The 56,867-nt window shown below is 64.5% G+C and carries 52 protein-coding genes and 1 tRNA gene; 20 read left to right on the forward strand and 33 right to left on the reverse strand.

Going from position 1 to position 56,867, the window contains the following annotated elements; genetic code table 11:
- The 4 genes from BMX17_RS18380 to BMX17_RS18390 all read right to left on the reverse strand — a co-directional run.
- Positions 1-244: transposase-like zinc-binding domain-containing protein (locus BMX17_RS18380; RefSeq protein ID WP_139203581.1), on the reverse strand; the 244-nt coding region annotated here is incomplete at its 3' end.
- On the reverse strand, positions 174-2,933 hold the full coding sequence (locus BMX17_RS18385) for an Eco57I restriction-modification methylase domain-containing protein (RefSeq protein ID WP_092662828.1): 2,760 nt from the start codon (positions 2,931-2,933) through the stop codon (positions 174-176). The genes BMX17_RS18385 and BMX17_RS18380, both read right to left, overlap by 71 nt.
- A 202-nt stretch (positions 2,934-3,135) precedes the next feature.
- A complete protein-coding gene (locus BMX17_RS27360; RefSeq protein WP_280141417.1) occupies positions 3,136-3,258 on the reverse strand; it encodes a hypothetical protein in 123 nt (40 codons plus the stop codon).
- Entirely contained in the window at positions 3,258-3,800 is a 543-nt protein-coding gene (locus BMX17_RS18390) for an SWIM zinc finger family protein (RefSeq protein ID WP_092662830.1), read from the reverse strand. Before BMX17_RS18390 ends, BMX17_RS27360 begins: the two co-directional genes overlap by 1 nt.
- 178 nt (positions 3,801-3,978) lie before the next feature.
- On the opposite strand from BMX17_RS18390, the gene BMX17_RS18395 reads away from it, so the two are divergent.
- Positions 3,979-4,218: a helix-turn-helix domain-containing protein gene (locus BMX17_RS18395; protein WP_092662958.1), complete on the forward strand. Its 240-nt coding sequence runs from the start codon at positions 3,979-3,981 to the stop codon at positions 4,216-4,218.
- Positions 4,219-5,082: 864 nt separating this feature from the next.
- Here the strand turns inward: BMX17_RS18395 and BMX17_RS18400 are convergent.
- Positions 5,083-6,141, reverse strand: a complete 1,059-nt coding sequence (locus tag BMX17_RS18400; protein ID WP_211611394.1) for a tyrosine-type recombinase/integrase — start codon at positions 6,139-6,141, stop codon at positions 5,083-5,085.
- A 320-nt stretch (positions 6,142-6,461) separates the two neighbouring features.
- Here BMX17_RS18400 and BMX17_RS18405 point away from each other — a divergent pair, with 320 nt between their 5' ends.
- Positions 6,462-8,978: a PAS domain S-box protein gene (locus BMX17_RS18405; RefSeq protein ID WP_092662832.1), complete on the forward strand. Its 2,517-nt coding sequence runs from the start codon at positions 6,462-6,464 to the stop codon at positions 8,976-8,978.
- 99 nt (positions 8,979-9,077) lie between these two features.
- Here the strand turns inward: BMX17_RS18405 and BMX17_RS18410 are convergent, their stop codons facing one another.
- The 3 genes from BMX17_RS18410 to BMX17_RS18420 all read right to left on the reverse strand — a co-directional run bounded on the left by BMX17_RS18410 (position 9,078) and on the right by BMX17_RS18420 (position 12,887).
- Positions 9,078-10,127, reverse strand: a complete 1,050-nt coding sequence (locus BMX17_RS18410; RefSeq protein WP_092662834.1) for a PAS domain S-box protein — start codon at positions 10,125-10,127, stop codon at positions 9,078-9,080.
- Positions 10,128-10,129: 2 nt separating this feature from the next.
- A complete protein-coding gene (locus BMX17_RS18415; RefSeq protein ID WP_092662836.1) occupies positions 10,130-11,692 on the reverse strand; it encodes a globin-coupled sensor protein in 1,563 nt (520 codons plus the stop codon).
- Between the two features lie 175 nt (positions 11,693-11,867).
- The gene (locus BMX17_RS18420) at positions 11,868-12,887 is read right to left on the reverse strand and encodes a DHH family phosphoesterase (protein WP_092662838.1); all 1,020 of its coding nucleotides are present in this window, start codon (positions 12,885-12,887) and stop codon (positions 11,868-11,870) included.
- Positions 12,888-13,001: 114 nt separating this feature from the next.
- Here BMX17_RS18420 and BMX17_RS18425 point away from each other — a divergent pair, with 114 nt between their 5' ends.
- Positions 13,002-13,919, forward strand: coding sequence for an alpha/beta fold hydrolase (locus BMX17_RS18425; protein ID WP_092662840.1), 918 nt, complete (start codon positions 13,002-13,004; stop codon positions 13,917-13,919).
- Positions 13,920-13,981: 62 nt separating this feature from the next.
- A complete protein-coding gene (locus tag BMX17_RS18430; protein ID WP_092662962.1) occupies positions 13,982-14,620 on the forward strand; it encodes a helix-turn-helix domain-containing protein in 639 nt (212 codons plus the stop codon).
- 29 nt (positions 14,621-14,649) lie between these two features.
- Here BMX17_RS18430 and BMX17_RS18435 read toward each other — a convergent pair whose 3' ends face one another.
- Positions 14,650-15,231 carry an FAD-dependent oxidoreductase gene (locus BMX17_RS18435; RefSeq protein WP_092662842.1) on the reverse strand — a complete coding sequence of 194 codons (582 nt, stop codon included), beginning with the start codon at positions 15,229-15,231 and terminating at the stop codon, positions 14,650-14,652.
- 178 nt (positions 15,232-15,409) lie between these two features.
- Here BMX17_RS18435 and BMX17_RS18440 point away from each other — a divergent pair, with 178 nt between their 5' ends.
- The 3 genes from BMX17_RS18440 to BMX17_RS18450 all read left to right on the forward strand — a co-directional run bounded on the left by BMX17_RS18440 (position 15,410) and on the right by BMX17_RS18450 (position 19,018).
- Complete coding sequence (locus BMX17_RS18440) at positions 15,410-16,135, forward strand: TIGR00266 family protein (RefSeq protein ID WP_092662844.1); 726 nt, start codon at positions 15,410-15,412, stop codon at positions 16,133-16,135.
- A gap of 75 nt (positions 16,136-16,210) precedes the next feature.
- Positions 16,211-17,566 carry a cytochrome P450 gene (locus tag BMX17_RS18445; RefSeq protein ID WP_092662847.1) on the forward strand — a complete coding sequence of 452 codons (1,356 nt, stop codon included), beginning with the start codon at positions 16,211-16,213 and terminating at the stop codon, positions 17,564-17,566.
- 42 nt (positions 17,567-17,608) lie between these two features.
- Positions 17,609-19,018: a carotenoid oxygenase family protein gene (locus tag BMX17_RS18450; RefSeq protein WP_092662848.1), complete on the forward strand. Its 1,410-nt coding sequence runs from the start codon at positions 17,609-17,611 to the stop codon at positions 19,016-19,018.
- 1 nt (position 19,019) lies between these two features.
- On the opposite strand, the gene BMX17_RS18455 is transcribed toward BMX17_RS18450, so the two are convergent.
- Positions 19,020-19,850 (reverse strand): hypothetical protein, encoded by an 831-nt coding sequence (locus BMX17_RS18455; protein ID WP_092662850.1) that lies wholly within the window; start codon positions 19,848-19,850, stop codon positions 19,020-19,022.
- A gap of 207 nt (positions 19,851-20,057) precedes the next feature.
- A complete protein-coding gene (locus BMX17_RS18460; protein WP_244515054.1) occupies positions 20,058-20,999 on the reverse strand; it encodes a M48 family metallopeptidase in 942 nt (313 codons plus the stop codon).
- A 96-nt stretch (positions 21,000-21,095) separates the two neighbouring features.
- Between BMX17_RS18460 and BMX17_RS18465 the strand changes: the two genes are divergently transcribed.
- Positions 21,096-21,341, forward strand: coding sequence for a DUF7120 family protein (locus BMX17_RS18465; RefSeq protein ID WP_092662852.1), 246 nt, complete (start codon positions 21,096-21,098; stop codon positions 21,339-21,341).
- Between the two features lie 31 nt (positions 21,342-21,372).
- Here BMX17_RS18465 and BMX17_RS18470 read toward each other — a convergent pair whose 3' ends face one another.
- The 5 genes from BMX17_RS18470 to BMX17_RS18485 all read right to left on the reverse strand — a co-directional run bounded on the left by BMX17_RS18470 (position 21,373) and on the right by BMX17_RS18485 (position 27,029).
- Positions 21,373-21,726 carry a hypothetical protein gene (locus tag BMX17_RS18470; protein ID WP_092662854.1) on the reverse strand — a complete coding sequence of 118 codons (354 nt, stop codon included), beginning with the start codon at positions 21,724-21,726 and terminating at the stop codon, positions 21,373-21,375.
- Positions 21,727-21,790: 64 nt separating this feature from the next.
- Complete coding sequence (locus tag BMX17_RS26355) at positions 21,791-21,955, reverse strand: hypothetical protein (RefSeq protein ID WP_170845474.1); 165 nt, start codon at positions 21,953-21,955, stop codon at positions 21,791-21,793.
- A 69-nt stretch (positions 21,956-22,024) separates the two neighbouring features.
- Positions 22,025-23,323, reverse strand: coding sequence for a PH domain-containing protein (locus tag BMX17_RS18475; protein ID WP_092662856.1), 1,299 nt, complete (start codon positions 23,321-23,323; stop codon positions 22,025-22,027).
- A 44-nt stretch (positions 23,324-23,367) separates the two neighbouring features.
- Positions 23,368-25,545 (reverse strand): N-6 DNA methylase, encoded by a 2,178-nt coding sequence (locus tag BMX17_RS18480; RefSeq protein ID WP_092662858.1) that lies wholly within the window; start codon positions 25,543-25,545, stop codon positions 23,368-23,370.
- A gap of 95 nt (positions 25,546-25,640) precedes the next feature.
- Entirely contained in the window at positions 25,641-27,029 is a 1,389-nt protein-coding gene (locus BMX17_RS18485) for a PH domain-containing protein (RefSeq protein WP_092662860.1), read from the reverse strand.
- Positions 27,030-27,219: 190 nt separating this feature from the next.
- Between BMX17_RS18485 and BMX17_RS18490 the strand changes: the two genes are divergently transcribed.
- On the forward strand, positions 27,220-27,405 hold the full coding sequence (locus BMX17_RS18490; protein WP_092662862.1) for a hypothetical protein: 186 nt from the start codon (positions 27,220-27,222) through the stop codon (positions 27,403-27,405).
- Here BMX17_RS18490 and BMX17_RS18495 read toward each other — a convergent pair.
- The 3 genes from BMX17_RS18495 to BMX17_RS18505 all read right to left on the reverse strand — a co-directional run bounded on the left by BMX17_RS18495 (position 27,399) and on the right by BMX17_RS18505 (position 29,627).
- Complete coding sequence (locus tag BMX17_RS18495) at positions 27,399-28,451, reverse strand: actin-like salactin (protein WP_092662864.1); 1,053 nt, start codon at positions 28,449-28,451, stop codon at positions 27,399-27,401. The two genes, BMX17_RS18490 and BMX17_RS18495, sit on opposite strands and share 7 nt — an antisense overlap.
- A gap of 86 nt (positions 28,452-28,537) precedes the next feature.
- Positions 28,538-29,062: a FlaD/FlaE family flagellar protein gene (locus BMX17_RS18500; RefSeq protein ID WP_092662866.1), complete on the reverse strand. Its 525-nt coding sequence runs from the start codon at positions 29,060-29,062 to the stop codon at positions 28,538-28,540.
- Between the two features lie 142 nt (positions 29,063-29,204).
- The gene (locus BMX17_RS18505) at positions 29,205-29,627 is read right to left on the reverse strand and encodes a CBS domain-containing protein (protein ID WP_092662868.1); all 423 of its coding nucleotides are present in this window, start codon (positions 29,625-29,627) and stop codon (positions 29,205-29,207) included.
- Positions 29,628-29,768: 141 nt separating this feature from the next.
- Here BMX17_RS18505 and corA point away from each other — a divergent pair, with 141 nt between their 5' ends.
- The gene (gene corA, locus BMX17_RS18510; protein ID WP_092662870.1) at positions 29,769-30,746 is read left to right on the forward strand and encodes a magnesium/cobalt transporter CorA; all 978 of its coding nucleotides are present in this window, start codon (positions 29,769-29,771) and stop codon (positions 30,744-30,746) included.
- A 57-nt stretch (positions 30,747-30,803) separates the two neighbouring features.
- Positions 30,804-31,313 (forward strand): type IV pilin domain-containing protein, encoded by a 510-nt coding sequence (locus BMX17_RS18515; protein WP_092662872.1) that lies wholly within the window; start codon positions 30,804-30,806, stop codon positions 31,311-31,313.
- Here BMX17_RS18515 and BMX17_RS18520 read toward each other — a convergent pair.
- From BMX17_RS18520 to BMX17_RS18565, 10 genes are all read right to left on the reverse strand, one after another.
- Positions 31,310-32,557, reverse strand: coding sequence for a tripartite tricarboxylate transporter permease (locus tag BMX17_RS18520; RefSeq protein ID WP_092662874.1), 1,248 nt, complete (start codon positions 32,555-32,557; stop codon positions 31,310-31,312). The two genes, BMX17_RS18515 and BMX17_RS18520, sit on opposite strands and share 4 nt — an antisense overlap.
- A gap of 55 nt (positions 32,558-32,612) precedes the next feature.
- The gene (locus BMX17_RS18525; protein WP_092662876.1) at positions 32,613-34,667 is read right to left on the reverse strand and encodes a histidine kinase N-terminal 7TM domain-containing protein; all 2,055 of its coding nucleotides are present in this window, start codon (positions 34,665-34,667) and stop codon (positions 32,613-32,615) included.
- A gap of 157 nt (positions 34,668-34,824) precedes the next feature.
- Positions 34,825-35,175: a 50S ribosomal protein P1 gene (gene rpl12p, locus BMX17_RS18530; protein ID WP_092662878.1), complete on the reverse strand. Its 351-nt coding sequence runs from the start codon at positions 35,173-35,175 to the stop codon at positions 34,825-34,827.
- A 31-nt stretch (positions 35,176-35,206) separates the two neighbouring features.
- Positions 35,207-36,250 (reverse strand): 50S ribosomal protein L10, encoded by a 1,044-nt coding sequence (locus tag BMX17_RS18535; RefSeq protein ID WP_092662880.1) that lies wholly within the window; start codon positions 36,248-36,250, stop codon positions 35,207-35,209.
- 1 nt (position 36,251) lies between these two features.
- Complete coding sequence (locus tag BMX17_RS18540; protein WP_092662882.1) at positions 36,252-36,890, reverse strand: 50S ribosomal protein L1; 639 nt, start codon at positions 36,888-36,890, stop codon at positions 36,252-36,254.
- Positions 36,891-37,016: 126 nt separating this feature from the next.
- Positions 37,017-38,066 (reverse strand): hypothetical protein, encoded by a 1,050-nt coding sequence (locus tag BMX17_RS18545; protein ID WP_092662884.1) that lies wholly within the window; start codon positions 38,064-38,066, stop codon positions 37,017-37,019.
- Positions 38,067-38,197: 131 nt separating this feature from the next.
- Positions 38,198-38,686, reverse strand: coding sequence for a 50S ribosomal protein L11 (locus BMX17_RS18550; RefSeq protein ID WP_092662886.1), 489 nt, complete (start codon positions 38,684-38,686; stop codon positions 38,198-38,200).
- A 117-nt stretch (positions 38,687-38,803) separates the two neighbouring features.
- Complete coding sequence (locus BMX17_RS18555; protein WP_092662888.1) at positions 38,804-39,004, reverse strand: VNG_1110C family protein; 201 nt, start codon at positions 39,002-39,004, stop codon at positions 38,804-38,806.
- A gap of 81 nt (positions 39,005-39,085) precedes the next feature.
- Positions 39,086-39,742 carry a potassium channel family protein gene (locus tag BMX17_RS18560; RefSeq protein WP_092662890.1) on the reverse strand — a complete coding sequence of 219 codons (657 nt, stop codon included), beginning with the start codon at positions 39,740-39,742 and terminating at the stop codon, positions 39,086-39,088.
- A 2-nt stretch (positions 39,743-39,744) separates the two neighbouring features.
- Positions 39,745-41,214, reverse strand: coding sequence for an APC family permease (locus BMX17_RS18565; RefSeq protein WP_092662892.1), 1,470 nt, complete (start codon positions 41,212-41,214; stop codon positions 39,745-39,747).
- A 188-nt stretch (positions 41,215-41,402) separates the two neighbouring features.
- Between BMX17_RS18565 and BMX17_RS18570 the strand changes: the two genes are divergently transcribed.
- From BMX17_RS18570 to artA, 6 genes are all read left to right on the forward strand, one after another.
- Entirely contained in the window at positions 41,403-42,515 is a 1,113-nt protein-coding gene (locus tag BMX17_RS18570; protein ID WP_092662894.1) for an OBG GTPase family GTP-binding protein, read from the forward strand.
- Complete coding sequence (locus BMX17_RS18575; RefSeq protein WP_092662896.1) at positions 42,515-43,012, forward strand: TIGR04206 family protein; 498 nt, start codon at positions 42,515-42,517, stop codon at positions 43,010-43,012. The genes BMX17_RS18570 and BMX17_RS18575 overlap by 1 nt, the downstream gene beginning before the upstream one ends.
- Positions 43,013-43,065: 53 nt before the next feature.
- A complete protein-coding gene (locus BMX17_RS18580) occupies positions 43,066-43,821 on the forward strand; it encodes a VOC family protein (RefSeq protein WP_092662898.1) in 756 nt (251 codons plus the stop codon).
- A gap of 441 nt (positions 43,822-44,262) precedes the next feature.
- On the forward strand, positions 44,263-46,923 hold the full coding sequence (locus BMX17_RS18585) for a BGTF surface domain-containing protein (RefSeq protein WP_170845475.1): 2,661 nt from the start codon (positions 44,263-44,265) through the stop codon (positions 46,921-46,923).
- A 60-nt stretch (positions 46,924-46,983) separates the two neighbouring features.
- Positions 46,984-47,517, forward strand: a complete 534-nt coding sequence (locus BMX17_RS27715) for a DUF7282 domain-containing protein (RefSeq protein WP_449272161.1) — start codon at positions 46,984-46,986, stop codon at positions 47,515-47,517.
- Between the two features lie 162 nt (positions 47,518-47,679).
- Positions 47,680-48,648 (forward strand): archaeosortase A, encoded by a 969-nt coding sequence (artA, locus tag BMX17_RS18595; RefSeq protein ID WP_092662904.1) that lies wholly within the window; start codon positions 47,680-47,682, stop codon positions 48,646-48,648.
- Between the two features lies 1 nt (position 48,649).
- Here the strand turns inward: artA and dph5 are convergent, their stop codons facing one another.
- On the reverse strand, positions 48,650-49,429 hold the full coding sequence (gene dph5, locus BMX17_RS18600) for a diphthine synthase (protein ID WP_092662906.1): 780 nt from the start codon (positions 49,427-49,429) through the stop codon (positions 48,650-48,652).
- 81 nt (positions 49,430-49,510) lie between these two features.
- On the opposite strand from dph5, the gene BMX17_RS18605 reads away from it, so the two are divergent.
- Positions 49,511-50,500: a class I SAM-dependent methyltransferase gene (locus BMX17_RS18605; RefSeq protein ID WP_092662908.1), complete on the forward strand. Its 990-nt coding sequence runs from the start codon at positions 49,511-49,513 to the stop codon at positions 50,498-50,500.
- A gap of 141 nt (positions 50,501-50,641) precedes the next feature.
- Positions 50,642-50,715 (forward strand) — tRNA-Thr (locus tag BMX17_RS18610).
- Positions 50,716-50,771: 56 nt separating this feature from the next.
- On the opposite strand, the gene BMX17_RS18615 is transcribed toward BMX17_RS18610, so the two are convergent.
- Both BMX17_RS18615 and BMX17_RS18620 read right to left on the reverse strand, forming a co-directional pair.
- Entirely contained in the window at positions 50,772-52,070 is a 1,299-nt protein-coding gene (locus tag BMX17_RS18615; RefSeq protein ID WP_092662910.1) for a sulfatase-like hydrolase/transferase, read from the reverse strand.
- 176 nt (positions 52,071-52,246) lie between these two features.
- Positions 52,247-53,746, reverse strand: a complete 1,500-nt coding sequence (locus BMX17_RS18620; RefSeq protein WP_092662912.1) for an oligosaccharide flippase family protein — start codon at positions 53,744-53,746, stop codon at positions 52,247-52,249.
- A gap of 127 nt (positions 53,747-53,873) precedes the next feature.
- Here BMX17_RS18620 and BMX17_RS18625 point away from each other — a divergent pair, with 127 nt between their 5' ends.
- Positions 53,874-55,331: a PAS domain S-box protein gene (locus BMX17_RS18625; protein WP_170845476.1), complete on the forward strand. Its 1,458-nt coding sequence runs from the start codon at positions 53,874-53,876 to the stop codon at positions 55,329-55,331.
- Here the strand turns inward: BMX17_RS18625 and BMX17_RS18630 are convergent, their stop codons facing one another.
- Positions 55,332-56,525 carry a PAS domain-containing response regulator gene (locus BMX17_RS18630; RefSeq protein ID WP_092662916.1) on the reverse strand — a complete coding sequence of 398 codons (1,194 nt, stop codon included), beginning with the start codon at positions 56,523-56,525 and terminating at the stop codon, positions 55,332-55,334.
- Positions 56,526-56,867: the final 342 nt, after the last annotated feature.

Raw genomic sequence — 56,867 nt, forward strand, 5'->3', positions numbered from 1 at the left:
AGACGTAGATCGTGAAGTACCATTCTTTCAGCGAGAGCTTCGAATGAGCAAATATCGTGCCGGTCTTGTCGTTGAACGTCCGGCCGCAATTCTTACACAGATACCGCTGATACTCCCGATAGCTGCCGTTTCTGACCGTCAGGTCAGAACGGCAGCGGGGGCACTCAACGCCATCACACCAGCGAACCTGCTGCAACAGGTCCGCTGCAGCCGATTCCGACACGAACCGGCTTATTGGGAACATATCGGGCACCGCTGGCGCGGTGCCCTTGCCCTCTTCGACATTCAGCCGCAGCTCTCGCTATCAACAATCTCCTTCGCAAGAGCGTCTCGTAGTAATTTCGGTAGTATTCGTCTATATTTTGGATTGAGACGTAGGGCGGATTTCCGATGACTACGTCGAACCCGGGGTTGTCCTTCTCCACGTCGGAGTAATCAATATCGTCGCCATCAGCCACCAGTTCGGGGTCGTAATAGATTTCGGGAAATTCCAACTCCCAGTGGAAGAATGATTCTTCTTCGGCTACATTTTGGGCGCGTTGGAACCAGTCCTTGTCCCGGAACTCCTCCCACTCCTCGTCCCCCTGTGCAGGGTCACCGAGAACATCGGCCATCTCCTCGTATTCCGACGGATCAACCGAAATTTCATCGAGACGATCTGCTGTGAAGACGTTCAGGAGTTCTTGGAAGTGGCGGCGTTGCGGGAGGTTCTGGAAGTCCCGGTACTTCCTTTTGATTTCCTCTGCTGCTTCACGTGTTTCCAGGTCGATGCCGATAAAGTCGGAATACCGTTCAAGCAACTTCCCGACGATTTCGATCAGCGTCGAATCATAATACGTGAATCGGGTGTTGACGTGGCCATCTTGCTCACTGCTCTGGTCGATGTAGGCATTCTTCACGTCGCCAATCTCAGAACCGATTATCGAGTTCCCGTGCTTGAAGTGGTGGTCAAGGAATGCTAGTGGTTGATCGTTGGCTAGTGTGTGGAGCCAGAGCGACATCTTGGCCAACTCGACGGCCATCTCGTTCACGTCTACCCCATAGATACATTCCTGCGTCACCCGCCGTCGTGCATAGTTCAGTCCCAGTGATTCCGGTGGGTCAATAGGTGGGTCATCTTGTTCTTCCAGTATCCTTCGCTCCTCGTCTGCAACCGTCTCGATCTCGGTTACAAGGTACTCTACAACGTCCCGGAGGAAGTGACCGCTCCCCATCGCTGGATCGATGATCCGGAGTTCGAGGATGCGGTCCATAAACCGCTCCGTGTACGTTTCATCGTCTGAGTAGTCGAATTCCTCGATTAGGCCGAGATCAGATTTGATTTCGTTAATCAGGGGGTCGAGAGAGTTCGAGACGATGTAGTTGACTACCTTTTTTGGGGTGTAATAGGAGCCTGTCGCACGCCGCTCGTTATCGTCAGTCCGGAGATAGACTTCTCCTTCCGCTACTTCTGCTTCGAACGGTGGGTCCTCATCGTACTCCTCGAAGTATTCCTCTTCAGTCGCCCACACCTCAGATCCATCATCATTGACAGTCGTGAGCGGTTCGTTGGCCACCTCTAAGTGGTGTTCGAGCAGTCCTTCGTAGATGGAGCCGATATTCCGGATAGAGAGTCGTGAGTAGTCGAAGAACGAGTTCTCCCGGTCAGTGTCTTGCTGGTATGAGACTCGGTAGATCGCTTTGGCTACGTACTCGTTACCAAGACGGGCGTTGGCTAGGAAGTGGTCGGTTTCGGAGTCTTCCGGGTCTGGGTCAGTGTTGAACAACCCTCCGTCGTAAGCTGGTATGTAGAGCTCATCCTCGTCGTACCCGAGGTGTTCGCTCCCACGGTCAATCAGTTGAAAGAGGAGTTCGAGCCGGTTCCAAAGGCGCGGATTCTTGTCGTCGTAGTCATGGTTAGTGTCCTGGATATTGTTCTTAACTTCTTGCTTGAGGTCAACTAACCCATACTCGTTGCGGTATATGGTATTTTCGCGGGGTAAAAGGTGTCTCTCGTCACTTTCCGCATATAAGACGAATATGAGTCGGTACAGGTAGGTGAGTGAACTCTCGAATACCAATTCCCGTTGTTCGTCGGTGAGATTATCGGTATCGAAGTCGGTAGCCCCGGGTGTATTGAGGAATCCATCGGCAAGGATTTGGATTGCCTCGTAGATATTGTCTTCTAGATCGTCCCCGAGTTCCCTAGAGATCGCGTTGCTCCCATCGTAGATTCGGGTTAGGTAGCATCCAGAGACGCCGGTTGACGGGTCGAAAGATTGGCCGCGAAAGAGCATATAGAATTGTTTGAACTCCTTGACGCCGAACCTCGTATCTGATAGGATTGTCTGCAGGTTGATTTGATACCAGCGGTCAACTTTCACGCCGTCGCCAGCGTAGTAGAGACGCCATTCGATACCGTTCGTCAGGACGCCCCATTTTACCTCAGTGTCTCGGAGATATCGGTTGATTTGGGCGCTAGGATTGTCTCGCTCTTTATTGTCTAAATCGGGGTCTGGGTCAGGCTCACCGTTGTTGCTTGGCCCGTCAAGAGGATGTCCCCAGTCCTTCGCTTCTGCGACAGCGATAGCGGCATCGTAAACATCGGACTCATCCTGCATCCGGATTGCTTCCCGCTTCACACTCTCATTTTTGAAGAAGGCGTAATCAGGCTGATCGCCAGAGGTGCCATCTATCGTACCCTCGCGTGCGTACACAACCCCGAGAGCATCTAATACAGGGTTGATGAACATATCCTGCACTTGGTCTTCGTTCGCGCTTTCCAGTGTGCTGACGTTCTGGTCGTGGAGTTCGTCAACTTCCTCGTATGCCTCTTCCACGTGATCGTCATCGACCGTCTGCCACGGTTCTGTTTCTTCGAGATGGGTGTTGAGATAGTGTTTGTTGAACAGTCCTTTGTTTTCGTATGGTGTGAGAGATGCGTTAGTTGCCATATTTCGTGATTACGTGGGTATCTTTTATCGCTGATATGTCCATGTGGATATTCACCAATTAGTTGTGACTCTGAGGACTCCGTGTATCACCACACACTATCCCGCGGAGGGCGTCGAGAATAGTAGAGGCATCAGCCATATCTTCTCCGATACAGTCAGGCATCAAAAAGGTTGCATCCCTTGGATTGATTGATGGTCGGTTCTACTCGTCGGCCTCTATGCGTTTCTCCATCTGGCGTTCGTACACTCGATCTGGTTCCAGCTCGGATTCCGGTTCTTCATCGCCTATCTCACCGAGATGCGGCGGGGAGTGTTGAAGCGCCATTACTCTCCCTCCTCCATGAGTTCGTAGCAGTCAAAGCAAGGGAGTGAATCCCTGTCCGGCCCGTCGCACCATTCGTTCCCGTTGGCACACGCTTCAGGTTCCTGTGCATCGAGCGGGGGAGAGCTGTTGTCAGTTTGCTTGGTGGTAGTCCCACCATCTGCACGTAGTCGCTCTTTCATCGTTTGCGTGGTGGTTTCTTCGGTGTCCACCGTGGGGGTTGGACAGTCAACAGCGGCCTGCAGAACAACCGGGCCACCGACTGTTGCCAGTGCGACCTTGTGCTTGCAATCGTACTCCTCGTTGTACTTGTCCGCCGGGCACTCGCATTCTGCCGGAACCAAGACGCCGTCGCGATCCTCGATGCCGACGAGGTAACTGTGGTCTTCTTTCTCGAACCCGTATGAGGCGTTCGTCACACGAACCAGGTGTGGGGCTTCGATGGCGAACTCCCATGCTTCCCACCCGACACGCTTCGAGGTCTTCGCGCCGAAGTTCAGTTCATTGACGATGCGTTTATCTGCCGCAGTGGTGTTAGCTTCCATTGGCTTTCTCCTGCTGAGAAGGCCACCGTCCGAGTGTTACAGCACTCGGGCTTTCTGCGAACACAAGCCCTGAGGGGCGGCGACCTTCTACCAATAACTACGTGGTTATTGGTTATAAGTCTTCGCCTTTAACCTCGAAGTCAAAGGGTCTATGAGCATCCCGTGCGTGGTGTACTCTATGGACCGAGAGCGAACTGAGAGTGGTCAGTATGTTGAGGAGGTAACCCTTGATGCAGTGATCGACGTTTTCGAGGCCGCCGATCTTCCCGTATTAACCGCAAACGAAGTCGCAGAGGCATTGGACTGTGCCCGACCTACTGCCTACAACAAGCTGGAAGCGTTGGTAGAGCAGAACAAGCTTCGGAAAAAGAAGGTTGGCGCAAGGGCCGTGGTCTACATCTATCCGGAGAGCATCTGAGCTTCTGTCGGCCAATATCGCATAACTACCAGATTAAATTAATAGACAATATTCTTATGTTGGATATACAACTAACCTGCTGCTCTGTCTTGCCGATAGTATTATTTTCTATTGACAGGTAGTGGTTGTAGCTGTGGTTCTATTATAGTAGTATAGTTGTAGTAGTATAATATAGTAGTAATAGTAGTGAGAATATAGAGTATATTAGAGTTCACTAATTAGAGTGGTATACTACACTGCATAATTACCCCGCCTCGATGGGTTACAATTCAGTAGATACACTCTGTAGATAGATACTCCCCCAATAGATACTCATACATACCGCCATAACGGCCGACCGGCGAGAGAGGTGTGAGAATGTGGGAGAAGAATGACCATACGATTCAAATCTAACGCACCTGATAAGCCGCTGAGTGGTTTTTCCAATACATCGAGTAGGTTGGGACATAATCTGCTGGAAAACCTCACAGGAAAGACGTGAGCCAATCTATGGATTTGACTGTAGTAAACATAATATATATTATAAAATCAATAAGCTACCAGTTATATTATAATAAATGGGCCAGTTAGAACATTGACTGGGCCGATCGATGCACGCATAGGTAACGTCCTCTGCGAAATTTTCCCTCTGAGGTCAGGAAATCGGGTAGCCGAAACGCTCGAAAACTGGCCGTAGCGAGATCGGTAAAGCCGAGTGTATGGACATAACTATTGGTAATATATTCTCTCTGCCCGGTAGAGGGTTTGTCGATTTAGCAGGACTAATCTGGAGTATCGAGATCCCCGTTGGCGTCTTCATGTTGCTCCGATTCCCTCTCTAACTCCGCCTCGATGCACCCCAATACGGTAGAGGAGGCTTCCGTTTTACTCTATGTCAAAGAGATCCCGACGGAGATTCCGCTTCTCTGATTCCGTTCGTGCGTCGTAGTGTTCATCGAGGGTGTCGATTCCGACGTTCATTCGTTCGCTGATGAGTTCCTTCCGGTGTCCTTCATTCAGCCAGTGAGTGATAGCCCCACGTCGGATGGGATGAGGGCTGACTGAGCCGGGACATTGAGCCGCTTTGGTGTACTCTTGGGCCGCTTCACATTCCTCGATCTCCCGACCGTGGGGACATTCTCCAGTGTAGTGACACGGGCGCGTGAGTCGCCGTATGTGCATCCGAAGGTTCGACCGAACCATCCGGCCTTGTTTAGACGAAAACAGCGGTGTGCGTCCGTAGTCGTCTTCTACGTCCGTGTGATTCATCAGCAGGTAGTCGTCGATGATCTCGCACGCCCACGTATGCAGATTGACTTCCCGTTCGGCTGGTTCCTTGTTTTTCAGCGAGGTGTCTTCTTCCGGGCGATGCCGGACCTCGATGTATTTCTCATCGGGATAGTAGTCGTCCACGTCGATAGCTCGGGCAGTACCGAGTCGGATTCCGGTGTCCCATAGGAGAGCGAAGAGCGCGTGGCGTAGTGTCCCATGCTCGTATTTCTTCAGGTAGTTGCGGATCATCTCGGCTTCCTCGGGGTCGATCTTATCGGAACGCACCTTCTCGTCGGGATCGTTGAGAACCATATCTTCCACGACCCACGATTCGACTAACCCCATCGAGCTACACCACTTGAGGAAACTCCGGACTGAGCAGAGGTCATTATAGAGGGTCATTTCGTTGATCCCATCGACCTCGCGACGGATTTTCTTGAAGTCTGAGATATGGAAACCGTCTATTTCGCAGATGTTATCGAGATTGCCATCCTGACAGAAGTCTAAGAATCGGTTAAGTGCGGAACTGTTGTTGTAGTAGGTTGAATCTGCCCACTCCGCCTTCTTGTCAGAGAGGTATCGGTTCACGGCGCGTTCCGGCTTCATCTGAGTTCGCTTTTCGGACATGGTGATTCCGAACCGATTCACAAATCCGGGTTCACAGACCTCCATTGGCAAATCCCGCGAACGGCCATATTCCGGCAGTATGGCCCGTGAGCGGGCGAAAGCCGGCGGTTCAAATCCGCCCCAACCCATGTTCCCTGACGCTACACCGCGAGCGGAGAGCCGCGGCGTCACGAAGAGACGTGAATCGAACGGACGCGACGGCGCAGGCCTGGATCACTTCTCGGGTTCCCATGCCGTGAGAATACTCTGGCACCACTTAATCCTCGCTCCCCTGGGTCCGATTGTGGACGTGACTGCTGTGGTTTTCCCGAGTATGCGGGCGGGAAAGCCGAGACTATAGTTACACGACGAGATCTACAGGGCATATGCTCGGGACGCTGCAAGGACTCTACGTGGCGGTGTTCAGCCTCGCTGGGACCATCTGTCTCGGTGCGTTGCTCGGGGTTCGAACGCTGTCTCACTCCGACATCCGCCGTGGGCTCGGTGGGTTGTTTCTGTTGAACGGGCTCTGGGCACTTTTGATGGCGGTGCGGCTTCTGTTGCCGTCGCTGTCGAGCAAACGTGTCGTATATCTCGTCGGGTTGATCGCCGGCATCGCGACCGTCTTCGCGTGGCTCTACTTCGCGTCGGCTTACAGTGGCCGCCAGTACCACCGGTCCCGATCCCTGCGGCTCGTCGCCGTCGCCGTGTTCGCCGCGATCGTGCTGGTCAAGCTTACCAATCCGATCCACGGGGCATACATGGACGTGCAAATCGTCGCGGAACCGTTCCGACACGCTCGTGTCACGCACTTCGCCCCGCACTGGATGGTGACCGGGTTCTCGTACACCGCCTCCGGAATCGGGTTCTGGTTTCTCTTCGATTCGTTCGCCGAGGCCGATACCCGTCCCACCACGCTGTACCTGCTCGTGTCGGTCACTGCACTGCCGCTCGTCCCCTACGTCGCCGCCTACTACGACGAGGGTGCGTTACTCGTGTTGAACTACGAACCGATCGGTGTCGCCATCTTCGCACTCGGCATCCTCTGGTACGCACGGGGTGAGTTCACCCGACTCAGTAACCCCGATCAGTCGTCCATCGCGGAAAGTATCTCGGAGGGGGCACTCATCCTGGACGAGCAAGGAACTGTTCTCAACTACAACGACAGCGCGGCCTCGGTCCTCGAAAACGATCCCGTCCAGGGCCAGTCCCTCGACACCGCCGACGCGGAACTGGCGAACTTAGAGCCCGGCGAAAAGACCATCGTCTCCCGGTCCGTCGGCGACCACCGTGTCAAATTCGAGGGCCACCGGACGGACATCGAGGCCGAGACTGCCTCGGAGGCGATCACGCTCACCGACGTCACCCAGATCGCCCACCTCGAAGACGTTGCCCGCCTCTTTCGCGAACTCAACAAGCTGTTGATCCAGGACGGCGATCCGGACGAGTTTACGTCGCTCGTCCCGGAGAAGCTGGCGACCGTCGACGCGTACCGGATGGTCTGGCTGTACGATCCGAGAGACGACGAGACCGGCTACGTCGCCGGTCAGCCCGACGGGTACGTCCACCGCCAACGCAGTAACGTCGATACGTCCGACCCGGTGTGCAGGGCGGCCGACACCGACGACATCCAGGTCGCCGACGTCGGTTCGGATGGCGAGACGGCGTGGGAAGCCGCCGCTGCCGAGCGCGGTATCACTGCGTGCCTGGCAGTCCCGTTGCACTTCACGAGCGGCGACGCGTACGTCCTCGGCGTCTACACGACGGTGCCGGACGGGTTCAGTGAAGCCGAAGTCGAGTTGTTCCGGGACATCGCCGAAGCGATCCCGAACACGGTGGCGGCGATCGAGGCCCACCAGGAAGCGACGGAGTACCAGAAAGCGGTCGAACACGCCGGCTACGCGATCTTCATCACCGACGTCGACGGCGTGATCCGCCACGTCAACCCGGCGTTCGAGGAGATCACCGGGTACACCGCCGACGAAGCCACCGCGGCGACGCCACGCATCCTCAAGTCCGGTGAGATGGACGAAGAGTACTACGAACGACTCTGGGACACGATCCTCGACGGCGAGGTGTTCTCCGACGAGATCGTCAACAAGACCAAAACCGGGGACCGGTACCTCGCCCGCCAGACGATCGCACCGGTCACCGACGAGACCGGCGAGCCGGTCGCGTTCGTCGCCATTCAGGTGGAACTGACCGAAGACCTCGTCCGAAAGCAGCGGCTGTCCGTCCTGAACCGACTCCTCAGACACAACCTTCGGAACGAACTGAACGTGATCTCGCTCCAGATGGAGACGCTGGAAACCCTCTACGAGTCGTCGGCCGACGACCGCGAAACGGAAGCCCAGGCCCGCGAGGTCGTCCAGACCGTCCAGCGCGTGACCGAGAAGATCACGGCCCGGTCCGAGAAAGCCCACGAGATCGAGCGGATCTTCGACCGGCTCGACACGACGGCGGATCGCGTGTCACTGGCGTCCGTCGCGACGTCCGTCCGGGAGATGCTCGACGACGTGGCGGCGACGACGACGCTCGACGTCGACGAGGGGCTGGCCGAGTACGAGGTCGACCGCGAGATTCTGACGATCCTGGACGAACTGATCGCGAACGCCGTCGAGCACGACCCGGGGTCCGATCCGACGGTGCGCGTCGCCGTGACCCGCAGCGACGACAGCGAGATCCGGGTCTCGGTGAGCGATAGCGGTCCCGGGCTGTCCGCGCAGGAACAGCGCATCCTGCGGGAGGCCGAGGAAACGCAACTCAGCCACAGCAGCGGGCTCGGCCTCTGGATGGTGACCTGGATCGCGACCTACTGTGGTGGGACGGTGACGGCCGACGTCGATGCCGACGGGACCACGATCCACGTCTTCCTCCCGGCCTGGCCACCGGAAAGCGACTGAGACCGTTCGGCGCCTTCATCGAGAGCGGAACCGAAGCCCGATGATGACCGCCTCGTCTGCACAGACGGCGGCGCTCCGTTCCAGGGCCGACCCCCGCCGTCACGAGCCGTCCGTCTGCGGGAACCGCAGCACGAATTCGGTGCCGGTCTCGCCCGTCTCGAACGTGAGCGACGCCGTCGTTTTCCCGAGAATCCAGCTCACGAGCCAGAGTCCGAGTCCGGTTCCGTGGCTGAGAGCGGTTTCGGTCCCGCGTTCGATCGCGACCCGTTCCTGTTCGGCGATCCCGGGTCCGTTGTCCCGGATCGTCACCGTGGTGGCGCTCTCGTCGGTGTCGACCACGACGTCCACGGACGGGTCGTTCGAGTGGTTGTGTCTGGCGGCGTTGTCGATCAGGTTCCGGAACACCAGCGTTATTTCGGGCACTTCCTCGATGGTGCACGCCGTCGGACAGTCGAACGTGAACGAGACCGCCGGAAACTGGTCGCGGTACGTTTCGACGAGTGTCCGAAGTTCCTCGTCGAGGGTGACCGTCGTCGGCACCAGTTCCTGGTCGAGGAAGCGCTCGACGGTCCGGGTCTTCTCGGTGAGGGATTCGAGTTCGTTCGTGACCGAGATGACCCGCTCGGCGTTTTCGGCGTATTCGCCATCGAGATGCCGGGCACAGTATTCGGCGTGGAATTTGACGATATTCAGTCGGTTGCGGAGGTTGTGTCTGAGCACGCGTGCCTGGATCTGCTTGAAGCGTTCGAGGTCACGCTTGCGCTGCCTGCGCTCCGTGATATCGCGAGCGATCGCGACGAACTTCTCGATATCACCGTCGGGTTTCGTGATGGGGGAGATCGTCTGCTCGAAGACGACGGTGTCGCCGCGTTTCGTTTCGTCGACGACCTCCATCTCCCATCGGTCGCCGGACGTGATGGTCTCCCACAACTCGTCGTAGAACGAGTCGTCGTGTTCGCCGGATTTGAGTATCCGTGGCGTCTTGCCCAGCGCCTCGTCCGCCTCGTAACCGGTCAGTTCCTCGAAGGCCGAGTTGACGTACTCGATGGTGCCGTCGGTGTCGGTTATGTAGACGGCGTCGGTGGTGTGTTCGACGGCTTTGAGACAGAGCTGTTGGGACGGCAGGGTGCCTGGGTCAGAGTCACTCATCGTCAGTTGCCAGTCAGGCGCTGGACGCTCTCGTTGATCTCCCGGACTTTCGAGGCCTGCTCTTCGTTCGCGGCGGCGACGTCTTCGATCTCCGTCGCGGCCTGTTCTGCCTGCTCGACGAGTTCGTCGACCATACTTGCGACCTCTTCGGTGGAGGCGGCCTGGTCGTCCGTCGCGTCGGACACTTCCTGAATGCCCTGGGACGTCTCTTCGACGGCGGTCGCGATCTCTTTGAGCGACTCGACGGTCTCTCTGACCTGGTCGACGCCGCGGTCGATCTCCTCGGTGGTCGTCTCGAGGTTCTGTACCGTCTCGTCGGTGTCCGCCTTGATATCGTCGACCATACCCTCGATCTCGCTTGCGTGTTCCTGGGACTCCTCGGCCAGCTGTTTGACTTCGTCGGCGACGACGGCGAACCCGTCGCCGGCTTCGCCGGCCCGTGCGGCCTCGATCGAGGCGTTCAGCGCGAGGATGTTCGTCTGCTCGGCGATGTCGTCGATCACGTCGACGACCTCGTCGATCTCGTCGACGCGTTCCTGCAGTTGATCGACGTCCGTGGCGACCTCCTTGGACGAGGCGTTGACCGCCTCCATCACCTCGATGGCCTCGTCGGCGGCTTCCCGCCCCTCGTTGGCCAGCTGTTCGGCCTGGTCGCTGGTCGCCGCGACCTCCTCGGCCGTGGAGGCGATCTCCTCGACCGTCGCGGACATATCCGCCACCTCCGCGGAGACGTCCTGCATCGACTCGGCCTGTGATCGGGCCAGATCGCTGATGCGTTCGGTCGTCTCGGCCGTATCCTGGGCCGTCGCTTCCGTCTCCGCGACTGCCGCCTCGACCTCGGTGGCGACCTCCCGCTGGCGGTCGAGTTCCGTCTCCAGGTCCTGGCTGTAGGAGTGGATGTACGTGTCGGTCACGACCTGCATATCGAGGTTGATGAGACGCAGGATCGAGAGCAGTTCCTCGATGGCCTCGTCGACTTCGTCTTCGATCGCGGCTTCGACGGTAGCCGGCGTGAGGCCACTCTCGCCGTCCGACCGGGCCACGGTTTCGGTGCCACCGTCGGCGATCGCGCCGGTGAGCCGTTCGGTGAGCGACTCGGTCAGTTTGTCGCCCACAAGCGGGAGAATGAGGTCGTAGTAGACGCCGTACTGGCCGAGGTAGTGTTTCATCGGCATATCGAGCAGGTCGTGAATCTTGCCGATGCGGGCGCGGTTGCGGAAGTACTCACTGCCGTAGTCGCCCTGTGCTAGCGTGACCAGATACGCCGATTGGGTGCGCTTGAGTTGCTCGACGGCTTTCGACGAGCGACCGATAACTTCGACCGTCTCGTCGTAATCGGTCAGGTTGTCGTAGAAATCGTCCGCGACAGCCTCGGCGTGTTCGGCGAAGGCGTCCTGATAGCGCTCCAACCGCTCGGCGTCCGCCCGGTCGAAGCCGACGAACTCCTTGCGCCACTGGATCTCACTGCGATCCAGTCCGATATCATCCAGCAGTGCATCCGCATCGAGTTGCTCGTTTAAGCCTCCCTGCCCGAAATCCGACGCGCCGAACTCGCCCGAACTCATGTTTCTGTGAGGTGTTGGGAGAAATATAAAACGAACACCTGACTAGTATGGTCTTTCGATTGATTTGAACGACAGAGGGTTAAAAATCCACAAAAACCATTGTACTACCAGGTTCGACGGATGGACTTCACAGACTGGGACAATTGCGCCCGTGATTTGACGGTATCTGTTCGTATCACTCTCCTGTCTCTTCGGACAGATTGAGTTCCGCGAACAGGCGTGCGGTAATGATCTGTTCGACCATCTCGAGCAACTGTGTGTCGTCGGACGTGTAATCGGCGAAGATGCCGAGCGGGATTTCACCGCCGGCGACGTCGTGGTGGCCGCCCCCGCTCCCGACGTCGTCGAAGGTCTCGTTCAGTACGTTGCCGACGTTGACGCGTGCATCCGGTGATCGGGCGCTGATCTGAATGGTGTCGTCGACGAGTCCGAACACGATGGCGGTTTGCACGCCTTCCAGTCGCACGAGATAGTCGACGGCCTGGGGGAGTGCATCCCGTTCGGTCGTCCGGCCGACGTGGGAGATGAGGACCGCGCCGTTTATGATTCGGTTGTCGATGGCGGTCGAGATCGCGTCGAGGGTGCCCCCGGAGATCGACGGCGTCGATAGCTGTCGGATCATCTCCTGATCGGCGGACTCGTGTAGATACCCCGCCGCGTCGTAGTCCGTGGCGGTCGCACCCCGGAGAAAGTCCAGAGTGTCCGACCGGATTGCAAACAGGAGTGCCGTCGCCAGGTCCGCATCCAGATCGATGTCGAGGGTGCGCACGTACTCCGTCAGGATCGTCGCCGCGGCTCCCAGTTCGGCACGATGGTCGACGAACCGGGCGTCGATATCCTCGGCGGGGTGATGGTCGATCACGATGTCGACGTCCGTCTCCGGGGGAACCGCGTTGTTCTGACCCGGAATCGAGTGATCGACGAACGCCAGCAACGAGTCGGGCTGGCGGTTCTGGAGGGTCGCGGGTTCGAACGGTTCGAGGTCGATATCGAGGAGGTTGACGAACGCCCGGTTTTGCTGGTGGGAGATATCGCCGCTGTAGAGAATCTGCTGTTCGTCGATGCCAGCCGCGGCCGCGATCCGACCCAGCGCGAGCGCGCTCGCCAGACAGTCCGGATCCGGGTTGTTGTGGCAGACGATATTGATCTCGCTGCCCTCCCCGAGAAGTTCGTGGAGCTGTTGTGACTGGCTCATCCCGCCGTCGCTACGACCTCGATACAGTTACAGTACAGGGTCGCCCCTCGTACTCTTAAACCACCGTATGCATCCGCCACCAGTCTCTCACCCGCCAGCCCGGTATCGAGGGGTATGGCAACGCAGACGCGCGAGACCGGTCCACCCGGGACCCGAGACGGGAATCGTGACGGTGATGGCAGTCCGACGACCGTCTCACTCGACGGCGGCCGACGGCTCGCCTACGCCGAGCACGGTGCGCCGGAGGGGACGCCGGTCGTCTTTCTGCACGGCACACCCGGATCGCGGCGACTGGGCGAACTGTTCGACACGGCGGCCCGGGCGCGGGGGATTCGGATTCTCGCGCCCGACAGACCGGGGTTCGGAACGTCGTCGCCGTGGCCGGCGCGGTCGATTTCGGATACGGCACGGGTCGTGACCGCGGTGCTGGAAGACGTGGGCGTCGAGCGTGCCGGCGTGGTCGCGTTCTCGGGCGGGTGTCCGTACGCGCTCGCGACGGCCGCTACCAGCCCGGAGCGCGTCGACCGAGTCGACGTGATCTCGGGAGCGACGCCACCCGACGCCGGGGACGATCCTGCGATACAGCGCGTGCTGGGTGGGCTGGCGACACGGACGCCAACGGTGCTGGGTGGACTCTTTCGCGGGCAGGCGTGGCTGGCCCGGCGTCTCGATCCGTCCGTCGTGGTCTCTCAGTACACCGACGCCGCCGAGGCGATCCCGGCCGAGACCGCCGAACTGGTCCGTGCGGACTTCGTCGAGGCGTTCGCCACACACCGATCGGGTGCGGTCACCGAGTTCCGGCACGCGGCTTCGGCGTGGGACATCGAGTTCGACGCGGTCGACGTCCCGGTCCGCTTCTGGCACGGGGACGCCGACGCGAACGTGCCGATCGCGGGCGTGTACCGACTCGCCGAGTGGCTCCCCGACGCGCGACTCGAGCCGATCGCCGACGCCGACCACCTCCGGACGCTGCTCCGGTGCAGGGCCGACGTTCTGGATCGGCACTGCGGTGGGACGGCACCGGGACCGTGACGGTCGGCGAGCCGATCCCGCCGGTTAAGACGGCGGCGGGGGAACTCGGGACCGAACGCGGGATGAAACGCATACGGTTCTCGGTGATCTACCCCGAGCGGTTCGTGCATCCGTTACACCGCCGCCTCGTCGACGACTCGACCGTCACGCGAGTGGAGTTGCTGATGTGGAGTCCGACCGCCGACGCGACCGCGCTGTGCTGGTGTGACGGCGACCGGGCGGCGACCGCGGCACTCTTCGACGCCGTCGAATCGGTCCACGACCGGACGCTCGTCGGGGACGCGGACGGCACCTACGTCGTGCTCCGACAGCGTGAGTACGAGTTCGCGGGGGCGATCCTGGAGGCGGTCGCCGAGGCCGGGGTGATCTTTCTCCCGCCGGTCGTCTTTCTGGACACCGGTGTGGTGCAGTTCGAGGCGGTCGGGGAGGCGACCGCGCTCAGCGCGTTCCACGACGACCTCGCGACGCTGGGCGACGTGACGATCGAGCGCGTCCGCGAGTTCGAGCGCCAGCGCTCGCCCTCCACGCTGACCGACCGACAGCGGGCCGCCCTCGAAGCGGGGCTGGCGGTGGGCTACTACGAGGTCCCGCGGGACGGAACGGTCGAGGACGTGGCGGCCGAACTCGACTGCGCGCCCAGCACGGCGGGCGAACTCCTGCGAAAAGCGGAAGCGGCGGTGATCGCGGCGCAGGTGGGCTAGCGGGCAGGGTCGCCCACTCTACGCCGGGGTCACTCCTCGCTCATCTCGCCGAACGTCGTGTCGGCGTCGCCGGGCGTATCGAAGTCGTGGAAGTTCTCGCCTTTCTCCTTCGTGAGGATGTTCAGGGCGGCGGCCGCGCCGTCGCCAGCGGAGATGACGGCCTGCCACTCCTCGGCCCGGACCATCGCGCCGGTGGCGTAGGCGTCCTCGACGCTCGTCTCCATGTCCACGTCCACGTCCACCACGTCCTCGTCGGTGAATTCACAGCCCAGATCCTCGGCGAGGTCGCGGTTCGCGCCGGTCGCGAGCACGAGGTAGTCGGCGTCGTGGTCGCTGTCGTCGGTCGTCACGGTGAAGCCGCTGTCGGCGTCGACGCCGGTGACTTCGGTACCCTGGTGGCGCTCGACGCCGAAACTGTCGACCTGCGTGCGCAACGTCTCCATGTACGCGGAGCCGTCCTGGGAGCCGACGCCGGGGTAGTTGAACAGGTGGGCCTTGTGCATCCAGGTCCCGTCGGTGTCGAACACCGTCGCGTCGACGCCGTTTTTCTGGAGGAACAGTGCGGCACTCAGGCCGGCGGGGCCGCCGCCGACGATGGCTGCGTTGGCCATACGCCCGTACACGACCAGCGGACGGAAGTCCGTTTGGCCTCCGGCGGTGCTGACCGGCTACCTCTCCCGTCCGTCGGTTCGGCGTCGGCAATGACGACGACTCAAGAATGCTAGTGTGTACGTTTATGTGCGATGACAGAACCACTGATCGTAGGGGTATCAGCGCCCCGAGCACACAATGGAGTACGAAATTCGCGGCAAGAACGGATTCGCCGACGTAGAGGTCGCCCTGGATTCCAACGAGCAGATCCTCGCGGAACCGGGGGCGATGGTCAGCTACGACCCCGGAATCGAGATGACGACCGACACCGGCAGCGGTGGCCTGCTTGACTCGGCCAAGCGGTCGATGCTGGGTGGCGAGTCGGTGTTCATGAACACGTTTACGGCCCAACAGCCCGGCAGCGTCTATCTCGCGCCGCCGGCACCGGGCGACGTGCGCGCCCGGTTCCTCGAAAACGAGACGGTCTATGCCGACTCCGGGTCGTACCTGGCTTCCGAGCCCAACGTCGAGGTCAGCACCGAGTTTCAGGGGGCGTCGAAATTCTTCACGAGCGGCGACGTGTTCCTGTTGAAGCTCACGGGGACGGGCACGGTCTTCGTCGACAGCTACGGGGCGATGGAGACGATCGAACTGGCGCAGGGCGAGCAGTTCAACGTCGACACCGATCACATCGTCGCCTTCGACGCGTCGGTCCAGTACTCGACGTTCCGGCCCGGCGGCGTCAAGAGCCGGGCGTTCGGCGACGAGGGAAAAGTCGCGAAGTTCTCGGGGCCGGGAACGATCTGGATCCAGAACCGCGACTTCGAGAGTCTCGCCGAGAAGGTCGCCGAGGAGATTCCCGGCGGCGGTGGCGACGGTGGCGGCGGTGACGACGACGGGATCGGCGTCGACGACTTCCTCTGAGGCCGCGGCGCGACCGATTTTTTCGAGCTCGCCGGCGGACCCAGATATTTAGTGGTACAGTCCCTAGCAAACTCGATGTCCCAAACCCCACCTGGTCCCAAAGGGCAACCGGTCTTCGGAAGCAGTCGCCAGTACGCCCGCGATCCCTTCACGTTCGTGACGACGCTGGAGCGGGCCTACGGCGGCGTCTCACAGTTCGACATGGGGCCGCTGGAGACGTACATGGTGACAGACCCCGAGGCGATCCAGCGTATCCTCGTCTCCGACGCGGCGAACTTCCAGAAACCCGCGTTTCAGGACGACGCTCTCGGCGACCTGCTCGGTGACGGCCTCCTCCTCAGCGAGGGCGAGACCTGGCAGAAACAGCGTGACCTGGCGAATCCGGCGTTCGATATGTCCCGGCTGTCGGGGATGGCCGACCGCATCGTCGGCCACGCCGAGTCGATGGTCGACGGCTGGGCGGCCGGCGACGTGATCGACGCCGAGGAGGCGATGACCGGCGTCACGCTGAACGTCATCCTCGACCTGATGATGGGCGTCGAACTCGACGCGGAGCGGGTCGAACACGTCCGCGAGCAACTGGAGCCGCTGGGCAAACGGTTCGAGCCCGATCCGATCCGATTCGCCCTCCCGGACTGGGTGCCCATGCCCGACGACGCCGAGTTCGAGTCGGCGGTCGCGGAACTGGAGACCGTGATCGACGGGATCGTCGCCCAGCGGCGCGACGATATCGGCGACGAGGGCGACGACGACGCCCCGATGGACTTCCTGTCGATCCTGTTGCGAGCGCGGGGCCGCGGCGAGCAGACCGACGAGCAGTTGCGCGACGAGATGATGACGATGCTTTTGGCGGGCCACGACACGACCGCGCTGACGCTGACCTACACCTGGTACCTGCTCTCGGAACACCCCGAGGTCGAGCGCCGCGTCCACGCCGAACTCGACGAGGTACTCGACGGCGGCCAGCCGACGATGGCCGACGCCCGCGCCCTCGAATACACCACCTGGGCTATCGAGGAGGCGATGCGGCTCTACCCGCCGGTGTACACCATCTTCCGCTCGCCGAAACGGTCCGTCGAGATCGACGGCTACACCGTGCCCGAGGGCGCGAGCATCATGCTTCCCCAGTGGGCCGTCCACCGCTCCGAGGAGTACTGGGAGGACCCCGAAACTTTCGACCCCGAACGGTTCAGTCCCGAGCGCCGCAAGGACCGACCGCGATTCGCCTACTTCCCGTTCGGCGGCGGGCCGCGCCACTGCATCGGCAAACACCTGGCGATGCTGGAGGCCCGGCTGATCGTCGCCACCGTCGCGGACCAGTACCGGCTCGACTTTCAGGGCGAGTCCCCGCTGGAACTGCTCCCGACGCTGACCGCCCACCCACGCCAGGAGATGTCGATGGAAGTGGTGCCACGCGAGGACCGGGCGTAGGACCGCCCGCACCTTGATTACTGTCGGCCACCTGTCGCACCTATGTCACGACGTACGGCGGCGGAGCTGGGGTTTCGCACGCTGCGCGACGAACGAACGGGGGAGTCTCTGCCGGTCGCCGGAACCGTGCCGACGTGGCTCTCGGGGACGCTGCTCCGGAACGGGCCGGGGCGATTCGACGCCGGCGGCGGCGTCAACCACTGGTTCGACGGGCTCGCCATGCTCCGCCGGTACAGCTTCACGGACGGCGAGGTCGAGTACACGAACCGCTTTCTCCGGACAGAGGCCTACGACCGCGCCGAGGCGGGCGAACCCACTCGCCAGTTTGCCACCGGCGCGAGCGGGCTGGCCGAACTCCGGCGGTGGATCAGGGCGCTCGGGCCGCCGGAACCGACCGACAACGCCAACGTCCACCTCGCCCGCATCGGCGACCGCTTCGTCGCCCAGACCGAAGTCCCCCGCTGGATCGAGTTCGATCCCCACACGCTGGAGACCGTCGGCGAGTTCACCTTCGAGGACGGCGTCTCGACCCAGATGGCGACGGCGCACTTCGTCGTCGACGACCACTGCGAGGAGTCAATCGGCTACGGACTCTCCTTCGGCCGACGGACGGAGTACGTCGTCTATCGGGTGCCCCACGGGAGCGACGAGCGCGAGGTGATCGGGCGGGTCACGGCCGAGGGGCCGGGCTACGTCCACAGCCTCTCCGTCACGCCCAACTACGTCGTCCTGCTCGAACCGCCCCTGCACATCGACGTGCTCCGCGGCCTGGCCCCATGGACCGAGGGGTTCGCCGGGATGCTCTCCTACGACGCCGACGCGGAGACGCGGATCGTCGTGCTGGACCGGGCGACGGGTGAGATCGTCGCCGATCCCACCGTCGATCCCTGCTTCGTCTTCCACCACGTGAACGCCTTCGAGCGCGACGGCACGGTCGTCCTCGACCTCGTGGCCTTCGAGGACGCCGACATCGTGGACGCGCTGTCGCTGGCGGAACTCCGATCCGGCGGGTTCGCGGGCGCGCCGGACGGCCACCTCTACCGATACCGGGTCGATCCACGGACGGGCGAGGTCGCCACCGAGCGCCGCCACCCTGGTGGGATCGAACTCCCGACGGTGCCACCCGCCGTCCGGACGAAGCCGTACCGGTACGCCTACGGCCAGGCGACCGACCGCGCGGGGGCCAACGGGCTGGTGAAAGTCGACGTGGAGGCGGGTACCGCTACGGAGTGGTGGGAAGCCGGAACATACGTCGAAGAACCTCGCATGGTCCAGCGTCCCGACGGCGACCGCGAGGACGAGGGGGTCGTCCTCGCGACGGCACTGGACACCGACGCCGAACGGACGTACCTGCTCGTGTTCGACGCCGAAACGCTGACGCTACGGGCGCGGGCCCGCCTGCCCCACGCGGTTCCCTTCGGCTTCCACGGTCGATACTTCCCGGCGCTGTGAGTCAGGGTGGCTCGCGCTGGTCCGTGTCGGTTTCGAGGGTGCCGGTGGCGTCCGTCCAGCCGTCCTTTGGGCCCTCCAGCGTCACCGTCACGTCGTCGCGGTACTCGTCGTAACTCCAGCCGAACACCCACCACGCGTTCGTGCCGTACAGCGTCGTCGACGCGTAGACCTCGGTGTCACTGGTCGTGTCGTAGCTCGCGTACACCGCGGCGTCGAACGCGTAGCACTCGCGCCACTCGGGGCCGGGGGAACCACAGTCGCTCGGTCGGCGGTCGATCCGGGGCCGGAGCAGGGGCTCGCCAGCCCACGGCGTCCCGGTGTCCACGCTGCGGTCGACGGGCACGGTCACCGCGACGCTGACGCTCCGCGTGTCGTTGACCACCATCGAGGGATCGTCGGGATCGTACTCGGACTCTGGGATCTCGACCCGCTCGCCGCGCCCGTTCCGCTCGACGAACTGGTAGTACTCCGGCGTCACGGTCCACTCGGCGGCCGAGACGGCGAGCATCGGCCCGCGCTCGGTCTCGACGGCCTCGTAGGCCAGCGGTCCGGACTGGTTGGTCCCGCGTTCGACGGCGGCCGCGCCGAGGTCGGCGGTGTCGGTCGCCTCCGGAACTGGCAGATAGATCGTCGCGTTCGTGAGGGTTCCATTGGTCGCGAGCGTCACCTCGTAGGTGTACTCGCTCTCGTAGCTGGTGCGGTAGAGGTGCCCGCTGTAGAGCCACACTGCGCCGATCACGACCGCCAGCAGGACGACGACCGCGAGAACGACTCCCAGTGCCACCCGCCGCCGGTCGTCGGCCAGCCACGACTCCCCCGTCTCGTCGGTCATCGCCCGACAGAACACGGGCGGTCGATATGAAGGTTCGTCCTCACCCGACGATCTCCTCGATCCCGGCGTGGCCGAAACAGACGCGGCTGCCGGTCATCGCGACGCGTTCACAGCCGTCCTCGGCGCAGGTCTGCAGGGTGGGAAGACACATCGTCTCGGGGTTGGGCTACGCCGGTTTAGCCCTATCGTTCGGCTCGGCGGTCGAAACTACAGACCCTGCCGCGGGTCGCTCGCTCGGGCGCGCTCCCGGAGGCGCTCGATGCGTTCGTCGATGGCCGGGTGCGTCGAGAGCACCTGGCCGAGCGTACCGTCCTCGTCGCCGCGGGTGTACAGCGGCGAGAGCAGGCTCCAGTTCGGGTCGCGCACGCGGTCGATCTTCGCCAGCGCGCGGGCCAGTGCCATCGGGTCGCCGGTCACGGAGACCGCGCGGTCGTCGGCGGCCAGTTCCCGCCGACGCGAGTGCGCACGGATCGCGAGTGTGAACACGAACAGGAGGACGACGACGCCGTTGCCGATCAGCAGGCGAAACTGTCCGATGGTCCCCTCGGCCCACCGGGTCGGCCGACCGCGGATCCAGGCCACACCCCGGGCCAGTCCGGTCAGAAAGAGCAGGGCGGGCGACAGCAGGACCGTGACGATGCCGACCAGCGTGCGCAGGCCGCTGTAGGCCAGCGTCTGGATCAGGCTGTCCCGGCTCTCCAGGTGGGCGAACTCGTGGGCGAGGATACCCTCCAGTTCGGCGGTCGAGAGCAGGCGAAACAGCGCACGGTCGAGGACCACCGTGCCGTCAGCGGGACTGCCCAGCGCCAGCGCGTTGGGTACCGCCATGTCGGCGACGAGGAGGCGCGGCGTTTCGATCCGCATCTCCGCGGCCAGGCGGTCGGCGCGGCGGTACAGTTCCGGCGCGCGCTCCCGCGGCAGGTCGGCGGCGTCGACGCTCGCGAGCAACTGACTGGTGCCGTACTGGTAGCTGAGATAGCCCAGGACGAGCGTCGTGGCCGCGACGATAGCCACCGTCGTCCCCAGCGGCGGTCGACTCGCCCAGACCCACACGAGCACCGAGTAGACGGCCCAGGCGGCCAGTCCGTATCCGGCCAGCAAGGAGAGACCGACACCGGCCATGAGCGCTCGCAGTCCCAGTCGACCCATTGGCGGGACGTAGCCGTCTCCCGAGCAAAGGCGTGTCGCCTCGAACCTGTCACCGCAGCCCAAAGATTGAAATCGAACGACCGGATAGTGACGCACGTGCCGACCGTCGAAGTCTCGCTTCCACAGGACGTCCACGCGCAGTTCGAACGGCTCGTCGACGAGGAGTTCGTCACGGAGGAAGAAGCCGTCGAGGAGTTGCTCTCGGCGGGGCTGGACGCGTACACGCGCGACGTGTCCGGCGACGACCGGGGTCCGACCGACGTAGCGGACGAGTACGCAGACGATATGTGGGACACCGCCGAGGATCCGGCCGCCAGCGGTCCCGACGACGACTACCTCTGACCCGACGGGCTCCGACTTCGCCTCGCGTTTTTTACTCCGAGTTCGCGACCGTCGCCTCGTCCAGATACTCCCAGCCGTCCAGCCGTGCGGCCGTCAGGAGGTCCTCGATCAACTGGTCGCCGGTCTCGGTCGCGCTCGTCTCGTCGTCGGCCTCGACGGTCACCGTCACCGTTCCCTGGACCGTGATCCGGTAGGGGTCGAAGGGGCCAGCCGGGAACTCGAACACGTCGGTGGCCTCGGCGGTGACCGACTCGAACGTCTCGCCGCTGGCCTCGCGGACTGACTCGCGAATCGACTCGGCGGCGTCGCTTTTGGCCGTACCGGTGGTCCCGGCGCTCTCGGTCGCGACCGTCTCGAACGCCCGCCGCACGTGATAGGTAGTCATAGTGGGTGCTTGTCGCCCGGACGTATTTAGGTGGGCGGTCTGGACTGCCGTCGGCCCGCCGGTCTCAGCGCGGCCTGGTCGAACTGTCGCGCGCCCGGTGGACCGCTCCGTCCAGCGTGACGACGGTGTCCGACCGGATCCAGGCGTGTGCGTTGTCCGGATTACAGACGATGTAGTCGCCGTTCCCGACCTCGAACCCGGTACAGCGTCGCTCGGTGTCCTCGCTCATGGGCACTCGGGAGTTGCAGACGGGGGGTGAAGAACGAGACGGGGGTTCTCAGGGGATGAGAACGGGCTTTCAGGCGAGTGTGTCGACCCTCTCGGTGTCGATCTCTTCGGGGAGGTCGGCGAGGGCTCGCTCGAACCGCTCGGGATCACACGACCGGAATTCGGCGGCGACCTGGCGGGCGGATTCGTAGTGCTCGCGGGCGCGGTCGTAGGCCTCGGGGGCCGCCGCGGCGTCACCGGTCTCGCGTGCGGCGTCGCCGCGGTCACGGGCTTCGTCCGCGACGGTCCGGTGAGCTTCGACCAGTTTCTGGGCGGTCCACTCGACCTGGAAGCGCAGGGAGTCGGGGTCGCCGTCGAACACGTCCTCGCGACGGAGACAGAGCGTGAGCGCCTCGTGACAGGCGTCCAGTGCCGTCTCCCAGCGGTCGACAGCGGTCTCGGGGTCGTCGGCATCGAGTGCGGCCTCACAGGCCTCGGTGGCCGCTCTGAGTGGGGCCCCGGTCACCTCGTCGATGGCCTTCTCGACGCCGGCCACTTCCGCGTCCATGTCGTCGGCGGCGTGGTACTCGACGCCCTCCGAGCGGTCCATGGCGCGTTCGTACTCCGCCAGCGAGCGACGGTAGGTCTCGTAGGCTTCGACGTACTCGCCCTCACTCCGGGCGGATTCGGCGTCGCCGGCGAGCTGGCGCGCCCGGGTCCAGTGGGTCCGGATCCGCGCCAGTGACAGCCGCGTCTCCAGCTGGGCGATCCGCCGGTGCATCGCGTGGTCGCCGTCGCGGAAGTCCCTGGCTACCTGCTCGGCCTCTTCGAGCAACTCCTCGGTCCGGTTGATCGCGGTCCGGGCCCGCGCCGGATCGCCGTCTTCGAGTTTGTCTTCGACCGTCGAGAGATGCTCTCTGGCCTTCTCCAGTCGGCGGTCCACGGTGACCCAGTAGGAGATGGCCTGCTCGACGTACTCTTCGACGTGCCCGTAGTCCTCGCGGCCGCCGAGCCAGAACGTGTACCGATCGCTGGTCCGCGCGGTCAGCGTCAGGCGACTTTTGAGCATCCCACTCTTGGTCTCGACCGATCGAATCTCCGTGTAGGGCAGTGAGACGCTCCGGTTCTGCCCGTTGCCGTCATCGTTGCCGCCGACGAGCAACAGGACGCGCTCGTCGGTCACCGCCGCTACGGCGTTGTAGTCCGACCCGGGCTTGACGACGCGTTCGCCGTCGCTGTCCTCGTGTTCGATCCCTCGTTTCTCGTTTGTCAGGACGTACGCCGGCTCCTCGGTGCCCTCGAAGAAGTCTTCGAGCGTCACCCCCGCGAGGTAGCCGTTCCCACCGCCGTCGCTGGACACCGCGTGCTCTACGTTCGTGCTGCCCCCCATTGTGATCCCGTAACTATCCACTATTGATACTCCTCCCTAATCAATCACTCGCCCGGTACCTCCGCTGAGACGACATCCCTGCCGCCAGCCAGCCACTCCTCTACGAGCCGGTCGATCTCGGTCTCGATGGCCGACAGCGCCGGGTCCTCGTCCGCCGCCTCACCGGCCGCGGCGACCCGATCGTGTGCGTCGACGGACAGGTCCGCCAGTCGGTCGCTGTGTGGACACTCGGCCGGCGCGGGGAGGTCGAGTTCGGAGACGACCGATTTCGAGAGGCTGGCCTTCCCGTTCGAGGACAGGTCCCGGAGGGTCCGCTGGTAGGGCGCGGCGTTGAGCAGGGCACAGAGGAAGTGCGCGGTCCGGCGGTCGTCGGTCGCGAGGAACATATAGTGGTCCCCGGGAATCACCTGCTTCTCGCCCAGGTCCGGGTCCGATCGGGTCGAGACGACGGTGAAGTGGGGCTTGAACCCGAGCCGACACCACGCCACCTTGTAGTCGGCCCACGTGTACTCGCCGAGCCCGAATACCGAGTAGAAGGGGCCACGGTCGAGCCACGACGAGGACCGGTCGGTCAACGGCTCGCGGTTGGCCGCCAGGTAGTCGTAGGTCTCCGGGTACTGCTCGCGGAGCCACGCCTCGTTGTCCTCGCCAGCCTGCGCCTGGGGAACCAACCGCAGGTCGTGGCCCGTCAACCCCCACTTCCGGACGTGTCGCGACTTGAGATACGGATACACCAGCCCGTGTTCGATCCGGTCCAGGTCGTCCCGTTCGAGTCCGAACACGGCGTTGGCGTCGTCTTTCAGCCCGTGTCTGATCTCGTGGGCACAGCTACCCAGCGCTGCCCGTTCGGCGTCGGCCCGGAGCCACGCACTCGTCGTGTCGTCGGGGTCGAGCGGGACGAGTTCGGTCCCCGTCGACGTGGCACTTTCCCGAAACGCGGGACCCGAACCGAAGTCGGGCTGGCCGTCACCCGGCGTCCAGACCGTCGCCGGCACTGGGAACGACGGCTCGGTGTCGGCCTCGAACGCGTAGACGGCGGCGTTGGCACCCACTTCCGGAAACGGTTCGAGCGCCGAGAGGTCCTGTACGTCCGCGAGTGCGAGCGATCGGTCGCCGACGCGCAGTCGCCGCAGGACCGCCCCGGCCGGTCCCCGCATCAGATCGCGTTTGAGGACGAACGCCGCCGTCCCGCCCGGCCGGAGGTAGCGGTGGACGCAGGTCCAGGCGAACGGCACCGACACGTCGTCGTTGCTGTGGCCCAGCCGAGCGGCGACACCCCCGTGGGGCTGGAGGTCGAGGGGCTCGACGTACCGCTCCCGCCAGCGGTCCTTGAGCCGCTCGGAGAGCCGTTCCCAGGGGATCCACGGCGGATTTCCTACGAGGGTATCGAACGTCGTGTCGAGCGGCTCTCCGCGAAACTCGACCTCGTCGTCGCGAGTCAGTCCGAGTGCATCTGTCAGGAAGACTGGCACCGCAAACTGCTCGCGCTCGCTCGCGTCGAGTTCGTCGAACACCGCAGTACAGTACGCGAGGGTGGCCGATTTGACGGCGACCGGGTTCACGTCGATCCCGACGACCGAGGTGACGGCGGCGTCGAGAAACGCCTCTGGGGCCCCGCTCCAGGCCGTGCGCTTCCGATCCAGTGCGGCGGTCAGGAAGACGCCCGAGCCACAGCCCGGATCGAGGACGGTCGCGTCGGCCACCGACGCCGGGAGCGCGTCGAGGGCGAGGTCCGCCACGCCACGGGGCGTGTAGTATTCACCGAGGGCGAGGCGCACGTCCCGGGAGATCACCTCCGTGTAGAGGTCCCGGAGCCGATCCGGCGTCAACCGGCGCAGATCGGCGCCGTCGACCGCCGAGACGATCCGCGCTCGCCCCCGGTCCGGGGACAGCACGCGATCGTGGTGGTCGCCGAGCGCGACACCGGTCGCGCCCGAGTTCGTTCCCGGCTCCCGGTTCGTGATCGTCACTCCCGAATTTCCCTCGACGGCATCGAGGAGCGAATCCAGCAGGAAGTCGACGTAACAGGTTTCGACGAACGCCCGGTCGACGGGGTCGTCGGCGCCGAGGTCGGCGAACACGTCGCCGTGGGTAGCTCTGACGTACGACGCCCAGCGGTCCCGAGTAGCCGCGAGCGGGCCGCCCTCGTCGAGTCGCTCCCGGGCGGCGTTGCAGTAGGCTCTGCGCTCGGCGTCGGCGTCGAACTCCGGGAACGGGGCCATTCGCTCGCCGGTTCGAGCGGGCCTGTCAAATAACTCCCGTCCGCGGTCGGGACCCGCGGGTCACGGTTCGGGAGTGCCGGAAAACCAGAGCGGCGTCAGTCGTCCGAGAGCCGGCGCGTCCGTGGATCGCCGTCGGCCATGTCGCCGACGAACTCGAAGCCGTCGTCGTCGGTCGTGGCGGCGGCGTCGATACACCTGGCGAGCGTGTCGGCGGACGCTTCGAGCATCGGCCGCAGCCCGGGCTTCAGTTCTTTCGCGACCGTGAGCGCGTGTTCGATCTCGGTGTGTGCGTTCGTACAGGCGCCCTGGGCCGCGTCCGGGTGACCGGACGCCAGGAGACGGGTCCCCGCCGCCAGGTGGTAGGCGGCCAGCAGGCGACGCGCGTGGACGAGTTCGTCGACGACCCGTTCGATGGTCTCGCGCAACTCGTCGCTATCGCCGGCGAATCGCTGTTCGTCGCTCCCCCAGTCGAGGACGAGCGCGGTCTGGTACCGTTCCAGCGCCACCTCGAACTGCTCGGCGGCGACGGCCGGTGCGTCCGCGTCCCTGGCACGCTCGAACGCCGTCTCGGCCCGCCGAAGCGGCGATTTCGAGAGGTGATCGAGACTCTGGGTCACTGTGTCGGCGCTCTCGCGGATGTCGCTCTCGTCGGGGAAGTCGTGTTCGCGAGCGATGTCGAGCGCCCGCTCGTACTGTGCCCGCGCCTGCAGGAAGGCGTCGTAGGCGTTGTTGTACTGCTCCTGTCGCCACTCGGCGTTGGCTTCCGTCGCGTGTTGCTCCGCTCGCGAGACGTGGATGGTCATGACGCTGGCGTCGAGGCGCTGTTCGACTTCGTGGACGCGCTCCCAGACGGCGTCGTCCCGGTTGGTCGTCAGCTCCGGCGCTTTCCGCTGGGCCTCCTCGACGTGGTCCCTGGCTGTGCTGGCGGCCGCGCGGGCCGAGTCGTGGTCGTCGTCCGAGAGACACTCGTCGACCTCCACGAGGTGTTTCCGGGCGTGTCTGAGCTGACTCTCGACGCGAGACCAGACGACTGCGGCCCGCTCCAGGTACTCCACCGCGGGCTCGATGTCGACGGTACTCCGCACCGCGAAGCGCCACTTGACACCCTCGGTCGTCCAGATGTCGATGCCTTTCGTGAGCATCCCGCTCCGGGTCTTCACGTCCTCGATTTCCGTGTAGGGAACTGCAAAGGAGGTATCGCCCGTCCCGTTGCTGTCGCCGACGACGAAGAGGACACGGGTGTCGGTGATGGCCGCGATGGCCTGATACCCGTCGCCGGGCGTGAACACCGTCGCGTCCGCGTCAGTCTCCCGCCGGACGCCCTTTTTCTTATTCGATAATAGAAACGCCACGCGTTCGGCGGCTCCCAGGTACTCGATGAGCGGCTTGTCGTGGAGATAGCCACTCGCGAATACGCCCCCGCTACCCGTCCCTGTGAGCAACTCCTCGTCGGAAATCGCGTTCTCGTCCTGGGAAGCCAACATGGGTTCGCACCGTTACAATGATTCTCGTTGATAATGAGTCATACGCTCGATCAAGGGTGCGTCAGACGTTATATTTATAGGAAAAATAATTAAATAAAGGCTCGCTGCTGTCGAGCGATCCTCGCGTGTGCCACAGCGCCGACGCGTGTCTGACTGGGGTTTAGGTGGTCCCGTCGCCTCCCTCTGTGCTATGCCACGGTTGGCGCTGGAGCTGCCCGACGACCTCAGACGAGTCGAGAACAGTCCCGAGAACGGCGAGAGCCGGGCCGAGGACGCGTCGGTCCGGAACCGGACGGCGACCGCGACCGGGACGGGAATCGACGACCCGAAAGTTACCCGGTGGCACCGGTGCTGGGCCGGGTCCGGGGATCAGTAACTGTCGCTCTCGATCAGGTGGGCGGCGATGCGCTGTGCGCCGACGGTCGCCGAGAGGTCGGGGCGGTCGGGCGCGGTGGCCGTCACCTCACGCTTTAGTTCCTCGCTCAGGCGCTCCTCGAACTCCTCGACGATGCCCGGGACGCAGGCCATCCCGCCAGTCAGGACGACCGGCTGGTCCAGCGCCAGCTGGTACACCTTCATGTAGTCGTTGGCCAGATCCGGCAGGAAGCTGTTGGCGATCTCGTCGACCACTTCGTCGAGGTAGTCGTTACACGCGTCCATCACGCTCCGTTCGATGGTGAACTCGTGTGAGCCGCCGCCGGGTTGCTGGATCACGTCGGTAAAGGGCTCGAAGTCGACGAAGTCGGCGTGTTCCTCCTTGTACTCGCGGGCGGTCGTCTTGTCGATGTTGACCCGACCCTGGGTCTCCTCCTCGACGTTGTTGGCGATCATCCGGTCGATCTCGTTGCCAGTCACCGCGCCGGTCGCGAAGGGAGTGAGTTGCTCACCCCGGCGGTACGCGGAGGCCTCCAGATTCGTCGAGCCCATGTTGACCGCGGTGAAGATCTCGCTGATCGCCTCCAGATCGTCCCCGATAGCGGGGATCGAGCCACACAGCGACTCGGGGTAGCTCTGGACGCCCGCCTCGCCGATGGTGCTCTCCTCGATCACGGATTCGAGGTTGGCCAGCCCCTTCTCGTTGTCGAGGGTCGGGATGGCGTAGACGACGACGCTGTCTTCGGGCACGTCGTGTTCCTCGATGAGGGCGTCGAAGAACTTCTTGGTCAGCTCGGCCCGGTCGTCGTCCTCGGGCAGGCCCGAGCGCAACATGAACTGCGCGCGGTCGGGGTACTCCGTGGCGGCCTCGTCGCCGTACAGCACCCGTTCCTCGCCGGTGAGTTGATCCTCGTAGGTCGCCAGACAGGTCAGCGTCCGGATCGTCTCCAGGTCACCCTCGCCATCCGGGAGGGCAATCACGGTCCGGGTACTCCCCAGTTTGACCCCGACCGGCACTGGTCCGTCCGTATCTTCGTCATCGCTCATAATCGCCAGCCGCTACTCACGGCTCTGGTATATATTCTCTCCCTATACTCGGAATCGAAACACGTCGGCACGATAGAATCGGCCGTCTACCGCATCGAAACGAGCCGCGCGATGTAGACGAGACTGAGTTTGTGGTCGTCGACGGTCCCGCCGCGTGGTTCCTCGCTGGGACTCTCCAGCCCGAGCAGGTAGTCGTTCAGGGCCGCCTCCACGTCCTCGGTGAGCCAGCCGACCGACTCGTAGTACTGCAGGGCCTCGTTGGTCCCCTGATAGCCGAAGTTCGAGAGCAGGAACTCCAGCCACTCGAAGATGACGTACTCGGCGGCGTAGCTCTCCGGCAGGCCGTCGAGATACGGCTTCTCAAGGTCGTCGACCCCGGCTTCCAGGGGCAGGAGTTCCCGGTAGAGGCCGTTCTGGAACTGGTCGCGCGACGGCCCCTCCGAATCGAGGTTGTCCCAGCCGTTCGTCTCCGGGCGTGCGCTCTCCTCGCCGTCGCCGGTCGGCGGTCTGGGTGCGTCGCCACCGTCGCCACCCGACCGGGGTCTGTCACCCCGCTCCCGGGCCATCTTCCGGAGTTCGTCGAGGTCGTAATCGCGTGGGTTGATCGTCATGTGTTCTGTTGCGTAGATATTCCGCCCCCAGTATGTTAAACCTTACACCCGCCCGAGCGCCCTCTGTGGGTTCTCTCCGCCGGAAATCACGCACTGTCTGTCACGCGTCCGACGCGCGACTGACGGGCGACAGCCACAGCGGTCAGCGCGTCCAGTCGTAGTGGCGTCTGGCGAGCCCTTCGGCTTCCGTTCGGAGGTCCGACAGGTGGTACACCACGTCGGTCAGCGTCACGATGCCGACCAGGTCCAGATCGTCGACGACGGGGAGTTTCTTGATGCCTTCGTCGAGCATTCGTCGCGACGCCAGCCCGACCGACGCGTCGGGTTCGACGGTGACGAGTGGCTCCTGGGTGAGCGGGCCGGTCGAAAGCTCCGACAGCGGCGTGTCGCGCTCGTGGGCGGCACGGAGAACGTCCGACTCCGTGATCAGGCCCGTGGGGATACCGTCGTCGACGACCACGACACTCCCGATGCCGTTGTCGAGCAACGCCCCGGTAACCTCCCGGAGCGTCGCCCCCGCTTCGACGGTCACCAGGTCCGTCGTCATGATCTCGCGGATCAGCATAGCGCTCGTACCGCGACCAGAGAAAAGAGTCTGTGGGCGCGCGAACGTTTTTGATCCGCCCGGGCGACGGGTCGGTATGCACGGCGATCCGAATCCGGGGGCCGAGCCCCCACCCGTCTCGGCACGCGGGAGGGGACGGCCGTGATCGCGGCGGTCGTCTACGGACCCGACGGCGTGACCGAGTACGACGACCTCGCCACCGCCAGGGACGCGACCGGCACGACGTGGGTCCGTGTCAGCGACGCGGACCCGGGCGAACTCGACACCGTCGCCGAGACCTTCGGGATCCACTCGCTGGTCGTCGAGGACGTTCGCAACGAGGTCCGAGCCAAGACCCAGCCCTACGACGACTACGCCTTCACGCTGGTCAAGACCGTCGAGCTGGCCCGGGGCGACCAGTCCTTCGAAGAGGAAATCCTCGCCGAGGCCGTCGGCATCTGCGTGGGTGAGGACTGGGTGGTCTCGCTGTCGGTTCCTCCCGACGACCCCGTCGACCGGGTGTGGGACGCGGTCCGTCGGGGGGACAGTCGTATCCTCGACCGCGGTCCTGATTTCACCGCCTACCGAATCGTCGACATGATCGTCGACGAGTACTTCACCGTCCTCGACGATCTGGAGACGGACATCGAGGCCATCGAGGAAGCGGTCACGGAGTCGACCGATATCGGGACGCTCGAAGACATCAACGCGCTCCGCCGGGACCTGCTGGCCTTCCGGAAAGTCGCCTGGCCCTGTCGGGAAGCAGTCGGTGTCCTCGCTCGCGGGGGTCCCACGCAGGTCCGCGACGAGACCGAGAAGTACTACCGGGACGTGTACGACCACCTCGTCCAGGTCGTCGACCTCACCGAGACCTACCGGGACCTGACCACCGGCACCCGCGACATCTACCTCAACACGCTCTCGCAATCGACCAACGAGGTGATGAAGGTGTTGACGGTCATCGCGACCATCTTCCTCCCGCTGACGTTCGTCGCCGGCGTCTACGGCATGAACTTCGCCGGGAGCCCGTACAATATGCCCGAGTTGACCTGGCGGTACGGCTACCCGGCCGCTCTCGTCGCGATGGGTGCCATCGCCGGGGGGATGCTCGTGTACTTCAAACGAAAGGAATACCTGTAGCTTTCGGCCGTCGACACCGTTCGTGCGGTTAAGTGCCACGCTGGGTTATCCAGGATAATGAGCGACTCTCGTCGCTGGTTTCGGCCTGCGGGCCAGGACCGCGCCGTCTCGAACGTCGTCGGCGTCGTGCTGGTCGTCGCGATCGTCGTGATCCTGGCCGCGGTCGTCGGGAACCTGGTACTGGGCTTTGGGGGTTCCATGGGGACGCCAGCGCCGCAGTTCACTGTCGAAACGCACTACCAGGCAGACGGGGCGGGCAACGACGCCGGCCGGCCGTACCTCAACGTCACTCACACCGGCGGCGACACCGTCGACGGGACGAACCTGTTCGTCGTCGACAGCGACGGGAACGACGTGGCCTGGGCCGACGTGTGGACCGGCAGCCAGGATATCGAGGCGACCGAGTACGTCCACATCGACGGCCACGGGAGCGACAGCGCCCTCAACGCCGCCTGTGAGGGTGAAACCTACCAGTTGATCTACCGGCCCGATCCGGAAACCTCACACATCGTCCAGGAGATCGAGATCGAACGGCGAGCGACCGGACCGGCAGCGGCGTACTGCTAGCCAAGCGCCAACGGGACGAGCAACACGCCCATCAGCGTCGCTCGCCGCGACCCGAACCGCGGCGGGACCAGTCCGATCACCGTCGCGACCGCGAAGATGCCGATCCCGACCGGGCCGGCGAAGACGAACGAGAGGGCGAGTAACAGCGCGAGCACGGCAACCGACAGCATTCGGTAGTCCAGCGCGCCGACCAGCGACAGGTAGCGGTCCCCGAGCGTCGGGACCAGGACGAACCCGAGGGCGGCCGCCAGCGCGACGCTGGCCAGCAAGAGCGGGAAGGCCAGCGGCGCACCGCTCGATTCGAGCGCGACCAGGACCCCCGTCCGCGGCGAACCCAGAGCGCGCAAGGCCAGGAGTGCGAATATGGTATTAGCGGTGTTCACACCGCTGGTTATCACCACGAAGCCCCGCGCACCGAAGCGGTACGGGACGGCAAGCAGTGCACCCGTCGCCGCCACGGCGCTGGAGACGCCCGGGAGAAACCCCACGACTGCACCCGAGAGCGTGCCCGCGACCGAGAGCCCACCGACTGCCGGTTTCGAGAGCGCGAGCGTCGCGTCGTCCTGTGGCGGGACGCCGCCCCCGCCAAGTGCGTCGATCAGGACTGGCGCGCCGAACAGTCCTGCAAACAGCGGTGCCAGCGTCCCGCCCGCGCTCACCAGGCCGTTCGTCGGGAGATCCAGCGTCAGGAGGCCGAGAGCACCGCTCGCCGCCAGTGCGAGTCCGGCACCCACCTTCGCGCGATAGCTCCCCTCGGTCGTCACCAGCCCGACCGCCACGGCTGCAAGCACTGCCGACAGGTTGGCCCGGATCGTCGGATACAGTGCCGTCACGGCCTCCGTGACCGGGATCGCCAGCGGCACGGCGAGCGCGACCGCTAATCCACTCCCCAGTGCCGACAGCCGCAGGGCTTCCCGGCCTCTGCCGGCCAACACTAACTCGTGGCCAGGGAGTGCGCTCGCGGCCATCGCCGGGTCCGGAACGCCGAGCGACAGCGCCGGGACCACGTCGAGGAAGGTGTGCATCGTCCCGGCGGCCAGCATCGCCGCCCCGACCAGCCGCGGCGGTCCGGGCACCGCGGACGCCCCCGCGGCCAGCAACAGTGCCATGTTGTTGGCGTGCAATCCCGGGATCAACCCGCTCACGACGCCGAGTGTGGCACCCCCGGCGACGAAGGTGAGCGCCAGGGCTGCTGCCGACGGCGCGACCGCGATTCTGACGCCAAGCCAGGTCGTGACTCCCATCGAGACCGGGTGGTCCCGCCCTCTTACTTAAACGATCGTCCGCAGGACGGCGGTGTCAGTCCTCGTTTGCGGGTCGGTTGTCGGCCTGGAGTCGGGGCGACGACTCGTGCTCGCTGTCGAGTGTGTTACCGATCGACGAACCGTCGTCGGGATGGTCGACTCCGGAAAACTCGAAGCGTGCACCACCCGGCTCGCTGTCGGTGACGCTCACCGCCCAGCCGTGGGCGTTGGCGGCGTCCTCGACGATGGCGAGGCCGAATCCGGTTCCGTCGTCGCTGGTGGTGAACCCGTGATCGAGGACCTCGTCTTTCCGTTCGTCGGGGATCCCGAGGCCGTCGTCGGCCACGAAGAAGCCGGTCGTCCCGTCGCGATCCAGCGCGCCGACGGTGACGGTCACGTCCTCGCGACCGTGTTCTACGGCGTCCTGACGAACTTGCGAGTCAGGGCTCGTAGAGCCATGCTCTACGGCGTCACCAGACCGCTCCGAGTTCTGGTTGCCTGTCGAGCCGTGCTCGACAGCGTCCTGACGAGTTTGCGAGTTAGGGCTCGTGGAACCGTGTTCCACGGCGTTGCGAAAGAGGTTCTCGAAGATGGTTCGCACCCGGCCGCGGTCCGCCTCGATCACTGTGTCGGTGTCGACCCGCAACACGGCATCGGCGGTGTCGACGGTCTCCCAGGCGATCTCGGCGGTGTCGGCCAGGTGGACGGTCTCGGTTTCGGTGACCGCTTTTCCCTCCCGGGCAAGCGTCAGCGCGTCGTCGATGATGTCTTCCATCCGGTCGGTGGCCCGTTCCAGTTCGCGGACCGTTTCGGCGTCGACCTCGACGGTATCGTCGTCGCCCTCGATCCGTGCGTCGAACAGTTCCAGATAGCCCGACGTGACGTTGAGCGGGTTGCGCAGGTCGTGGGAGACGATTCCCGCGAACTGGTCCAGTCGTTCGTTCTGGTGTTCGAGTTGCTGTTTCTGTGACCGCAACGTCTCCTTTTGTTCCTGTAACTGCTCCGCCCGACGCTTCCGGTCGGTGATGTCGTGGAGGAGGATGACGTGTGCACGTGCTTTCTCCTCCTCACTCAGTGCGGAGATCGTCACCTGATAGCACCGCTCGCCGTCTGGCGTCTCGACCCACGCCTCGTCGTCGAGTTCGTGGACCGGTTCGTCCCCGTCGAGTACCGGCCCCACCTCACCACACTCTAGCACCCACTCCGGCCGGACGACGGCGGCCAGGTGCTGCCCGACCGGTTGATCCAGTCCGAGCATCCGCTTTGCCGTCGAGTTGACGTCGACGATCCGATCCTCGTCGTCGACGACGATGATGCCGTTGTCGACGGCTTCGAGAACGAAGTCACGGGCCAGCGGGACGGTGCTGTCGAACCGCGACCCGACCACCGCGAGGACGCGGTCGATGGGGACCATCCGGACGAACGTCACGCTCCCCGTCCCCAGCAAGAGGACGACGCCGACCACGAGGTAGACGAACGGGACGAGCATGAAGTGCGGAAACGGACTGAGTTTGGTCACCGAGAGGACCGTCACGACGCCGATAGCGAGCGTCGACACGGAGATGACCGCGCTGATCTGCCGATAGACGTTCCGGGAGCGGAGCATCCGCCTGGCCAGCAACGCGTTGTAGCCGACGGCAACGGCGTAGGAGATGACGGCCATCGCGTACACGCCGATCCCGAACTCGTAGGTGAGTTCGGCGAACGACCCGCTCCGGTCGACGCCGGCGTCGACCAGAAAGAGCCCGTGAATCCCGTCGGTCAGGGTCAGCGCGAGCGTGACCACGGGGAACGCCAGGAGGGCGATCACTCGCGGCCGGGTGAGCCAGTCTCGGCGGCCCACGAAGTGAGCGGTGAACAGGCAGGTGGTGACGACGAGCAACGGGATCGTCGGGAGAAAGAGCGCGAACCACAGCCGCTTCCAGAACAGCGACACCGTCGAGACGGTCAACAGCGTGAACAGCGACCACAGCGCCAGCGAGATCTGGACGCCCATCGCCCAGATCTCGACGCGGCCCTTCCGCTGACGCCAGGCGATCACCGCACCGACGGTCGCGATCAGGACCGCAAGCGCCAGCGGTAGCGTGTACGGCGTTGTTTGCCACTCCATCGTGTTCGAGAACCGACCTTGATTCGGTCTCGAACGGACAGCTATGTAAAGCTACGTACTGGGTAACCGTCGGGATCACTCCGCCGTCCGTGAGTGGGGACGCGGAGCGACGCCACTACCGAACGAAAAATAAATCGAGAGGATTGTCGGGCCGCGATCAGCCGAACAGCTCGCCGAGGCCTTCGCCGCCGTCGCCTTCGTCTTCGTCGTCGTCGCCTTCGTCTTCGGCTTCGGCTTCCTCGGCCTCGTCGCCGCCTTCGTCGTCGCCGCCCTCTTCGAGTTCACCGTCGGCGCTACCGCCCGCGGGGGCGGCCGCACCGCCGGCCGGGACCGCTGCGGCCTGCTCGACGGCTTCCTCGATGTCGATGTCCTCCAGGGCCGCGACGAGGGCCTTGACGCGGGACTCCTCGACGTCGACGCCCGCCGCTTCGAGGACGCCCGTGATGTTGTCTTCGTTGATCTCTTCGCCAGTCTCGTTCAGGATGAGTGCTGCGTAAACGTATTCCATGGTTGGTAGTCTTGTTGGTGGTATTTAGTTGTTAGCCGAACATCGCGCCCATCGCATCGCCCGTGTCACCGTCGTCGTCGTCATCGTCGGTGTCGTCGGGTTCAGCGTCGGCGTCCGCCTGGTCTTCCTCGCTGTCCTCGTCGTCACCCTCGTCGGGCTCCGCTTCGGTCTCGGGTTCGGCCGTCTCGACGCCCTGGAGCTCCTCGGGGAGCGCCTCGGGGTCGTCGATCTGGGCCGCCAGCGCCCGGACCTGTCCGTCCGCCTTGCTCAGGAGGTCGGGCATGAGGTCCTCGTCCTCGATGGCCGCCTGGAGGCCGACCGATTTGGCCTCGCCGGACGCCTTGCCGAGCAGCGACCCCACGGTCTGTGCGGTCGGGTAGACGGCGTTGATCGAGAGGTTGCGTGCGCCCGCGGCGGCGGCCTCGATGTCCGCCTGGTACTCCTCGACGTCCAGTTCGAGCTCGTCGGGCTCGAAGAGGACGCCGTCGGCGAACACCGCCTGCAGGTCGAGCCCGACTTCCTTGGGCTCGATGCCGAGTTCGCTCAGTACGTTGGCGAGCTGGCTGTCGACGGTCTCGCCCGCCTCCAGCACCGTCGAGTCGGCCATGACCTGGATCGAGCCTTCCTGGATCCGGGCTTCGGCACCGACAGCCTGGAGTTCACCGACGAACTGACCCGGGTCCATCCCGGTGTCGCCCTCCGGAATCACGATGTCGTTGGGGGCGACCTCGCCGTCGTTGATCGGCGCGGAGGTCTTGGAGGCCTCCAGCTGCTGGTACAGCGTGAACGGGTTGTCGTTCGTGCCGATGAGGCCGACCTGGCCACCGATGTACTCGGTGAGGTCTTCGAGGCCGGCGTCGACTTCGTCGAGGGCGCGCTCCATCAGCGTGTTCCGGCTGACGCGGAGCTCGGCGGTGCCGTGCAGGTTGGCCCGCATATCCTGGAGCTGACGGCTCGGAATGCCGGCGATGTTGACGATGCCGACCGAGTCGTAGCTCTCCAGTGTGGCGACGAGGTCGTCGACCTCCTCTTTTTTCCACTGCGGAATGGTCTCTGTCTTGCGTTCTGCGCTCATATTAGGCCACCTCGACGGCCGGGCCCATCGTGGTCTTGACGAACACCGAGTCGATGTTCAGCGGGCCCTTCTCGAGCTCGGCGTGCAGGCGCCGGAGGATGACGTCGATGTTGTCCGCGATGTTCTCGGCGTCCATGTCCTCCGCGCCGACGCGCGTGTGGAAGGTCCGCCGGTCGCGGCTCCGGAGCTGCACCGTGTTTTTCATTCGGTTGACGACCTCGACGACGTCGTCGTCGGGGTCGAGCGGTTCGGGCATCTTCCCGCGCGGGCCAAGCACCGTACCGAGATAGCGACCGATGTCCTGCATCATGTCCTGCTCGGCGATGAAGAAGTCGGTCTCGTCGGCGAGGTCCTTGGCCGCGTCGTCGTCGTCGCCCAGTTCTTCGAGGTCGTCGCCGTCCAGCACGTCGTCGGCGGCGTCCTCCGCACGCAGGGCGGTCTCGCCCTCCGCGAAGACGACGATACTCGTTTCCTGGCCCGTCCCCTCGGGGAGGACGACGCCAGTGTCGACGCGGTTCGACGGGTCGTCGAGGTCTAGGTCGCGCAGATTGATCGCGAGGTCGACCGTCTCGCGGAAATTCCGCGGCGGTGCGTCCTCGAGTGCGCTAGATACTGCTTGCTCTATGTCCTGATCTGCCATCGTTCACCTCCGTAGTACGCGTAACGCTCCTACGGGTCAGTGAAACAGGCGAAGCCTGTCTCACCCGGAAGGTGGCCGATGCGAAACTTAAACCCGTCGAACCGGTCCCGCGACCGCCCGAATCCGCTAGAACGCCCCGGTCCGCAGGCTGAACGAGTTCCCGCCGCCCGTACTCGATCCCTGCTGGCACCGACTGACCGTCTCGCGCGCCTGCCGGCTGAGACGGTCGCCCTCGGTTCTATCGCCCCGCTCGTAGGCGCGTGCCGCCTCGGCCAGGGTCGGCGACGCGTCGGCGAGCGCTTCGATTCGACACCGCACCTGATCGAGGGCCGCCTGCGGGATCACGACCCCGCCGTCGAGACGCGAATCGTCGAACCCGGCGACGGCGTCCCGGTAGTGTGTCCCCGCGGCCTCGTACCGTCGTTCGGCCCGGGCGAACGATCCGCGGTCCATCGCGGTCTCGGCCGTTTGCAGGTCCGCCATCCCCGCCAGAAACGGCTCCATCCCGTCGAGGTACACGTCCAGGAAGTCCGCGCGGCGGCGCAACTCCACCACCGCGTCCCGGAACGGTGCGACCGACACCGACAGCTCCGAGAGTGCGCCCGTGTCGATCCCGCCGAGCGTGTCTAGCACCTCGTCGGCAACCGGCCGCACGTCCCCGATCGCCCGGTGACTCTCGAACAGCGCCGTCGTCGCCGTCTCGTACCGGTTCCGGTCGCTGCGCCGTTGCATTTCGCTGTAGCTTTCGGCACCCGTGGCGTAGTCGACGAACATCGGGCCAGCCCGCTCGTGGGCGTCGGCCAGTCCCGACAGCGCAGTGACGACACCGTCGGGGGCGTCGGCCGCCGACAGGTTGCGGCGTGCCCGTTCGACCCGGTCGGTCACCGCCCCGTCGTCGAACGTCGTCGGTGCGTCTTCGACCGAACTGGCGACGGTCTCGGCGTAGCTCTCGAACTGCTCGTTGTTGTCCGCCAGCGCCGCGACCGCGCGCTGTAGCGAGTCCCCTCCCGCATCCGCATCGTCCGCATCGTCCGTCGCCGCTGTCTCGGCAGGTCCGTCGTCGTCACTCCCACCGTCGTCCCCGCCCCCATCGTCACCGAAGTTGACGGTCACACACCCCGCCAGCCCCACCGGCAGTGATGCGCCAGCCGCCGTGAGGACGGTTCGTCGCTCCATACATATGCTTCAGCTGATAAATTCTTCAAAGTACGGGTCGCTTCGACGCTCGAACTGTGGTGCGGTCGACCGACCGGTGTCGGGGTCGTAGACCGCAGGAAGAGAGTCGATTTGCGAGTGCTCGCGGCGACTTACGCCGAGGCTTCTTCGGCGAACTCGTCGTCGTACTCGCCCTCGTCGATGCGTTCCTTGAACTCGCGGGGGTCGTTGCCCTCGATGGTGACGCCCAGCGAGGTGCAGGTCCCGACGACTTCCTTGGCGGCGTTTTTCAGGTCGTAGGCCAGCAGGTCCGGGTGTTTCTGCTCGGCGATCTGTTTGACCTGATCGACCGACAGATCCGCGACGAAGTTCTCCTGGGGTTCGCCGCTGCCGGTCTCGAAGCCGGCCTCGTCTTTGACGAGTTCGGCCGTCGGCGGGACGCCGACCTCGATGTCGAAGTCGCCCTCGTCGTCGTACTCGACGGTGACGGGGACTTCGGTGCCGTCGAAGGCTTCGGTCTGGTCGTTGATCTCCTGGACGACTGCCTGCACGTCGACGGGCGTCGGGCCGAGTTCCGGGCCGAGCGGCGGTCCGGGGTTGGCCTGCCCGCCAGGGACGAGTACTTCGATGGTTCCAGCCATATCGAACCTATCGTGGAGGCGCGCTTTTAACGGTTGCTTTCCGCGGCCGGCGTGTCGACGGGGCACACGCTCCGGGTCGAGAGTGACAGAACGGGGACGATGGGCGGTGTCGCCCGACTACTGGACCGAGATGCCGTTCCGAGAGAGGTACGCGCTCGCTTCCTTGATCTCGACGGGACTGCCGACGATGCGCACCCCCTGCTCTTCGGAACGGATCGTTAGCGTAAACCGGTGCTCCAGTTCCTCCCGGAGGCCGTCGAGCGCTTCCTCCGGGAGCAGGATTTGCGTACTGTCGCGCAGCAGGGCCGCGTCGGGCATCATCCGAAAAAAGGCCATCTCGCCGTATAGGTGTATCGAAACGGTTCCCGCAGGACGCTCGGCGTCGCCGGCCACCGTCGGTTACCCACGTAGTAGATTCATGACTTCCTCGGCCACGTCGGGTTCGACAGCGACCACGTAGCGTTTCCCGGGATCCAGCGTCGTCTCCGGCCCGGCGATGCGCTCTCCGTCGTCGTCGGAGATGACGATCGCTCCGGTGGGGAAGTTGACGTTCGACAGCCGCTTGTTCGCTGCCGGCGCACCCTCGGCGACCCGGACCTGCATGATGTCCAGCGTCTCGGTCACGTCGCTGATGCTCACCACGTCGCCACCGATAATCTCGTTCGCGGCCATCCGCGCGCCCGCGCGTTCGGGAAACACCACGCCGTCGACGAACCGCGTGTACTCCTCCCCACCCAGCCGTTCGACACGGGCGATGGTCCGGAGGTCGTCGCCGTTCATCTCCTTGGCTTCGAGACAGACGGCGAGGTTCACGCCGGTCGAGGCAGTCAGGCCCGCGATCACGTCGGCGCGTTCCACGTCGGCCTGTTCCAGAATCGCCGGGTCGGTCGCATCACCCTGGATGATCGTCGCGACGTACTCGTCGGCGATGGCGTCACACACCTCCGGGTCACGCTCCACGACGGTGATGTCGTGGCCTCTGTCCGCGAGGATGTCCGTTGTCTGGAAACCGACGCGTCCACCGCCAACGATGATAACGTTCAGATCCTGAGTCATGTTCAGTCGTCCTCCTGTGGCACCGCGTCCGCCGTCGTCTCGGGCGGGCCCGAATCGCTGGTCTCCCCGCGTGACCGCCACCGGTTCAGGCCGAGATAGGCCAGGCCGCCAAGCAGTATCCAACCGACGCTGAGCGCCAGCGCCAGCGGATCCGTTCGCACCAGATACCAGACGAGTACACCTGTCAGAACGAGGTTCAGCACGATCCCCAGTATCGGCGGTACCGGGTAGTAAGGCATCTCGTAGGGTCGTTTCATGTCGGGTCGCTCGCGGCGCAACCGGATGACTGCGCCGTTGACGACGATAAACGAGAGCAGGAAAAACAGGCTGGACATATTGCCCGCGCTCTTTGTCGGCAGGGCCACCGAGCCAAGCATGACGACCGCACTCGCGAGAATCGCCACGAAGGGCGTCCCGAACCGGTGGTGGAGCTGGCCGATAGAGGGCAACAACTGGCCCTCACGCCCCATCGAGAACGCGACCCGAGACGAGGCGATGACGACGGCGTTCAGCGCGGTCAGCGTCGAGAACACCGCGCCGAAGACGATGATCGCGCCGCCGTTTTGAATCACCGGTAGCCCCGTCGGCATGAACTCGGTCGCCGCCTGTGCGATGCCTGCCTCCCCGGCCTCGGCCAGGCCCTGGGCCCCGAGGGTCCCGACGGCGACCGTGACGACCGCCAGGTAGACCACGACGGTCACCGCGAGGCTCAAAAAGATCGCCTTGGGGATGTTCTCACGGGGATTCTCCACTTCTTCCGTCACCGTCGTGATGAGGTCGTACCCCTCGAACGCGATGAAGGTCAGCCCCATCGCGGGGAGGATGGCGAAGGCACCACCGTCGGCCGGAAAGAGCGGCTGGAACTCCGCGGTCGAGAACATCGGCGAGAGCGCGCCGAAGGCGACGAACACCACCAGAATGCCGACCTTCACGAGGGTGAAGATGGTCTCGACGCTCCCGCTGGCGGCGGTCGAGGCGGCGTTCAGCGCGACCAGCAACAGGACCGCGGTGAACGCCAGGCCGACGCTGACTGGGACGGCAGCGTCGAGCAGCGGGAGCGCGACCGCGCCCACCTGATCAGGGGCCGGCGCGAACCCGTAGACGTGGAGCAGTTCGAGGAAGTTCGGGGCGAAACCCAGCGCGTACAGCGCGCCGGCGATCATGTACGCGAACCAGAGCATCCAGCCCATCAGGAACGAGCTCAGGTCGTCGAACACCTCCCGGACGAAGGCGTACCCCCCGCCACTCTTGGGGATCGCGGAGGCGAGTTCGGCGTACGAGAGGCCGGTGAAGGCCGTGACGACGCCGTTCAACGCGAACACGGCGATCGCGGCCGGGCCGGCGATCTCGGCGGCCAGGCCGGTCAACACGAAGATGCCCGCGCCGATCATCGCGCCCATGCCGATCATGGTGGCGTCGAGCAGGCCAAGTTCGGCTTCGGGTTTGCGCTCGCCGTGACTGCCGCTACTCATCGGTTCCCTCCTGGTACCAGTGATCTCGTCTCGTAGCGACGGGCCGGCCGGTTCCGGTGTGCATCCATCCGTGCCCTCTCGCCCGTCGCTCATAATTCCTCGGCGCGATTCCCAGTCTGTGGGGTCGACGGCCCAGCGACGAGACCCAACGAAAGCGCTTTTGCATCGCGGTTGCCGACTGTCCCCTAATGGGCCTGGAGGAGGAGATCGAGGAGATCGAAGAGGAGATAGCCGAGACTCCGTACAACAAGTCGACTGAGGCCCACATCGGCCGGCTGAAGTCCAAACTCGCACAGAAAAAAGAGGAACTCGAGAAACAGCAGTCCGGGTCGGGCGGTGGCGGCGGCTACGCCGTCGAGAAACACGGCGACGCCACCGTCGCGCTCGTGGGGTTTCCCAGCGTCGGCAAGTCGACCCTTCTGAACGCCCTGACCAACGCCGACAGCGAGGTCGGCGAGTACGAGTTCACCACGCTCGACGTCAACCCCGGAATGTTGCAGTACAACGGCGCGAACATCCAGATGCTGGACGTGCCCGGTCTCATCGAGGGGGCCGCCGAGGGCCGCGGTGACGGGCAGGCGGTCCTCTCGGTCGTCCGGACGGCCGATCTCGTGGTCTTCGTCATGGACGTGTTCGAGATCGACCAGTACGCGCGCCTGCGCGAAGAACTATACAAGAACGACGTCCGGGTCGACACCGAGCCCCCGCGGGTGACCATCCGCCGGAAAGGGAAAGGCGGCATCGACGTGAACGCCAGCGCGGACCTCGATCTGGACGAGGAGACGATCAAGCAGGTCCTCCGCGACCAGGGGTTCGTCAACGCCAACGTGACCGTCGGCGAACAGGTCGACATCGACCGCCTCATCGACGGCGTGATGGACAACCGGGTCTATCTCCCCTCCATCGAGGTCGTCAACAAGGCCGACCTGATCGAACCCGACTACCTCCCGACCGTGGAGGAGAACCTCCGGGACCACGACATCGACCCCGACGAGGCGGTGTTCATCAGCGCCGAGGAGGGGAAAGGGCTGGACGCGCTGAAAGAGCGTATCTGGGACGCGCTCGGACTGATCCGCATCTACATGGACAAGCCGGGTCGGGGCGTCGACTACGAGGAACCCCTCATCCTGCGTTCGGGTGCGACCGTCGAGGACGCCTGTGAGAAACTCGGCGGCGAGTTCGAGGAACGGTTCCGCTTCGCCCGTGTCTCCGGGTCGAGCGCCAAACACGACGAACAACAGGTCGGACAGGACCACGAACTCGCGGACGAGGATGTGTTGCGGCTCGTGACTCGCAAGTGATGGTAGGGCGATCCGGACCTGACGAATCGGACACGCGACAGCGACTCCATCGCGTTCTCGTGGCCGTCGCCGTCGCCCTCCTTCCCTGGACCGTCGTGTTCACCCGGCAGTACGTCGACCTGTTCTTTTCGTTCGGGCTCGTCCCGCTGGGTCCGTCAGGGCTGACGCCGATCACCGACTTCTACTTCCGGCACACGGCCGGACTACCTGGGTACCTGAACGCCTGGGGACTGGGCGCGTTGCTGTTCGCGGTCGGGCTGGCGAACGCGCTGTTCGGACTGATGAGCGAGCGGCTCGGGCTCTCCCTGCGGGAAGACCCGCGGGTCACGGCGGCGATGTACGTCTTCGCCGGACTCGGGCAACTCGTGTTCGCTGTCGGGTTCCTCCGGCGACCCGCCGGGTACGTCGCCGTTCCGTTCGGGACGGTCCTCCTCTGGGGACTGGTCTGGCGGTACTACCGGCGGGACCTGGCCGCAGTGTTCGAGTACCGCGGCTGACACGCGATTCCCCCGTCGATATCCTTTTCGGCGTTCCACCCCAGCCACTGGGTATGCACGCGACGCTCGACCACACGATGATGCGCGTCGAGGACTTAGAGGAGTCCCTGGACTGGTACCAGACCCACTTCGACTACGAGGAGTACGGCCGCTGGGAGGCCGACACCTTCACCAACGTCTTCCTCGGCCCCGCGGACAAACACGAGGACGGAGCGCTACTGGAACTCACCTACAACCACGACGACCGAACCTACGACTTCGGCGACGCGTGGGGGCACGTTGCGGTCCGCTGTGACGACGTGTACGAGGCCTACGACGAACTGATGGACGAGGGCGTCGAGGACTACCGCGACCCCGACTCCTGTGGCGGGCAGTACGCGTTCGTCACCGATCCGGACGGCCACGAGATCGAGATCGTCGAGCGCGACCACGGCGCGAAGTGGAGTCTCGACCACACGATGCTCCGTGTCGAGGACGCCGACGAAGCCATCGGCTGGTTCACCCGAAAGCTGGAGTACGACCTCTTCCGCCGCGAGGAGTTCGACGACTTCGCGCTGTACTTCCTCAAGCCCGCCGGGGCCGCCCCCGAGGAGATGTCCGTCGAACTCACGTACAACTACGACGGGCGCACGTACGACGTGGGCGACGCCTGGGGTCACGTCGCGGTGCAGGCCGACGACCTGCACGAGTTCTGGGGCACGCTCATGACTCGCCACGCCGCGGACTACCGCGATCCCGAGAGCTGTGGGGATCGCTACGCGTTCACGAAGACGATGGACGGCCACGAAGTCGAAGTCGTCACGAACTGATCCCGACCGGCCGACAGGTCACACCTCGGACTCGTTTTTGGTTCTAGATCATCCAGTCTCCACGCTCGTCTACTCCCTGACTGGCACTCGCTCCCGGTCTGGAAGCCTTCGTCTACCGTTCCGACTGCGTGCCAGATTCTGACCGCTGTTTCCCGCCTGCTCGTGTCAGACGACTGTTAGCCGCTGGGCTGACGCCCTCACATCTGAGGCGAAATTCCGGACTCAGAGCCTCGAACCCGCGATATCGGGGTGTGTGGGATGGTGTCAACCCGCGGATTTGACCACAAAGCATTTATAATGAGCACCAGTTGTTCTGACCGTACCCCTAACCATGGTGACAGTATCGAGTACGGTTCGACAGTCTCCCCGCGGCGGTTGTGCAGGCCGCGGCTGTCCTGCGGGAAAGGTGCTGGCACCGCCCGAAAAGCACAAACACAAACTATGACAGGAACACACGACAAGATTCGCAGTCTGTTCCTCGCGACGCTGATGGTTACGTCGGTATTCGCCGGCTTCATCGCGTTCTCGGGAGCAGCTGCTGGTGCGGCTAACTCCGCATCATATAGCGGTGTTACTACCTATTCCGGTACTGACACCGTCTCGATCCCTGAAGATGGATCGGCTACGGTTAGTATCGACACGGCAACGAACAGTGACGATATCATCGCAGTCGCGTCAAAGGACACTTCGTACTCGTCCAACGACGTGGAGTCCGGAACTAGCTCCGGAGCGGGAACGGTTTCGCTCGATTTCACTGGTGCCGCTCCCGGTGCTTACAACGTTTACCTTGGAGCCGCCAGTAGCGGCTCCCCGGACCTGAGCGACGGCGATTCGCTCAGTGACTGGGCAGACGTTGAACTGAGCACCCTCTCGCACGGTCAGGGTGTCATCGCTTCTCAGAGCGACGACGATCCCACCGAACGCCAGAGCAACCGGTTCGACGCGAGACTCGCTTCCGGTGACACCTACTGGCAGGGTCAGCGCCTCGTCATCAAGAAGCCTGACTTGGCCGACCAGCAGCTCGATATCCGTGAGACTGAGAGCGCCGACGGTGGCGGCGAACGCATCCCGTCCGGTTCGCTCGTCCGTGAGGTCTCCCTCGACAGCAACGGTGAAGCGGTCATCAACACCGAGAACCTCGAAGGGACCTATGCGATCACCAACGGTCAGGGTAACAACGCAGTCCTCAACTTCAACGACGGTGTCGCTGGACCTAAGGACTTCGCCGATGACGACGGTGCAAATAACGGCGAGTTCGACGACAACGGTGAAGTTGACACGGACTATGTCAACAACGGTGACAGCGACACGATCAACGATGTCGTTCAGGCTGCATCCTTCGCCGTCACGTCCCAGAACGTGAACATCGGCTTCCAGTCCGATGAATCGGCGCAGGACGAGATCTACCTTGAGGCTGACTCAGCTCGGACCGGCTACAACCTGCTGGTCGAAGCTGACGGCCTCGACGACGACGAGATCGTCAACGTCTTCGACGACGAGTTCGAGGACGGTGACAGCGACAACTCGCTCGGTGACGTCTTCGACGCAAGTGAAGGCAGTGCCGACGATGGTGACTTCGGTGCTGACCTCTCGAGTGACAGCTACGACGACGGTGTTGTCTTCGAGAACGTCAACAGTGACGCCAACATCACGGCCAACTTCTCGACCGTCGACATCGGCGACTACGAGTTCTCGTTCGAGGTCACCGACACCGGTGTCTCGGACACCTCGTCTGTCTCCGTGACTGAAGAGGACGACGTCAACGCGGAGATCCTTCGTGGCGGCGTCGCCACGGCCGCACAGGGTGACTTCGCTGTCATCCCGATCCAGCTCGAAGAGACGGACGAAGCCAAGGTCAACGTCGGCTTCAACGACGTCAACTTCAACGCGAGCTTCCGGGTCGAAGACGGTAACGACGACGGTGTCGTTACAGTCGAAATGAACACGTTCATCGCGGGTCGGGAAGACGGCGATCTCCCGGGCTACGTGATCAACGAAATCGGTACTGATTGGACGGACGACGACGATTCCCGGACGGTGTCTGAGAGCAACGACATCGCGAACGAAACGCTAGACCTCGCTCTCTCGGCTAGCGACAACGAGGACTCGGTCACTACGACGTCTGGCTCCGACGACATCTCGACCGATGAACTCGGTATGGTCGCCCGTAAGGCGGACGACCTAGGCGCCAGTCCGCCGACTGCTGGAGTCGGTATCGAAGGTCCGATGGAACCCGACCAGTACGACGTCAACGTCACCTACCAGGGTAACGAACTCGACGTCGGTACGGTCCAGGTCGTCGAGCCGCAGGTCTCGGACATCAAGAGCTGGACGATGCCCGGCGATGTCTTCTCCGACGTGGAGGAAGACGAGACCGCGGAGATCTACGAGTACGTCAACGCTGGCGAACTGACCCAGACCAACAACGTCGCGGAAGAAGACGTGCTGGTCTACCAGATCCAGTCGACCAGTATGTTCGGCGCGCTGAAGTTCGTGGAAGAAGGCACGAACGACTACGCGAAGGCGCTGAACAAGATCGCCAGCTACGACAACACTGACAGCTTCAAGTTCTCGGTTGAGCAGACCGAGGATACTACCTCAGCGAACCAGCAGGAGAAAGAGCTGGTTCTCTCCAACAGCAACAACAACGGTATCAAGGTCGTTCCGGACGAGCGCAACTCTTCCCTCTTCGTCGTGATGAAGGAAGATAACCTGCAGCTCGTTCGTGAGGACCTGGAAGACACTGTTGCCGGTGGTACCTTCGGTGGAGAAGCCAACCTCGGCATGGACGACGGCGAGAGCTACGTCGCCAACTGGACCACGTTCGAGGACTCCGACATCGGTGACGACACGCAGACGGTCACCGACCGTGCGTCCATCACCGAGAAGTCCATCGAGTTCGACGTCGACGCGGGTGACGTCATCCGCGTCGCCGCCGCAGAAGGCCAGACGGTCTCTGGCTCCACGAGCGTCGCCCCCGGTACGGAGCTGAACCTCCGACTTCGCTCCACGGGCGACACGCCGTTCCTCGAGGACCCCGAAGCGATCGTTAGCGAGAACCGCACGTTCAGCACGACGGTCGATCTCTCCGACCGCGCGTAGAACGCGTCGTTCTCCGCCAACGCGCAGGGCTTCGACGAGGACTACGACACGCCCGGCGTCATCGGTGACGCGCCGACCGCGGACGTCACCTTCGACGACCAGGAAGTCTCCCAGCAGGGTACCGTCGAAGTCTCCGGTACCCTCTCCGAGGGTGGCTTCGTCTCGATCCGCTCCGGCTCCGCCGACGGTGAGGTCATCGGTGCGACCGAATACCTCAGCGAAGGCGACTTCACCGAGCAGATCGAAGTGACGCCGCTGTCCAACGAGTCCACCCTCTACGCGGTGGCTCACATGGACACGAACGACAACGAGGCGCTGGACTTCACCGGTCCCGACAGTCCGGACGGTCCGTACATGTTGAACGGTTCGGCCGTGAGCGACGACGCCACGGTCTCGCCGGCCAGCACGGAAACGCCGGACACGGACACGCCGGACACGGACACGCCGGACACGGACACGTCCACGCCTGACACCGGTGGCGACGGTGGGACCGACGCAGCCACGACCACCGAGACTGGGCCCGGCTTCACCGCCGTGCTCGCTCTCGTCGCACTGGTCGCCGCTGCGCTCCTCGCAGTCCGCCGCCGCGACTAACTACCGGAATCCCTTCCGGCCCTAACTGACGCTTTTCTTTCGACGCTACCCGGGTAGCGACAGCGCCGTGTCCACGGCGGTATCGCGCGGGACGCGCGATCGTGTCCGACACGCTCCAGTAACGACAAGACATATGAGCGACTTCGCCCTACGAATTCCTGAATGATCGAGACGGTGCTGGGCGTCCTGGCGTGGTTCTCACAGTGGTCGGATCCGCTGGCGTGGCTGGTGGTCGCGACGTTCGTCGTCGGCGCGGTCCTCGACTGGTACGACCTGTCCCGCGACGCCGCCCGGACCGTCACCGTCGCCGCGTGGGTGCTGTTCGCGTTCTTCTGGTTCACCCAGATCTACAGCTTCGCGTTCGTCCACAAGAGCATCGTCGAGGGGATCGGGACGCTGATCGCGGTCCCCGGCAGTCTGTACGTCGCACTCCTGATCCGGCGGGGGCGTGACTCGCTGTTCGTCCTCTCGCGAGCCGTCGCGGTGATGGGGGCCGTCTTTCTGCCTTTCGAGGCGATCCTCGTCCTGCAGGAAGTCCTCATCGAGCTGGTCACCCGGCAGACCGAGTTCCTGATGAGTCTGCTGGGGTACCAGCCGGAGGTCGTTCTCGGGAGCACGATCGATTCGAGCCACGAGCCGTTCCGGAACACGTTCGTCTTCCACCCCGAACCGGGCTACCGGATCACGTACACGATCATCATCGCGTGTACCGGGATCGGGAGCATGGCGATCTTCGTGGGGCTGATCGCGGCCGTGCGTGCCCCCCTCCAGCGGAAACTCCGCGCGCTGGCGATCTCGATTCCCGTGATCTACGCGCTGAATCTGGTCCGGAACGTGTTCATCGGGCTCTCCTTTGGCACCATGAAGATGCAGTTGGTTCCGGAGGCCACCGCGACCGTGTTCGCGTTCGATCTCGCGACGGACCCTGGACTGGTGTCGTACTACTGGGCCGATCGGATCCTCGCCCAGACCGGGTCCGTCCTCGCGCTGGTCGCGATTACGTGGCTGGTCGTGCGGGAACTCCCCGAGGTCCTGATTGTCATCGAGGATCTGCTGTACATGGCGACTGGAAGCGAGTACGACCTCCGCGGGGCGCTCGGGGCCGCGCCCGTGCGCGCCGACGGCGAGTGAGCTAGAGCGTTCGATCCGCGACGAGTGTCTCCGGTGCACCTGCGAGTTCGACCAGCGCGTCGCGTTCGAGCAAGTGGAGGTCGCCGGGGAGGACCAGCAGGTGTAGCGGTGGGCCGAACTCCCGGTCGGTCAGCGCGTCGAGAGCGTCGGCGACGACGGTCGGGTCTGCACTACCGGCCTGGCAGACAGCGACGGCGAGACGGTCGTCGTACTCGGCCGCCAGCAAGTCGGCGGCGGTGTCGGCGGTCATGTAGTCGTCGTCGGCGGCCTTGATGTCGAGGTAGACGAGGGTGTGGAGCCCTCGATCGGCGTTGTCGTCGACGGTCTCGACGACGCTGTCGGGGACGCCGGAGCCGCCGTGGGCGCGCTCGAATGGCAGCGTCGTGGCCTTCCCGAAGCGGTAGTTCTGGAGGCCGGTGAGCGAACTCGCGGCGGTCTGAGCGGTCGTGCCGTGGACGACGCGGGTGTCGATGCCTCGATCGTGGGCACGCAGGCGGAGGTCGACGTGGGTGGTCGAGATCATCGGGTCGCCGGCGGTCAGGAAGACGGCGTCTCCGTCGACCGCGGCGTCGAGGATCGGGTCGGGATCCTGTTCGACGCCGGCCCGGTCGCGGACCTCGATGTCGACGCCGTGGTGGGCTTCGAGATCGGGGACGGAGGTGCCGACGAGTTTCGAGGTGTAGAACTCGGCGAACGCTCGGTCTGCGGCGCGGAGGTGCTCCCGGCCCGCGACGGTGATCGAGCGCTCGTCGTACAGTCCGAGACCGACGAACGTGAGCATACCCCTGCTGGGGTGGCGGGGCGGTTAAACGGCCCGACACGGAACCGAAGGCTTACCGCCCGCGGTGGCCCACGGAGCAATATGTCGGTGCCATGCGTGCGTGTCGCCCGCGAGGACGGCGAGCGCGCCCGCCAGGACCTCGCGGCCGCCGAGCTGATCGACGACACCCACCAGATCGAACACGACGAGGGATGGCTGTACATCCCCGTCGTCGACCCGGCCGCCGTGCCCGAGGGACTCACCGTGGTCGAGCACGACGCACCGGCCCGCGAGACCCAGACGATGCCGGCGGATCTGGTCGACTTCGATGTCTCCTACGAACGGATCGGTGACGTAGCGATCGTCGACGAGGACGACGACGAGCGCGCACGCGCCCTGGCCGACGCCATCGTCGAGTCGGCGCTGCCCGTCCACACCGTCCTGAACCGCGCCTCGAAGGTCAAAGGCGACCTCCGGGTCCGTGACTGGGAGGTGCTGGCCGGTGACGGGAACGCGACGGAGACGGTCCACCGCGAGTACGGCTGTGAGTTCGCGGTCGATCTGGCCGAGGTCTACTTCTCCCCGCGGCTGGCGACCGAGCGCCACCGCGTCGCCGAGCAGGTTCGAGACGGTGAGCGAGCGTTCGATATGTTCGCGGGCGTCGGCCCGTTCGTGATTCCGTTCGCGAAGCGCGGTGCCGAGACCGTCGGCGTCGATCTGAACGGGACGGCGATCGAGTACCTCCGGGAGAACGCCCGTCGCAACGGCGTCGCGGATCGCGTGACCGCCATCGAGGGGGACGTGCGTGACGTGGCCGGCAAGTACGAGGACTGGGCCGACCGGATCGTGATGAACCTGCCCCACAGTGCCGACGACTTTCTCGACACCGCGGTGTCGCTGGCGGGCGACGAGGCAGTCCTGCACTACTACGACATCCAGCACGAGGACGATCCGTACGGCCCGGGTGAGCGGGCGATTAGGGCGGCGGCCCAACCGGAGTACGACGTGACTGTCGAGACGCGCCACACCGTGCGGTCCTACGCCCCCCACGAACTCAACGTGGTGCTGGACGTGCGGCTGACGCGGGTGTGAGTCGCGGTGGCGTCCCTGTGGGACGATCCGATTCGCAACCCTTATTGCGGTTATACGCTCACAATTTGATGCACGCAGACGCGTGCCGGCGTCCTGCAGAGCGACGCGATGCAGGGCTCGGGATGTACACGAAGTGAGCGTGCCGGTGTAGCTCAGACTGGCAGAGCGATTCCTTCGTAAGGAATAGGCCGAGGGTTCAAATCCCTCCACCGGCTTTCTGTTGCGAGTGATTCGGAGTAGCGAACGCTCCGTCAGACTCTCTCTTCCAGTCTCACGCGTAGCCAAGGTCCTCCAGTCGTTCGCGGACGGGGTCGGAGAGGGACTCCTCACCGTCGCCGACGGGACGGGGCTCCAGATCGCTTCGGAGGGCACGCAGTCGCGACCGGGGGTCGCCGTCGAACTCGCCGACGGTCCCGAAGCCGTCGGTGTGGGTCTCGTAGGCGTAGGAGCCGTCGGCGGCGACGAAGCCCCAGAGCGGTGACCGGCGACGGTCGAGTTCGTCGAGCGGGGCGTCCCGACGCTCGAACTGCGCGTCGTGGAACGGGAGGGGGCCGTGGTACTCGACGAGGCGGTCCACGGGCTGGGGATCGTCGAGCAGGTTCTGACCGCGACCCGCTCCCTCGATCCCGGCGAGGTCCGCGACGGTCCGGTGGACGTCGAGGAGGCTGACGACCCGGTTCTCCCGGCCCTCCAGACCGGGACCGCTGACGACCAGGGGGACCCGGGTCAACTCGGGGTAGAGGCCGAAGGAGTGGTTGACCATGCCGTGTTCGCCGAACAGTTCGCCGTGGTCGGAGCAGGTGATGACGTAGTCGAAGGAGTCCCGGAGTTCGGTGAATATCTCGCGGTACGTCTCCGAGAGGGCGGTGACCGAGCGGCGATAGGCGTTGCGGGCCCGGTCCAGGTCGATCGGGCTCTCGGTGAAGGCGTCGGCGGCGACGACCACGACGGGCTCGTCGCTGGGGTTCGGCGGGTAGTATGGGGTGTGGGCCTCCATGAGGTTGAGAAAGCAGAACTCGCGGTCGCCGAAGTCGGTCGCTCGCAGGCGGTCGCGGACGGCAGGGGCACCACCGTCGGCCGGCGAGCGGGTGAAGAGGTCGTACCCTTCACGGAGCGAGCGGGCGGTGTCACAGTCGGCGCGCAGGCACTGCCAGAGGGCATCGAGGTAGCGGCGGTAGCCGGTCGCGGTGCTCTCCTCGAAGCAGGTGCCCCAGTCGAAGGAATCGGGGTGGTAGGCATCGAGGCTGGCGTATCCGACGACCTCGTCGAACCCACGCTCCCAGCCGTCGTAGCGGCGGAGTTGCGGGTTCGCGGTGAACGCCCGCGTCCGGTAGCCCGCGGCCGAGAGCCGTTCGGCCAGGGTCGGCTCCATACAGTCGAGGGCAGGGGCCCGGCTGTGGACGCCGACTTCGCTGGCGTAGCGGCCGGTGAACAGGGCGGCGTGGACCGGAACGGTCCAGTGAGAGGGCGAGAACGCGCTGGTGAACCGTCGGCCGGGGAGCCAGTCGAAGGCCCTGGTGAACTCGTCGTACCGTAGCGTGTCGAGGACGACGACGGCGACGTTGTCCATGTCCCCGGGTCTGGATGGTGGCGTTTGGTTATGCGTTCGCTTCCGGGCGACGGGTGGGGGGTCGTAGCTCGACCGTACCGAGATCTGCCGGCGTCAGTCCCGCTCGGACGGTCGGGAGCGCGTGCCGACAGCCGTGGCTTACCGTAACCGTAGGAACTGATTGTGGCGATCGGGTGTCAGGAGACCAGCGATCGGAGGACACGACCGACGGGGGAAGGGACCGTCGCCGCGACCGCCCGGAGCTCGACGGTGTCGACGGCCCCGGTGGCGAGTGCCACGGCCCAGAACAGGCAGAAGCCGACCAGCGGGACGACGGCCAGTGCGACGACGGTCGAGCCCACCAGCAGATCCAGGCCGACTATCGACGGCGCGGCGACGGCGACGGTCGCCAGTGCGCGGACGGGGCGCACGCCAGCCAGCGGATCGTACCCCAGATAGCGGGCACAGACCACCTGCAGGGCGAACATCGACCCGTAGCTCGCGCTGGTCGCCATCCCCGCGCCGATCATCCCGTACCTCGGGATTAGCAGCCAGTTGAGTGCGGCGTTTCCGCCCGCCGCGACCGTCGTCGCGAGGATCAGTGGCACCAGCCGGCCGCTGGCCTTGTTGATGCCGTACAGCGGGCGGGCCAGCGAGAACCCGACGGCACCGGGCAACAGGACCAGCAGGGGGCCGAGGACGACCGCGAACTCCTGGCCGTAGTACAGCGGGACGAACCGGTCGGCCAGCGCGAATACGCCGATCGCCAGCAAGGCGGTGAACAGGAACACGTACCGGGTGACGGTGCCGGCGAGTCGTTCGACCCGTTCGTGGCGACCCTCGGTCCACAGATCCGCCGTCGAGTGTAAGAGGAGCGTCTGGATCGCGGTGGGGACGAGCCACATATACTGGGCGAGCGCGAGCGCCGCTTTGTAAAAGCCGGTCCTGGCGCTGTCGGTCAACACCCCGAGCATCAACACGTCGACGTGGAACAGCGACATCAGGAGCAAGACCAGGACGACGTTGAGGCCGTTGAACGAGAGCAACTCCTGGTGGGGGAGTGAGCCGTCCCGGGCCGAGAGGGCGCTCCGGATGGACACGCGACGAGCCAGCAGAGCGAAGCCGACGACGGTGAACAGGGTGGCGGCGATGGCCTTGGCGGCGAGAAAGCCCGCGACGCCGAACCCGGCCGTCGCCAGCCCGAGGCCGATGCCGACGAACACGAGCTTGCCGACGACCGATAGCGACTCCGAGTACGGTTCCAGTCCCAGCCCCAGCAGGGCTCGCCGGGTGAACGACCGTAGTTGTGCGGTAAGCACGAGTCCAGCGAGCAGGTAGAAGTACGTCTCGAATCGCGGGGCGAGCAGGCGAGAGACGAGGCCCGACCAGGTGACGCCCGCGACGGCGAGACTACCGAGGACGGCGAGGAGGAGGGCGAGCCGGAGGTAAAAGCCGACGATCCGCTCGCGCCAGGCGTCGGTCCGGTCCTCGGCGACGAACTTCTGGACGCCCTCGGTGACGCCGGAACTCACGAGGATCATCAACAGCGAGAACGTGGATAGCAGGAAGGCGTAGTCGCCGTAGCCGGTCGGGCCGAGTACTCTGACGATGAGCGGGAGTGTGGCGACGCCGATCAGCGACATCAGGAGCTTCGCGTTGACGATCGAGAGGAAGCCGCTCGTCAGACTACGTTGCATCGACCGGCCCGTCGACGCCAACCGTCATTGTAATGGAGTTTCTAGCTCCGTGACTACCGGACGGACACCGACGTTGTGCGCCGAAACGCCCTCAACCCTTAACAGTACACTCACCGAAAGGGCCGACATGAGTGACGCCGACGTCGATCGGGTTCGGGTGCTACACGTCGACGACGATCCCGAAATCGTCGACCTGGCCGCGACCTTTCTCCGCCGCGAGGACGACCGCCTCGAAGTGACCTCCGCGGAGACCGCCGAGGAGGCACTCGACAGCGTCCGCGCGGGTGACGTTCACTGTCTCGTCAGCGACTACCACCTTCCGGATATGGACTGTGCCGAGTTCGTGGCGGCCGTCCACGACATCGAACCGGACCTCCCGTTTATTCTGTTTACCGGCCGCGATCGCGCGCGCATCGACGCCGACATCGAGTCTGCTATCACCGGCTACCTCCAGAAGGGGTCGGGCACGGAACGGTACGCGACGCTGGCCGCGGAGATCCTCGCGGCCGTCGGCCAGAGCGAACGCGTCGACACCGACGGAGGATCAGAACCCTCGGCGCGACCCGAACTGGCCGATCTCGATCTGGGCGGGCAGGAGGCAGTCCTCGCGAACGCACTCGACACCGTCCAGGACGGCTTTTTCGTCCTCGACCGCGAGCGGACCGTCGTCTACTGGAACGAATCGATTCCCGGTGTGACCGGGTACGAGAACGGAGAACTCGACGGTATGGATCCGACCACGTTCTTCGCGCCCGGCGATCGCGAGCGGGTCACCGACGCTATCGAGGAGGCCTTCGAGACCGGGCAAGCCACCGTCGAGGCCGCCGTCCAGCGTCGCGACGGCGGCGAGGTTCCGGTCGAGTTCCGTGGCTCCCGACTGACGGATGAGGCCGGCGAGACCGTCGGCGTCGCCGGGGTCGCCCGTGACATCTCCGACCGGATCGCCTACGAACGTGAACTCGAACGGCAGAACGAACGCCTCGAAGAGCTGATCGGCGCGGTTTCACACGACCTCCGAAACCCGCTGAACGTCATTTCGGGCCGGCTCCAGCTGGCCCGCGAACTGGACGACGCCGAGGAACACTTCGACGCGGTCAAGCGCTCGACCGAACGGATGGAGACGCTGATCGACGACCTCGTCACGCTGGCTCGGAAAGGCAAGCCGGTCGAGGACACCGAATCGGTGGCTCTCGCATCGCTGGTCGAGACCGTGTGGGATGACTGTGAGGCACCCGAGGCGTCGATCCACGTCGAGACTGACCGTCGACTCCTGGCCGACCGCGACCGCCTCCGGCGATTGCTCGAACAGGTGCTGGACAACGCGGTCACACACGCCGGGCCAGACGTGACCGTGACCGTCGCCGACGTGGCCGACGGCTTCTACGTCGCCGACGACGGGCCAGGCATCCCCGAACAGGATCGGGACCGTCTGCTCGAATACGGGGAGACGACCGATCACGAGGCCTCCGGGCTGGGACTGGCGCTGACCCGGCGGATCGCCGAGGCACACGGCTGGTCGCTCCGAATCGTAGACAGCACCGACGGCGGGACGCGCATCGAGATCACCGGCGTCGGGGCCGAGTAATCACTCCCGTTCGGTCACGTCGCGAAGCACGCCGACCGAGCCCTGAAACTGGTCGTCCTCGTCGGTGATGACGGCGACGTTGGCCTCGTAACACCGCACTTCGTCGTCGACAGTCTGGGTCGCGAACTCGAAGACTCCCCAGCGGCGGTCGCGGTCCGCGAGCAGGTCGGCGATCAGTTCCCGTCCCCGTTCCAGGTCTTCTTCACGCATGAATCGAGAGACGTGTGCGCCCTCGACGAACTCGCGGTCGTACCCGATGTGTTCGAGGAAGGCTCGATTGACCCACGTGAGTCGCTCGTCGGGGTCGAGCAGGTACACGGGGTCGCCGACGTTCTCGACGACGCGCTGGTACCCCTCCAGATCCTGCTCGCGACGCTTGCGCTCGTCGATGGCCCGGGTCGTGACGACGAAGCCGTTGACCAGCGGCTCGTCGAGCAGGTTCCGCCCGCGGGCCTCGACCCAGCGCCAGTCGCCGTCGGCGTCTTCGATGCGGAACTCGGCGCTGGGCGCGCGCTCTTTGTCGATGACGCCGTCGTAGAACTCCTCGCGCAGGCGTCGCCAGTCGTCGGGGTGGATCCGGTCGTACGGGACGGTGCCTTTCAGGTCATCGACGGAGTGGCCGAGAACCTCCGTGATCGTCTCGTTTTGATACGTGATCGCCGCCCCTGGGCGGACGACGCTGATCATATCTGGGTTGGCCGCCAGCAGGCGCTGGGCCCGCTTGCCGCGGCGCGTTTCGCTCAGTTCCTCTCGATACGCCGAACAGAGGTCCACGACGTGTTCGGCGAGTACCCCGGTCGGATCTTCCGTGTCGGTCGTCACGTAGTCGTCGACGCCCGCGGAGATGGCGTCACTGGCGAGTACTTCGTCGCCGTCCGCGGCAAAGAGGACGATGGGCAGTTCGTCCTGTTTCTTGCGCACCGCGTCGACGAACGCCACTGGGTCGTACTCGGCATCGTCCGTACAGACGAGGCAGTCGAACGGCTCCTCCGTGTCGGCCAGCGGACTCCGCATCTGTGGGTCGATCCGCTGTTGGGCTTCGGCGATCCGCTCCAGTCCACCCTCGAAGGTCTCCTCCACGACCACCGTGACCGCCGGATCGACGCGCTCGAACCCCGCTCGAATCCAGTCAGCCACCTCCTCGCCACCGCCGACGTAACACACTCTGAGCGGACCTCGACCGACCTGTACCATTGATCATCAACTGCGTGCGTTTCGTGATAAGTGTTGGCAACACATCGAATCCAGCTCGCAGTTTAAACCATCCGGTCCGTTCTCTACGTTTAATTTCACGTTGACAGGATCGTTTCTTATCTCGATCGTCGCAGTGAACCCTGAACACACGATCGTGGCATTCGCGCGTTCCACTGCCTGACGGTCGGAAGCGTACGGCCGTTCGACCGTCACGAACCGACGACCATGCCACACGACACGACAGACGCAAGCACCGATTTTGCACCGCTCGTACCCGAGATGCCCCGGGCCGTCACCCAACCCGATGGCGGTACGCGTGCCGCCGGGTCACGGTCAGAGGCG

This window comes from Halorientalis persicus, assembly GCF_900110215.1.
Classification (GTDB): domain Archaea; phylum Halobacteriota; class Halobacteria; order Halobacteriales; family Haloarculaceae; genus Halorientalis; species Halorientalis persica.

Bases quoted from the DNA above. Each gene is read 5' to 3' on its own strand.
- BMX17_RS18420 (WP_092662838.1), bottom strand. From the start codon at position 12,887: ATGAGCCAGTCACAACAGCTCCACGAACTTCTCGGGGAGGGCAGCGAG.
- BMX17_RS18455 (WP_092662850.1), bottom strand. From the start codon at position 19,850: ATGACCGACGAGACGGGGGAGTCGTGGCTGGCCGACGACCGGCGGCGG.
- BMX17_RS18425 (WP_092662840.1), top strand. From the start codon at position 13,002: ATGGCAACGCAGACGCGCGAGACCGGTCCACCCGGGACCCGAGACGGG.
- BMX17_RS18520 (WP_092662874.1), bottom strand. From the start codon at position 32,557: ATGGGAGTCACGACCTGGCTTGGCGTCAGAATCGCGGTCGCGCCGTCG.
- BMX17_RS18410 (WP_092662834.1), bottom strand. From the start codon at position 10,127: ATGAGTGACTCTGACCCAGGCACCCTGCCGTCCCAACAGCTCTGTCTC.
- BMX17_RS18390 (WP_092662830.1), bottom strand. From the start codon at position 3,800: ATGGAAGCTAACACCACTGCGGCAGATAAACGCATCGTCAATGAACTG.
- BMX17_RS18440 (WP_092662844.1), top strand. From the start codon at position 15,410: ATGGAGTACGAAATTCGCGGCAAGAACGGATTCGCCGACGTAGAGGTC.
- BMX17_RS27360 (WP_280141417.1), bottom strand. From the start codon at position 3,258: ATGGCGCTTCAACACTCCCCGCCGCATCTCGGTGAGATAGGCGATGAA.
- BMX17_RS18540 (WP_092662882.1), bottom strand. From the start codon at position 36,890: ATGGCAGATCAGGACATAGAGCAAGCAGTATCTAGCGCACTCGAGGAC.
- BMX17_RS18525 (WP_092662876.1), bottom strand. From the start codon at position 34,667: ATGGAGTGGCAAACAACGCCGTACACGCTACCGCTGGCGCTTGCGGTC.
- BMX17_RS18445 (WP_092662847.1), top strand. From the start codon at position 16,211: ATGTCCCAAACCCCACCTGGTCCCAAAGGGCAACCGGTCTTCGGAAGC.
- BMX17_RS18385 (WP_092662828.1), bottom strand. From the start codon at position 2,933: ATGGCAACTAACGCATCTCTCACACCATACGAAAACAAAGGACTGTTC.
- BMX17_RS18550 (WP_092662886.1), bottom strand. From the start codon at position 38,686: ATGGCTGGAACCATCGAAGTACTCGTCCCTGGCGGGCAGGCCAACCCC.
- BMX17_RS26355 (WP_170845474.1), bottom strand. From the start codon at position 21,955: ATGAGCGAGGACACCGAGCGACGCTGTACCGGGTTCGAGGTCGGGAAC.
- BMX17_RS18495 (WP_092662864.1), bottom strand. From the start codon at position 28,451: ATGAGCGATGACGAAGATACGGACGGACCAGTGCCGGTCGGGGTCAAA.
- rpl12p (WP_092662878.1), bottom strand. From the start codon at position 35,175: ATGGAATACGTTTACGCAGCACTCATCCTGAACGAGACTGGCGAAGAG.
- BMX17_RS18460 (WP_244515054.1), bottom strand. From the start codon at position 20,999: ATGGGTCGACTGGGACTGCGAGCGCTCATGGCCGGTGTCGGTCTCTCC.
- artA (WP_092662904.1), top strand. From the start codon at position 47,680: ATGATCGAGACGGTGCTGGGCGTCCTGGCGTGGTTCTCACAGTGGTCG.
- BMX17_RS18620 (WP_092662912.1), bottom strand. From the start codon at position 53,746: ATGCAACGTAGTCTGACGAGCGGCTTCCTCTCGATCGTCAACGCGAAG.
- BMX17_RS18395 (WP_092662958.1), top strand. From the start codon at position 3,979: ATGGACCGAGAGCGAACTGAGAGTGGTCAGTATGTTGAGGAGGTAACC.
- BMX17_RS18605 (WP_092662908.1), top strand. From the start codon at position 49,511: ATGTCGGTGCCATGCGTGCGTGTCGCCCGCGAGGACGGCGAGCGCGCC.
- BMX17_RS18435 (WP_092662842.1), bottom strand. From the start codon at position 15,231: ATGGCCAACGCAGCCATCGTCGGCGGCGGCCCCGCCGGCCTGAGTGCC.
- BMX17_RS18515 (WP_092662872.1), top strand. From the start codon at position 30,804: ATGAGCGACTCTCGTCGCTGGTTTCGGCCTGCGGGCCAGGACCGCGCC.
- BMX17_RS18505 (WP_092662868.1), bottom strand. From the start codon at position 29,627: ATGCTGATCCGCGAGATCATGACGACGGACCTGGTGACCGTCGAAGCG.
- BMX17_RS18450 (WP_092662848.1), top strand. From the start codon at position 17,609: ATGTCACGACGTACGGCGGCGGAGCTGGGGTTTCGCACGCTGCGCGAC.
- dph5 (WP_092662906.1), bottom strand. From the start codon at position 49,429: ATGCTCACGTTCGTCGGTCTCGGACTGTACGACGAGCGCTCGATCACC.
- BMX17_RS18565 (WP_092662892.1), bottom strand. From the start codon at position 41,214: ATGAGTAGCGGCAGTCACGGCGAGCGCAAACCCGAAGCCGAACTTGGC.
- BMX17_RS18615 (WP_092662910.1), bottom strand. From the start codon at position 52,070: ATGGACAACGTCGCCGTCGTCGTCCTCGACACGCTACGGTACGACGAG.
- BMX17_RS18475 (WP_092662856.1), bottom strand. From the start codon at position 23,323: ATGGGGGGCAGCACGAACGTAGAGCACGCGGTGTCCAGCGACGGCGGT.
- BMX17_RS18585 (WP_170845475.1), top strand. From the start codon at position 44,263: ATGACAGGAACACACGACAAGATTCGCAGTCTGTTCCTCGCGACGCTG.
- BMX17_RS18575 (WP_092662896.1), top strand. From the start codon at position 42,515: ATGGTAGGGCGATCCGGACCTGACGAATCGGACACGCGACAGCGACTC.
- BMX17_RS18545 (WP_092662884.1), bottom strand. From the start codon at position 38,066: ATGGAGCGACGAACCGTCCTCACGGCGGCTGGCGCATCACTGCCGGTG.
- BMX17_RS18430 (WP_092662962.1), top strand. From the start codon at position 13,982: ATGAAACGCATACGGTTCTCGGTGATCTACCCCGAGCGGTTCGTGCAT.
- BMX17_RS18570 (WP_092662894.1), top strand. From the start codon at position 41,403: ATGGGCCTGGAGGAGGAGATCGAGGAGATCGAAGAGGAGATAGCCGAG.
- BMX17_RS18405 (WP_092662832.1), top strand. From the start codon at position 6,462: ATGCTCGGGACGCTGCAAGGACTCTACGTGGCGGTGTTCAGCCTCGCT.
- BMX17_RS18470 (WP_092662854.1), bottom strand. From the start codon at position 21,726: ATGACTACCTATCACGTGCGGCGGGCGTTCGAGACGGTCGCGACCGAG.
- BMX17_RS18500 (WP_092662866.1), bottom strand. From the start codon at position 29,062: ATGACGATCAACCCACGCGATTACGACCTCGACGAACTCCGGAAGATG.
- BMX17_RS18560 (WP_092662890.1), bottom strand. From the start codon at position 39,742: ATGACTCAGGATCTGAACGTTATCATCGTTGGCGGTGGACGCGTCGGT.
- BMX17_RS18630 (WP_092662916.1), bottom strand. From the start codon at position 56,525: ATGGTACAGGTCGGTCGAGGTCCGCTCAGAGTGTGTTACGTCGGCGGT.
- BMX17_RS18580 (WP_092662898.1), top strand. From the start codon at position 43,066: ATGCACGCGACGCTCGACCACACGATGATGCGCGTCGAGGACTTAGAG.
- BMX17_RS18415 (WP_092662836.1), bottom strand. From the start codon at position 11,692: ATGAGTTCGGGCGAGTTCGGCGCGTCGGATTTCGGGCAGGGAGGCTTA.
- BMX17_RS18555 (WP_092662888.1), bottom strand. From the start codon at position 39,004: ATGCCCGACGCGGCCCTGCTGCGCGACAGTACGCAAATCCTGCTCCCG.
- BMX17_RS18625 (WP_170845476.1), top strand. From the start codon at position 53,874: ATGAGTGACGCCGACGTCGATCGGGTTCGGGTGCTACACGTCGACGAC.
- BMX17_RS18490 (WP_092662862.1), top strand. From the start codon at position 27,220: ATGCCACGGTTGGCGCTGGAGCTGCCCGACGACCTCAGACGAGTCGAG.
- BMX17_RS18400 (WP_211611394.1), bottom strand. From the start codon at position 6,141: ATGGAGGTCTGTGAACCCGGATTTGTGAATCGGTTCGGAATCACCATG.
- BMX17_RS18480 (WP_092662858.1), bottom strand. From the start codon at position 25,545: ATGGCCCCGTTCCCGGAGTTCGACGCCGACGCCGAGCGCAGAGCCTAC.
- BMX17_RS18485 (WP_092662860.1), bottom strand. From the start codon at position 27,029: ATGTTGGCTTCCCAGGACGAGAACGCGATTTCCGACGAGGAGTTGCTC.
- BMX17_RS18535 (WP_092662880.1), bottom strand. From the start codon at position 36,250: ATGAGCGCAGAACGCAAGACAGAGACCATTCCGCAGTGGAAAAAAGAG.